We start from the raw sequence: 56,905 nt of genomic DNA on the forward strand, positions 1-56,905 counted from the left end.
CCTCGACCTCCTCGAAGAACAACGCGTCCAAGGCGTCCTCATCACCCCCATCGACGACGCCAGCCAACGCCTCCACCAGCTCCGCGACCGCGGCGTGCGGGTCGTGCTCCTCGACCGCCGCTCCACCGAGAAGGATCTGTGCTCGGTGTCGGTGGACGACCGGCTCGGTGGCGAGCTGGCGATGCGACACCTGGTGGAGAGCGGCCACCGCCGGATCGCCTTCGTCGGCGGGCCACACCGCCTCGAGCAGGTCCGCGACCGCTACGACGGAGCGCTGCAAGCCCTCAAAGACGCGGGACTCGACGAAGACGAGCACCTGCGCCGGTACGACACACCCGCCCTCACCGTCGCCGCCGGACGCGACGCCGCGGCCCGCATCCTCGGCCAGCCCAAGAACTCCCGGGCCACCGCCGTCTTCTGCGCCAACGACCTGCTCGCCCTCGGCGTCCTCCAGGTACTCACCCGCCAACAAATCCGGGTACCCGACGACATCGCCCTGGTCGGCTACGACGACATCGACTTCGCCGCCGCCGCGGCCGTGCCCCTCTCCTCCGTCCGCCAACCACGCCAACGCCTCGGACAGACCGCCGCCGGTCTCCTGCTCGACGAGGCCAACCAGCCCGAAACCCACCAGCACCAACAGGTCGTCTTCGAGCCCGAGCTCGTCGTACGCGAGTCGAGCCAGCGGATCGTCACGGCGGAGTGATCCGGGTCAGCGTCTCCTCGTACGCTGTGGAGGGCACGCGCCCCTGCGCGAACGGGCGCTCGATCTGCTGGATCGTGAAGAGCAGCAACGTGATCATGCTGGCCACCGTGGCGGTGAGGGCGAGCTGTGGCAGCGCCCGGTCGAACGGGAAGAAGAACATCGGCAGCCCGGCCAGCACCGCTCCGGCCAGCAAGGCGAACCAGGTCGCGTCGCCGATCCGCGACTCGGCCAGGGCGAGCCGCTCCTGGCGGGCCTGTAACAGCGACTCCACGGCGGCCGGCGCGTCTTCGGCCTCCTCGCCGTTGCGGCTGGCGAGGTCGTGCATGTCCTGCACCAGCTGCCAGCCGCGGGGGTGCTCCTCGGCGCTCGCCTCGGCGAGCCGCGGCCACTCCCGGTCGACCACCTCGCGCAGGTAGTCACGGGTGAGCCTGGTCATCTCGGCACGGTCCGGCTCCGGCATCCCGTTGACCGACCAGGCCACGAGCTGCGCCGCCTCCGCCTCCGCGTACGTGGCGTCGCGGGCCTCGTCGGCACCGCTCCACACGTCGATGAACACGAACGCGGCGACGATCGCGAAGAGCATGCCGGCGAGCGAGAAGACCGCGCTCAGCACGTTGATGTCGACGAGCGGTTTCGAGTCACGCCGCCAGCGGCGCAGCAGCGCGACAACGGCGAGAGCGGCGGCGGATACGCCCACCAACCAGAGCGTGCCGACTAGGTAGGTATTCATCGAGGTTCCATTTAGGATGCATCCACTTCGTCCGGGCTTACCAGGGTAGATGGGGTGTCATCTGTGCGAAACCGGCATGTCGCCTTACGGATGGTCGCGCTGCTCGCCACCGGCGGCGGTCTCGCACTTGCCGCACCGGCCGCCGCCACCCGCCCTGTGTCCACAGTGGAGGCGTCGTCGAACCAGTGCACCGGTGGGCTCTACCAGGTGCGCACGGTGCGCAAACACCGTTCGTCCACGCTGGACTCCATCGACCCAGATACCGGTGACACGCGGCGGTCCACAGGCCTTGCGTACACGGTCAACGCGATCGGGTACGACGCCGGGCAAGGGCTCTTCGCCGGCGTGGCCACCCGCCACGAGGGTCACCCGATCGGGGACGGCGGGCACGTCGTCACCATCACCCCGGAGGGTGAAACCCGTGATCTGGGGCCGGTACGGGGTGCTTCGGTGGCCGGGGCGTACTCCGGCACCGTCGTCGACGGCCGGCTGCTCCTGCATCTCGACGGTCATCTCGTCGCGGTGGACGTACGCCCGGGGAGTCCCACGTTTCGCACGGTGGTACGCCGCCTCGACCTGCCGCGCCTGCCCAGTTTCGGCGACTGGGACGCCCGGCCCGGCGACGGCGGCCTGTACGCGGTCTCCACGCAGGGCCGCGGCCCGAGCCGGCTGGTCCGCGTCGACCCGGCCACCGGCGCGGTGACCGAGAAGCCGGTGCCGGACCTGCCGGGAGACGGCTTCTTCGGTGCGGTCGCGTTCGACGACGGCGGCACACACCTGTACGCCACCGACAACAACCACGCCAGCACACTGTGGCGGATCGGGCTGGACGGCACGGCCGCGAAGCTCGCCCGCGGGTCCGGTCTGCTCGGCTCCGACGCGGCCTGGTGTCCACGCCCGCCGCCACCCTCACCGAAACCGACCACGCCGCCACCCGCGCGTCCGCGCCCGCCGGCCGCGGTTCCACCGCCCGCCGTGCCGCCGACGCCACCGCGACCGGTGCCGCCGGCGACGACCCCGCCCGTCACCACACCGCCGGTCACCACGCCGCCCCCGTCACCCACACCGGCGGCTGTGGCGAACGCGACCCGCAAGCCGCTGGCCGTCGTGGAACCGCCCAAGGACGACCGGATCACCACCGTGCGCTGGGGCATCGTGCTGCTCGTCCTCGGCCTCGGCGCGATCGCGCGCACCCGCCGGATCCGGCACCCGTAAGGGGCTCGTACGTCACCGTACGTACCCCGGATGCCGTCGTGGAGCCGACGCCGCGGGCGGCGGCCTGGGACACGATTTCTGGCATAGGGCGAGTAACCAAAGGAGATCGTGATGTTGGCAGAGCTGACGAGCTACACGGCGTACGCCCACCCGGGTCCCGGCTGGGACGGCAACGGCTGGGACGGCGGCGGCCCCGGCTGGTGGATCATCGTGCCCATCGTGTTCTGGGTGGCCGTGCTCTCCGCCGCGGGCTACCTGATCTACCGCTTCTCCCCGCGACGCGCGGCGCGCACGGCCGCCGAGCGCACGCTGGCCGAGCGGTTCGCGCGTGGCGAGATCGACGCGGAGGAGCTGAACCACCGGCGGTCCGTGCTGCGCGGCAAGGGCTGAGCCGCTTGGTGATCAAAGGTCCTCTCCAGCAGTTCGAACTGCTGGAGAGGACCTTTGATCACCAAGGGAGGGGGCGCGACATGTCCATCTGGCGACATGTCGCCTTTGCGCGCGCGACAGGTAGTGACCGTCGCGGGAGCGCGACCACAGACTCACGCCATGGTTCGTATCGCGCGTGCCGCGGTGGCGGGGGTCCTGGTCGCGGTGGCGCTGACCACGCCGGCGGCGGCGGACAGGGGCGGGACGCCGGCGGGACACACAGTCACCGCCGCAACGGGGGCGTCCCGGATCACGCTCATCACCGGCGACGTGGTGGACATCGCGCCCGCCGGTGACGGCCGGTACGCGGCGTCGGTGCGGCCAGGTCCGGGGCGCGAGCGGATCACCTTCCACACCGTCGAGGCGGACGGCGGGCTGCGGTTGCTGCCCAGCGACGCGGTGCCGTACGTCTCGTCGGGCGTGCTCGACGCCGACCTCTTCGATGTGGAGGAGCTCGTCGCCGGCGGGTACGCGGACGCGTCGGCCGGCCGGCTCCCGCTGATCGTGCGCTACGCCGGCGGGCGGGCGCCCGCGGTCGGCGCGCTGGCCGGCACGGCGTCGGTACGCCCGCTGCCGAGCGTGGGTGGGGCGGCCGTCGCCGCCGAGAAGGACACCCTCGGAGAGCTGTGGCGGTCGTTCACGGCCACACCCACCGCCGCGCTCCGTGGTGAGGGCATCACCGGCATCTGGCTGGACGGCCGGGTGCGCGCCAGCCTCGACCGGAGCGTCGCGCAGATCGGCGCGCCGGCCGCCTGGCAGGCCGGGTACGACGGCAGCGGCGTCGACGTGGCGGTGCTCGACACCGGGGTCGACGCGGCACATCCGGACCTGGCCGGCAAGGTGGTGGCGCGGGAAAACTTCACCGACGCCGCCGACGCGGCCGACCACTTCGGGCACGGCACCCACGTCGCGGCCACGATCGCCGGCACCGGCGCGGCCTCCGGCGGTAGCCGCAAAGGCGTGGCGCCCGGCGCGGACCTGATCGCCGGCAAGGTGCTCAACGACGCGGGCGACGGCTACGACTCCTGGATCATCGCCGGCATGGAATGGGCGGTCGCACAGGGCGCCGAGGTGGTCAACCTCAGCCTCGGCGGCGAGGCGACCGACGGCACCGACCCGCTGAGCGAAGCGGTCAACCGGCTCACCGCCGAGCACGGCACGCTCTTCGTGGTCGCCGCCGGCAACACCGGCAAGGACGCGGACGTGGGCACACCGGCCGCCGCCACGGCCGCGCTGTCAGTGGGCGCGGTGGCCCGGGACGAGAGCCTCGCCGACTTCTCCAGCCGCGGCCCGCGCCTGGGCGACGAGGCGGTCAAGCCCGAGATCACGGCGCCGGGCGTGGGGATCGTCGCGGCCCGGGCGGCCGGCACGGGCATGGGCGCGCCGGTCGACGACCGGTACACCGCCGCGTCGGGCACCTCGATGGCCACGCCGCACGTCGCCGGCGCGGCCGCGCTGCTCGCCCAGGCCCGTCCAGAGTGGACGGCGGCGCAGCTCAAGGACGCGCTGGTGAGCACCGCCAAGGGCAACCCCGCCATCGCCGTCGACGCGCAGGGCGCCGGCCGGGTCGACGTGGCCCGCGCGGTCGGCCAGGGCGTGTACGGCACGGCGACCGCGAGCCTCGGCACACACACCGAGCCGGCCACCGGCACGCGCGAGCAGGAGCTCGTGTACACCAACACGACCTCGGCGGCGGTGACCCTCGACCTCGCGCTCGACCTGCCCGCGTTCTCGCTCTCGGCCGACCAGGTCACCGTCCAACCTGGACAGTCGGCGGCGGTGACGCTCCGGCTGGACACGGCGAAGCTGACCCGTGGCCGCCATACCGGTTACGTGACCGCGACCGCGGCGGGCGGGGTGCTGGTGCGCACCGCGGTCGGTGCGACGCTCGACCTGCCCATCCACCGGATCACGTTTCGGGCGGTCGACCGCCAGGGCGCGAAGGTTTCGGTGCCGGTGATCCTGCTCTACGGCGACGAGCGCCGCAAGGACCAGACCGGCTACATCATGCCGTGGGACGAGAGCAAGACCATCGAGGTGTACGAGGGCACGTACGTCATGAACGCCCTCGTCGAGGACGGGGCGCCCCTCGACGAGCAGGCCACGTTCATCACCAACCCGGAGCTGCGCGTCACCGGCGACGTGGAGATCCTGCTGGACGCCCGCACCGGCACGCCGATCCGGATCGAGACGCCGAAGCCGGCCGAGCAGCAGGCGATCCTCAGCTACTACGAACGACGGGTGCACGCCAACGGGCGCTCCACCGCGCACGGCGTCATGCACTTCAGCACGATCCAGCAGGTCAACGTCACGCCGACCAGGCGTCCGGCGGCCGGCCAGTACGAGTTCTCGTCGCGCTGGCAGCTCGTGGCGCCCATGGTTCAGGTCAAGGTGACCGGGGTATCCGGGCCCATCGACATCAATCTGCTGCACCAGTCGCCCGCGTACGAGGGCACCCGCAGGTTCCGCCTCGTGCCCTTCGGCAAGGGTGACGTGCGCGGCGCCGCCGCGTTGATCGTCGGCGCGGAAGACCGCTCGGAGCAGGAGCAGATCGCCGACGCGGCCGCTGCCGGCGCCGCGGTGGCCATCATCGTGCGTACCCCGGACATGCCGGCCTGGACCGTGTGGCGGCCGGTCGGCGACCGGGAACCGATCCCATCACTCGTGGTCGCCAACGACGACGGCCAGAAACTCCTCAAGGCCGCGGGCGGCAAGGCGCGCCCGGCGATCGACCTCACGCTCGACACGTCCAGCCCGTACCTGTACGACGTCTTCCACGTGGAGCGGGGACGCGTGCCGGATCGGATCGTGCACCGGGTGACCCGCGACAACACCGTACGGATCTCCTCCCGGTACGCGGACAACGGCGGCTTCGGTTGGGCGAAGGAGCAACGGTTCGGGTGGCGGCCCTGGCAGGAGTACGCGTGGAACGACACGCAGCGGTTCGTACAGACGCCGAAGGTGCGCGAGGAGTGGGTGTCGGCGGGTGACTCCGTCTGGCAGCACCGCGTGCACCACGAGTACACCTGGGATGACATGAACCCGATCGGCGGAGGAATGACCGAGGTGCCGCGAAGCTACGCGGCGCGCAGCACGCTGACGGAGGGGTGGTTCACGCCGGTCGTGCGCCCCGCCGCCGTACCGGGCATGATCTCCGCCCGTACGGCCGACACGCTCGCCCTCTGGGTGCCCGAGTTCGTCGACGCGACCCGCGGACATTTCCAGGTGGCCGAGGGCGAACCGGTGGGCGCCAAGCTGTGGCGCGACGGAAAGCTCCTGGCCGAGCTACCCGACGCCCGCCGCGACGTGGGCACGACCGCCGCGCCGGCCACGTACCGGCTCGACCTGACGACCGAACGCGGCGGCGAGGAATGGCTCTGGGCCACCCGCACCGAGACGTCGTGGGAGTTTCGCTCCGGACGCCCGGCGGCGGGTCGCACCGAGCCGCTCCCGTTGCTCCAGATCGGGTACGGCGTGCCGGCCGACCTGACCGGGTACGTCTCCGGCCGGCACCCGCACCTGCTCGGGCTGACCCTGTGGCACCAGGAGGGCCTACGCCCACCGCGCGGCACCACCCTGCGCGTCGAGGTGTCACTCGACGAGGGCGCGAAGTGGCGCAGCGTCCCGGTGATCCGCCACGGCGACGGCTACCGCGCCCTCCTGCCCGCCGGCTACGGCAGCGTGTCACTGCGGGTCCATGCCCGCGACGCGGCCGGCAACGCGGTAACCCAAACCGTGATCCGCGCCTACGGCCTGAAGTAAATCCCAACACGGGAGAACATTTGGGCTACCGCGATGCCCGTCGTGGTCCAGACCGTTGCTCCCGCGGCCTCACCCGTCCGCCGCTGGTCGCGCCCAGCCCCTGCGCGCAACCGGCCGGGAGGAAAGGGGGCGGGGTGGCAGGGCTCGCGCCAGGCGGTGGTCGACGTTTGTCCACAATGTCTGTTCCCGGATCGGCGATCCGGGAAAGCAACGGGGTTGTCGTCGCCGTGTGTAACCGCCACGAGGGTGTGAGCGGCGCGAGGCTCGAGATCTAGGAGGGTTGGGGCGCCATTTCAACCCTAAATCTCCTAGATCTCGAAGTCTGGTGTCGTTGGCTGGTTACGTTGCGTCAGGATGGTGCAAGTGGGGCCGCGCCGACCCGCTCGGGCTTGTCTCGCGGAGCTGGCAGTGGACGGCCGGGGATTTCGGCGAGCGCTGCGAGCCGCCGGCCGGGAGCGGTGCCCGCGGGAGCATACGGTCCGCAGCTGACGCGGACGCGGGCAAATCTGCCTCGAAGCAACGCCACGACGAGCGGCGACCCTGACCCCGAAAGATCTCTAGAGCCAGCCGCGGCGGGCGGCTTGGAAGGCCAGGCCGGGGCGGGTGTCGACGCCGGCCAGTGCCATCAGGCGGTCGAGGCGGCGTTGCACCGTGCGGCGGCTGACGCCCATCTGGGAGGCGATCGACTTGTCCGGCACACCGGCCACGAGGAGCGAGAGCACGAAGCGTTCGGACTCGTCCGGCAGGTCGGGCTCCTCGTCCGGGACGCCGCCGTCGATCCGCACCGGCGTGGCGATGTCCCAGTGGCTCTCGAAGAGGGCGATCAGCGCGTCGAGCAGCTGGCTGCGGCCGATGACCGCGGCGGACGGCTCGCCGACGTCGCCCTCGTCGCCGCGGACCAGCGGGCAGATCGCCGTCGTGCGGTCCGCCACCGCCAGCCGGACCGGCAGCGTGCGTAGGCTGCGGGCCTCCTCGCCACGGCGGATGCCCTCGGCGACGTTGGCCTGCATGCCCGGCTCCATCAGCAGCGCCCGCTCGTAGATCACCTGGTAGTGCACGCCGCGGTCGAGCGCGTCGAACTCCTCGGTGTTTTCGGCGCTCTCCATCGCTACCGCGTTGGCCCGGCAGAGCCAGAGCATCTCCGACTTGGCCGAGTCCTGGAGCCGGCGGATGCGCTCGCGCAGCGCCGCCGCGCCCACCACGATCTCCACCAGCTGGTCGGCGTGCCGGCGGCGGGCGCTGGTCAGGTACTCCTCGCTCAGCGCGGCCAGGGCCCGCCGCGACTCCTCCAACGACTCCTGGCGGCGTAGCAGCTCGGTGCCGAGCGCGGGCTCGGGCGGCAGGGGGCGGTAGACGTCGGCCCCGTCGGCCGCCACCAGCCCCTTGTCGCTGAGTCCTTTCAGCAGCCGCTGCCCGTCGTCGGGCCGGAGCGACATGCGCTCCGCCACCTGGTCCGCGCGGGCCGTGCCAAGGCGCACCAGCACCCGGTAGGCCCACTCCTCCTCCGGCCCGAGCAAAGCCTCCCCGTCTCGCATGGCATCCACCATGCACCCGGCCGAGAGGATTGATCAATGATCGACGAATCGCGGAGCACCCGCCAGCGGGGGCCGCCGGGTCGCCCCGACGGCCCCCGGCCACCCCCGTCATTCGTTGTGCAGCACCTGGGCGATCGTGACCCGGGCGGCCGACCTGGCCGGTATGAACGCGCCGATCGCGGCGATCGCGACGCCGGCCAGAGCCAGCAGCACCAGCGTCGGCGCCTGGTACACGTCGAGAACGGCGGAGGGGAAGGCGACCTGGGCGGTGTTCGCCATGGCCGGGAGCACCACCCGGTGCACGGCGACCCCGATCGGGATGCCGAGCAGGCCGCCGAGCGCGCCGAGCGCGGCCATCGAGGTCACCACCATCACGGTGACCTGACCCGGCGTCATCCCGATCGACTTGAGCATGCCCAGGTCGCGCCGGCGCTCGCGGGTGCTGAGCACGGCCGTGTTGAAGACGCCCAGCGCGGCCACCACCGCGAGCATCAGCGTCAGCAACGTGACGGTGAGCAGCACGATCACGATGAACTCCTCGGCGCCCTCGGGCGGGCCGGCGGCAAGGCCGGCCTGCCGCACCGCCGCCATGTACGCCTGCGTGTCCGTGCCCTCGGTCAGCTGGATCTCGTAGTGGCCCGGGAACGCGTCCGGCGCCACGGTCGCCGCGGTCGACCAGTCGGCGATGATCGTCTCGGTCTCGTTGTACAGCACCATGCCGACGATCCGCACCTGCGTCGCGCCTTTGCCGGCCTCGATCGTGAAGGTGTCGCCGATGGACAGTCCACGCTGGACAAGGAAACGCTTGGCGACGGCCACCTCACCGGCCGCCGACGGCCACCGTCCCTCCAGGACCTGTTGGCCGAGCGCGGCGGTGTCTCCCTTGTAGAGCTTCAGCATCGTCTGGTCGGTGTTGCCGACCTGTCTGACCATCATGTCGAAGGAGCCGAGCACATAGCGGGTGCCGGATATCGAGCGCAGCAGCGCCTCGTCTTGTGCGGAGCCGCCTTCCGGGCCGCCGTCCGGAAACACCTCCACCTGCACCGCGCCCATGCGCGCCTCCTCCCGCTGGTACCGGGTCAGCGAGTCGGCGAGGCCGATCGCCAGCGTGACGCTCGTCACGCCGAGCACCACAGCGGCCATGGTCAGCGCGCTGCGGGCCGGGCGGGCGAAGGGCAGGCCGAGGCCGAGGCTCACCGCGCGGGGCAGTCGCGTGCCGCTGAGCCAGCGCTGCGTCCGCAGGCCGCGACCGGTGTGCGGGGCGCTGCCCGCGCTGATCGCTTCGGCCGCCGGCAGGCGGCGGGCACGCATCGCCGGCACGAAGGCGGAGAGGGCGACCATCAGCGGTACGCCGAGCAGCGCCGCGACGCTCACCCAGATCGGCACGCCGATGCCCTCGCTCCCCAGGTTGCGGAACGCCTGGGAGAGCAGCGGCCGGGCCAGCATGTTGCCCAGGATCGTGCCGAGCGCGCAGCCGACGATCGCCGGGACCGAGACCATCACCAGGTACACGGCGAGCACCTGGGTCGGTGTGAAGCCGAGCGCCTTGAGCACGCCGATGTGCCGGAAGCCGGCGACGACCGCGCCGCTGACCACGTTCGCCACGATGAGGATCGCGACCGCGAGGCCGAGCAGGCCGAACGCGATCAGGAACGTCACGTACGTCGCCGCCTCGCGCGCCGCCTCGTCCCGCAGGACCAGGTACGAGGTCGAGCCGAGCCGCGCACCGGCCGGCAGCCCTTTCGACACCTCGGCCTCGCCGGTCTGGATCTGGGCGGCGGTCGCGGCGTGAGTGAAGCGGTACAGCATCTGGGTCGAGGTCGGGCCCAGCGCGGTCATCTGCTCCGGCGTGACCCAGGCGTCGGCCGAGCGGCTCATGCTGTACGCGTGGCCGACCACCGTCAGCGTCGTGCCGTCCGGGGTGGTGAGCCTTTCACCGAGGCGGAAGAAGACGCCCGGACCTACCGGGTTCTGGTTGACCACGACCTCGCCGGGCGCGGACGCCCAGCGGCCCCGCCACACGTTGAGACGGTCCACCGACCCGTCGGGGTCGCCGCGGCCCACGATCGTGAGCGGCATGCCCGGCCGGCGCCTGCCGTCGCTGGGGTCGGAGTTGGTCTCGACCGTCGCCTGGCCGAACGGGCCCGCCGCGGCCGTCACCCCCGACCACCCGGCCCCGGAGGTGAGCTGCGCGTCGGTCGCCTTGGTCCGGTCGTAGGTCGCGGCCAGGTGCGCGCCGAGCTGCCGGGCGTACGCCTGGTCGAAGGGGGCTGACGAGACGGCGAGCAGGCCGAGCGCGACCACGATCATCGTGGTGGAGACCAGGACGACGATGCCCACGACGGCGGTTTGAAGCCGGCGCCGGCGTACCGCCGCGCGGGCCGCCAGCCAGACGGCGCTCACGCCCGCTCCAGGGCGCGTTCGCGGGCGACCCTGCCGTCGACGATCTCGATCACGCGGCTGGCGCAGCGGGTGGCGAGCCGCTCGTCGTGGGTGACCATCAGCAACGTCTGACCGATCTGGTTGAGGTCGAGCAGCAGGTCCATCACCTGCTCGCCGACCTTGCTGTCGAGCGCGCCCGTGGGCTCGTCGGCCAGCAAGAGGGCGGGCCGGTTCATCAGCGCCCGGGCCACCGCCACCCGCTGCCGCTCGCCGCCGCTCAGCTGGGCCGGGTACGTGTTGCGCCGCGCCGCGATGCCGAGCTCGTCCAGCAGTTCCAGCGCGCGGCGGCGGGCGTGCGGCGCGGCTACGCCGGCGAGCTGGGCGGCGAGCGCCACGTTGTCGAGGGCGGGCAGGTCGTCGATCAGGTTGAAGAACTGGAAGATCATCCCGATCCGCCGGCGGCGGAAGAGGGCCAGGCCCTTCTCGTTCAGCCGCCCGAGGTCGTCGCCGTGCACCACGACCGAGCCGGACGTCGGCCGGTCCAGCCCGGCGATGACGTTGAGCAGGGTCGACTTGCCGCTGCCCGAGGGGCCCATCACCGCGACCGCCTCCCCCGGGCGGATCTCCAGCGAGATCCCGTCCAGGGCGATCGCCTCGCCGTACTCCTTGCGGACGCCGGTCAGCTGGACGACCGCTGGCTCGTTGCCTTCGTCACTCATAGTCGTAGAGATTGGCGGGTCGGGTGCCGCTCGGGCATCGGCTCGCGGTGGTAACTCTCCGCGCGTCTCATCCTGGGGATGTAGGCGCTGCCTCCGGGGAATGATGTGCCGCTCGGCGGTGGCCTGAGAGAGTTGTCGTCATGGTGGGTTGGCTGGTCGCGCTGGTCGCGGTCGGGTTCGCCGCGCTCTTCGCGGTGCAGCTGGTCCGCACCCGGCGCGCCTTCACGAGGGCGCTGGAGGAGCGCGGCTGGCTGCTGGAGCGGGAGCGCGAGACGGCGGCGCGCGGCGCGGTCGACGCCGAGCGCGCCCGGATCGCCCGCGAGCTGCACGACATCGTCAGCCACAACGTGAGCGTCATGGTCGTGCAGGCCGGAGCCGCCCGCCAGGTGGTCGCGGCGGACGCCGACGAGGCCACGGCAGCGCTGCGGGCGGTGGAGAGCGCCGGCCGCGACACGATGACGGAGCTGCGCCACCTGCTCGGCGTGCTCGCCCCGGCGGCCGACGGTGAGGATGTCGACCTGTCGCCGCAGCCAAGCCTGAGCCGGCTCAGCCCGCTGGTCGACCGGATCGCGTTCGCCGGGCTGCCGGTCGAGGTGCGCATCTCCGGCGAGCCGCGGCCGCTGCCCTCCGGGGTCGACCTGACGGCCTATCGGATCATCCAGGAGGCCCTCACCAACGCGCTCAAGCACGGAGACGGGGGCAAGGCGGAGGTGGCCGTGCGCTACGGGGAGCGCTACCTGCGCATCGAGGTGCTCAACACCGGTCCGAGCGTGCTGTCCGGCGGCCGCCCGCGCCCGCGGGGCAACCCCGGCGAGGGCCGCGGCCTACTCGGCCTGCGGCAGCGGGTCGCGGTCTTCGGTGGAGACCTGGACGCCCGCCGCCGGCTGGGTGGTGGCTTTCGGGTCCGCGCCAAGATCCCCCTGGAACGCGCATGAACGCCCCACGGGTGGTCATCGCCGACGACCAGGCGCTGGTACGCAGCGGCTTCCGCCTGATCCTGACGGCCGGCGGGATCGACGTGGTCGGCGAGGCGGCAGACGGCGCCGAGGCGGTCGCGGCGGTGCGGCGGCTCCGCCCGGACGTCGCGCTGATGGACATCCGCATGCCGGGCATGGACGGTCTGGAGGCCACCCGCCGGGTGCTGGAGCACGCGCCCGAGTGCCGGGTGCTGATGCTGACGACGTTCGACCTCGACCGCTACGTGTACGCGGCGCTGGCCGCCGGCGCCAGCGGCTTCCTGCTCAAGGACGTGACGCCCGAGCACCTCGTCGCGGCCGTGCGCCTCGTCGACACCGGCGACGCCCTGCTCGCGCCGTCCATCACCCGCCGCCTCGTCGAGCGCTTCGCGGCCGGCGACGTGGCCGCGGGCACCCCCGCCGCGATCCACCGCGACCTGGCCGGGCTGACGCCACGCGAGCGCGAGGTGCTCACGCTCATGGGGCGTGGCCTGTCCAACGCGGAGATCGCGGCCGCGCTGACGCTGAGCGAGGCGACGGTCAAGACGCACGCCGCGCACATCTTCGGCAAGCTGAGCCTGCGCGACCGGGCACAGGCGGTCGTCCTCGCCTACGAGACCGGTCTTGTCAAGCCCGGCGGTTAGCCGCCGTGGCCACCGTGAAACGGGGTCGTCACGCCGTCGTACCGCAGGTGCAGTGCCATGCCCTGTGCGGCGTGGGCGAGGTTGTGGCAGTGGTTCATCCAGGCGCCCGGGTTGTCCGCGCGGAAGGCGACCCGCCACACCTCGCCCGGCTGTACGTCGAACGTGTCCAGCCACAGTGGACTGCCGCTCGCCCGGTGGCCGTCACGCTCCAGCACGAGTACGCGATGGCCGTGCAGGTGCCACGGATGCGTGTCGAGGCCCCGGTTGGCCACCGTCATCTCCACCAGGTCGCCCTCCCGCACGAGCTGCGTGGGCACGTTGGGGAAGGCGCGCCCGTTGACGGTGAACGCGTACCGTGGCACGCCGTCCACGAGCGCGATACCCCGGTCGAGTACCAGCGTGAAGCCGCGGTCGAAGCGGCTCCCCGGCCCGAACGGGGTGGCGGCCGGGGCGCCGTACCGGGTGATGTCCAGCTCCGGCCAGCCCTTCGGGGCATCGCCCGCGCCGAGCACCGCTTGGCCGTCGACGAACAGCGCCACCTCGCCGGCCGGCATCGTGTACGCGAGGTCGTAGCGGCCGCCAGCCGGCAGGCGCAGCTCAGCGTCGCGCAGCTCGCCCGGGTCGTTGAGGTCGGTGCCGTCGACCGCCACAAGGCGGTAGGCGGTGCCGGTGAGCGCGAAGCGGTGCGGCACGCCGTCGGTGTTGACCAGCCGCAGCCGCACGGGTGTGCCGGGAGCGGCCTCGGGCATCGCGGCGGCGCCCACCACAGTGTCGGAGCCGAAGGTGTGCACCGGCAGCGTCACGTCGACGCCGCGCGCGGGTGGCCCGACGACCAGCGTGCCGTACAGCCCCATCTTCACGCCGACGTCGGACGCCTGATGCGTGTGGTACCAGTACGTGCCCACCTGGTCCGCGCGAAACCGGTAGACGTATTCGCCGCCGGGTGGGACGGCGTCCTGGGTGACCCCGGGCGCGCCGTCCTCGGCCGCCGGCACGTCGTACCCGTGCCAGTGCAGCGTCACGCCGCGCTGGATGTCCGCGTTGTGGAGCGTCACCTCGACGAGGTCGCCCTGGCTCGCGGTGATCGGCGGGCCGGGCACCTGGCCGTTGTACCCCCACGCCTCGACCGTCCGCCCGCCGACCTGGACCGTCGTCGTGCGGGCGGTGAACTCATACCGCCGCACCTGCCCGCCGGCCGCGGGGGTGGTCGGTCCGCGCAGGTCGGCCACGGACACGCCGTGCCCGGCGGAGTGGCGGAGCTCGGGGCCACCGCCGGCGTCGAGGTCGGCCCCCGTCGCGAATCCGGCCCCGACGCCGACAAGCCCCATGGCGAGGATCGGTACGAACGTCCACAGTGGTGGCCCGGAGCCGGCCACCCGCCACGTCACAAGCCCGGCCACCCCGACGAGGGCCACCGTCACGAACACCTCACTCCAGGTCGCCGGATAACCGACCAGCAGCGGGAAGAGCAGTCCGGCCGCGGCGGCGTACCCCGCGACGAGGAGCGGCACCACGGCGGCGGGTGAGTTGCCCGGCGTGCCGGTCCGCACCGCGGAGAGCAGGCGCGGGCCGGCGACGAGGACGGCGGCGAGCCCGGCCACGCCCAGCAGCGGCCCGGTCAGGACCACGCGGTCCTGCGCGAACCACCAGCCGCCGTTGGCGAGAGCGACCGAGGTCGTGATCCGCACCAGCGTCACGACGACCGCGGCCGCCAGGAGGGCGAGTGCGACTCGGGCGCGCCGGGCCGCCGCCGCGACACCCGCGCCGACCCACCCGGCCGCCGCGAGCAGCGTGGCGAGCAGGTCGAGCGCGATGAGCTGGGCGGTACTCATGCCGCCGGCGTGACCGTCGGCTGTGGAGTGTCTACTGTGGTCTTCTCAGCCGCGAACGCCCGCGCACGGCGAAACACCGCACCCGCGGCGCCCATGACGAAGAGCGCGTTGATGGCGTGCAGGCCGAAGACGAAGAGGCCGGCGGCGCCGGTGTCCTCGTCCGAACCGCCGGTGATGGCGTTGCCGACTACGATGATCAGCACCTGCACGACCACGAGGCCGAGCGGGGCGAACGACATCCCGATCAGTCGTCCGGGCGCGCGGGCGAGCGCCGCGGCGGCGCCAGTGAGGATGGACAGGAGCGGGATGATCATCATCCCGGTGACGCTGTGGAGCGCGAACGAGTCGTCGTCCTGCGGCCGGTCGAACGCACCCACCGCCGCGAAATAGAACTGCACCAGGATGGCGACGGCCAGCGCCCCGGAGAGGACCACGAAGACCCTGCGCATGACGTACTCCCTTCGACACGGCAGATCCTTCGCCGAGCGCGGCGCCGGCACGTCTGCCACGGGGCGGCATCGGCGTACGTCAAGGAACGGCCGGCCGGGGCGGAAGCGTACGCACGCTGACGTAGGCGCCTACGCCACGAGGATGATCTGGTGGACCCGACCTGCGGATACGATCGCGGCATGGCAGCCCTTACCCGGTCGCGCCTGCCGGTGTGGGCGCAGGACGTGCTCCTCGCGGTGTTCGTCGCGTTCCTACAGGTCCAGGGCACGCAGCAGGTCGCGCCGCGGCAGGAGTTCGACCAGCTGAACTCGTTCGATCTCTACCTGCACGCCGTGCTACTGGTGCTCAGCGGGCTGAGCCTGGCGGTGCGCCGGCGGTGGCCGGTGCCCGTCTTCGCCTTCGAGGTCGCGACAAGCGTCATGTACTACGGCTCCGGCTACCCGGACGGCCCGAACTGGATCGGGGTCTTCGTCGCGGTCTACACCGTCACCGCGTACGGCGACGGGCGCCGACCCTGGATCGTGCGGGTGGGCATCGCCACGCTGATCGCGGGATGGCTGTTCGCCGCCTTCCTGCACCCGCCGGAGAGGGGCGCCATCGGGTGGCTCGCGTTCCGGGTCGGCACGGCCATCATGGCCGCCGTGCTCGGCGAGTCCGTCCGCATGCGCAAGGTGATCGCCGTGGAGGCGCAGGAGCGGGCGGAACGGGCCGAGCGCACCCGCGAGGAGGAGGCCCGCCGCCGCGTCGACGCCGAGCGGCTGCACATCGCCCGCGAGGTGCACGACACGGTCGCCCACGCGATCGCGGTGATCAACGTGCAGGCCGGCGTCACCGCCCACGTGCTCGACAAGCGCCCCGAGCAGGTGCGGGAAACACTGCTCACGATCGAGCAGACCAGCGCGCGGGCCCTGCGCGAGCTGCGCGCCACGCTCGGTGTGCTCCGCGACACCGGAGACGGCCGCGCGCCCGTGGCGGGGCTCGACCGGGTGGAGGAGCTGGCCGGGCTGGCCCGCGAGGCCGGCCTCGACGTCAAGGTCGACGTGGCCACACCGCCACGCGAGCTGCCCGCCGCGGTCGACCAGGCCGCCTACCGCATCCTCCAGGAGTCGATCACCAACGTGATCCGCCACGCCGGGCCTGCCCGGGTCACCGTCGAGGTCGCGTACGAGCAGTCCGACCTCCGCGTCCGGGTCAGCGACGACGGCAGCGGGTGCGACGTCGGCGGCGGCGCCGGCCGGGGCATCGAGGGTATGCGGGAGCGCTGCACCCTGCTCGGCGGCGACCTCACCGCCGGACCGCGAGCCAGTGGCGGCTTCGAGGTTTCCGCGCGCCTCCCCCTGGTCGGGTCGGCGTGATCCGCGTCCTCCTCGCCGACGACCAGGTGCTCGTGCGGACCGGCTTCACCATGCTGCTCGACGTCGAAGACGACATCACGGTGGTGGGCGAGGCGGCCGACGGGCGGGAGGCGGTCGACCTCGCCCGCGCGCACCGCCCCGACGTGGTGCTGATGGACATCCGCATGCCCAAGCTCGACGGCATCCAGGCCACCGCGCAGATCGCCGCGACGCCGGGCCTCGAGCGGGTGCACGTGCTGATCCTGACCACGTACGACACCGACGAGTACGTCTTCGAGGCGCTGGAGGCCGGCGCGAGCGGCTTCCTGCTCAAGGACGCCGGGCCGGCCGAGCTGCTGCACGCGATCCGGGTGGTGGCCGACGGCGAGGCGCTGCTCGCGCCGCGGATCACCCGGCGGCTGATCGGCCAGTTCACCGCCGCGCGGAGCGCCCGGTCCGCCGCCGAACACCGGCTCGCCGTGCTCACCCAGCGCGAGCGAGAAGTGCTCGCCCTCGTCGGTCGCGGGCTGAGCAACGAGGAGATCGCCACCGAGCTGACGCTCAGCCCGGCCACGGCCCGCACCCACGTCAGCCGCGCCATGGTCAAGCTCGGCGCACGCGATCGGGCACAGCTGGTGGTCATCGCGTACGAAACCGGACTGGTACGGGTTTAGTCGATCCGGGAGCACGCGGCGCTTTTAGATCTTCGTCAGTGTCCAAATAAGACCGTCGTTGTCGGTCTCGCCCTTGAGGATCAGCGTCGAGCCCTGGCAGCTGTAGGCGCCGGCGCCCAGGATCGGGTCGGTATCGATGGCCTGCCCGCTCTGGTTGGCCGCGTCGTCGATGTAGTCGCCGATCGGCGCGTTGTCCAGCAGCCGCGCCTCCACGGGCTTGCTCAGCTCGAGGGTCAGCCGCAGGGCGCTCCAGTCGATCTTCCCGACCGGCTCCCACGTGCCCTCTTCGGCCGCCGGGGCCGGGGCGCCGGTCGCCGTCGGGGTGGCGGTCGCCGTCGGGGTGGCGGTGGGCACGGGCGGTGTCCCGGGTGTGGCCGGTGCGGTGGTCGAGGTGGCGGCGCCGGTGGACTTCGCGTTGATGGTGGCGGTGCCCTGCCCGCTGTACGTGGCCGTGCCCGCCACCGCGTTGCCCGCCACCTCGGCGGTGAACGACAGCGGCTGCGTGCCGTTGAAGTCGGCCCGCACCCGGCCGTCCGGGCTGATCGTGACGGTGGCGCCGCTGCCGCCGGAGACGCTGCCGTTGGCGACGGCACTGGACGCGCGGCCGCTAACCTGAGTGGTACGCCAGGTGCCGATCATGCAGCTCGACGCCGTCCCGCTCACGGTCGGTTCGGGGGCCGCGGAAGTGGTGTTGCCGGTGGTGGGTCCGGACGCGCCAGGCTCGGTGCCGGCGCACCCGCCCACGGCGAGGCCGAGCCCGGCCAGGGTCAGGACCGCGACCGTCGGGACGCGCATGATTCCTCCACACGGATATGTCGGTCGATGCGAGTACCTGCTACCCGGGCATCCGGCGGAGGAAACGAATGCCTGGTTAGGGTCGGTCATGTGAACTGGGTAACTGGCTGTCATGGGGTGTCGGGGCGTCTCGTCTGTAGTTGGTGAGCACGACGAACGGAGAGACGTCATGAAGATCTTCATCGCCGGAGCGTCCGGCGCGATCGGCAGCCAGCTCGTTCCCCAGCTCGTGGCGCGTGGTCACCAGGTATTCGGCACGACCCGCTCGGCGGCCAAGGCCGGAGCGCTGCGCGCCCTCGGCGCCGAGCCGATGGTCGTCGACGCGCTCGACCCGGACTCGGTGGCCGACGCCGTGGCGAAGGCCGAGCCCGAGGTGGTCGTCCACCAGCTCACCGCGCTGGGCGGACCGCCGAAGTTTCGCGAGGTGAAGCGGATGGCGGCCGCCACCAACCGGCTGCGCACCGAGGGCACCGACCACCTGCTCGCGGCGGCACGCGCGGTCGGCATCCGCGCGTTCGTGGCGCAGAGCAACGCGATCTGGGTAGACCGCAGCCGCGGTCCGGTCGTCGACGAGACCGGCCAGCTCGAACCGCACCCGCCAGCGAGCGCCGAGCCGCTGGTGGCCGCGCTGCGCCACCTGGAGGAGTCGGTGACCGGCATCGGCTGGGCCGAGGGCATCGCGATCCGCTACGGCGCCTTCTACGGCCCGGGGACAGGCGTCGAGCTCGCGCCGGGCGCCGTCATGACCGAGCTGGTCCGCAAGCGGCGGGTGCCCGTCATCGGCGACGGTGGCGGGGTGATGTCGTGGGTGCACATCACCGATGCCGCGTCGGCGACGGTCGCGGCCATCGAGCGCGGAAAGCGGGGCATCTACCACGTCGCCGACGACGAACCGGTGCCGGCGCGCGTCATCCTGCCGGAGCTGGCCCGCGCGCTCGGTGCCAAGCCGCCGCGGCACGTGCCCGCCTGGCTCGTGCGCCTGGCGGCCGGCGAGGCACCGGTGCACATGATGACGCGCGCCGCCGGCATCTCCAGCGAGAAGATCAAGCGCGAACTCGGCTGGGCGCCGCGGTACCCGAGCTGGCGCACCGGCTTCGTCGAGGGACTGCGATAACGATGGATCTGTACAGCGAGCTCCGGCCGCGCGCTTTCGCCATCGCGTACCAGATGCTCGGCAGCGTCAGCGAGGCCGAAGACGTGGTGCAGGAAGCGTTCCTGCGGATGCACCAGACCCTGCGGCGGGACGAGCGGATCGCCTCGCCGCGGGCCTACGTCGCCACGCTCGTGACCCGCCTGGCCATCGACCAGCTCCGCTCGGCACGGGTGCGGCGGGAGCGGTACGTGGGTGAGTGGCTGCCGGAGCCGCTGGTCACCGATCCGACGCCGGCCGAGCACGCCGAGACGGCCGACTCACTCTCGCTGGCGTTTCTGGTGTTGCTGGAGAGCCTGTCGCCGCGCCAGCGGGCCGCGTTCCTGCTGCGCGAGGTCTTCGACTATCCGTACACCGAGGTCGCCGAGATCATCGGCTCCGATGTGGACAGTGCGCGGCACCTTGTCGCGCGGGCCCGCGCCCACGTCCAGGAACGCCGCCCGCGCTACCACGCCACCCGGCGGCAGCGGGAGGAGCTGGCACAGCGCTTCTTCGCCGCCGCCGAGCAGGGCGACCTGGAGGCCCTGGAGGCCTTGCTGGCACAGGACGTCGCGCTGCACGGCGACGGCGGCGGCAAGGCGCCCGCGGCGTCCCGGCCGATCAACGGCCGCACGCGCGTGGCACGCGCCATGTCGACCGGCGTGTCGATCCTGCCGCGCCTCGGCGTGCGCATCCAGCTCACCGACGTCAACGGCCAGCCCGGCGCCGTGGCCTTCGACGCGGAGGACCGGCTGGTCGGTGTCGTCGCGCTCGACATCGCCGACGGCCAGATCCAGACGATCCACGCCATCGTCAACCCCGACAAGCTGCGCCACATCGACCAGGTCGGCGACCTGGAGGCCCTACTACGCGACCACCGCCCCGCCCGACGGCCAACCGGCTAGAGAGCTTTCGGAGTCGAGGCCACCAGCGGCTCGCCAGGGCTCGCCGAGATCCCAGACCTCCGCTGCCAGCTCCCCCGGACAAGCCCATCCGTGCGCCACCATGGACTGCGTGGGGGGTCGGGCTTCACAAGACCGGGGTAGATCTTGGTACGAAGCTGCCCCTATGGCGGCCAATTCGTACCAAGATCTGCTGTGCCGAGAAGCTGCCGCGACGTCCCGTCGTGGTCCCGACCGCCGCGACGTAACCTGACCCGTTCCGCCGCTGGTCACGCTCACCCCGGGGACGTGCCTCGCACGGGGGTCACCGTCACCACGGGTAACCGCCGCATCGGCGTGAAACAGGATCCGATGCCAGATCTTGGAGAGTTAGGGCGCATATCAACCCTAAGTCTCCTAGATCTCAAAGCCCCCGCGAGCCGCCGGCCTCCGCGGTCTCCGGCGGGAGCGGCGGCCCGCAGGTGACGCCATCGGGGTCTCCTCGAGTGGGTGGGAGTGGCGCGCCGGTTCTCGACATGGGCGCTTGGCGGGTTTGTAGGGTGTGATCAGCCCCGGCCACCCGGCCGGGGTGATACCCGATCTGGGAGGACCTGTGGCGGTAAGTGCGGATCTCGCGAAGCTGCTCGACAAGGCCTACGAGGACAAGACGCTCGCCGAGCTCGTGGACGCCCCGGTGGCCGCGCTCTCGGGCGTGAGCGAGGGCGACGCGCAGCTTCTCAAGAGTGCCTTCAACATCACCACGATCGGCGACCTCGGTCGCAGCAAGTACTTCAAGGCCGCCCAGGCGCTGGTCAACCTCTCCGACGGCGCCAAGTAGTCACTCGACCCCGGGGTAGTCACCGCGGGCCACGGCTGCGAGCACATCCAGGGCCACGGAGAGCGTGTCGACGGGTGGGGCCGCGAGGGCCAGGCGCACCGCGTTGGGCGAGTGGGCCGGACTCACGGCGAACGCCGCCGCCGGGGTGACCGCGATGCCGTGGCGGGCCGCGGCGGCCACGAAGGTCTCCGCCCGCCACGGCTCCGGCAGCTCCCACCAGCAGTGGTAGGCGTGCGGGTCGCCACGCAGGGCGTACCCGTCGAGGATCTTGCCGGCGACGCGCTGGCGCTCCGCGGCGTCGCGTCGCTTGGCGCGGACGAGGGCGGCGGTCGTGCCATCGGCCATCCAGCGCGTCGCGGCCGCGAGCGCGAAGCCGCCGGCCGCCCACCCACCGGAACGCAGCGCCGCCGCCACCCGATCCGCGACGGCGCCACCGGGCGTGACCACGAAGCCCAGCGTAAGGCCGGGCGACAGGCGCTTGGAGAGGCTGTCGACCACCAGTGTCCGCGCGGGCGCGTGGACGGCGAGCGGTGCCGGCTCGTCGCGCAGGAACGCGTAGACCGAGTCCTCGATCGCGTAGACATCCAGCTCGTCGAGCGTGGCGGCCAGCGCGGCGCGGCGGTCGGGCGGCATGGTCACGCCCAGCGGGTTGTGCAGCGTGGGCTGGAGGTAGACGGCGCGCACGCGGGCGTCACGCAGGGCCTCCGGCACCAGGCCGCCGGCGTCCATCGGCAGCGGCACGAGCGTGACACCGAGCCGCGCGGCGATGCCCTTGACCACCGGGTACGTCAGCGCCTCCACGCCCAGCCGCTCCCCCACCGGCACGAGCGCGGCGACCGCGGCGGCGATCGCCTGCCGGCCGTTGCCGGCGAAAAGGATCCGCTCCGGCTCGGGCGTCCAGCCGGCACGGGCGAGCACCGGCGCGGCCGCCTCCCGGGCGCCGGGCGGCCCGGTGACCGTCGCCGGCGCGAGGGCGGGCGCCAGCGCGTCCGCGCGCAGCAGGCCCTCCAGCGCGGGGGCGAGCAGCGCCGGCTGCTCGGGAAGCACCGAGAAGTTGAGCTCCAGGTCGACGAGCGCGCCGGCCGGCTCGGTGAGCGCGGGCTGGGCCGGGGGCGCGGCGGCGCGGACGAACGTGCCCCGGCCGACCTCACCGGTGGCCAGGCCGCGGCGGATCAGCTCGCCATACACCCGGGCGGCGGTGGAGCTGGCGATGCCCCGCGACCGGGCGAAGGCCCGCTGCGTCGGGAGCCGCTCGCCCGGCCGCAGCCGCCCGGCGGCGATGTCACCGGCCAACGCGTCGGCGATGAGGCGGTAGTCGTCCACAAGACCCCCATTGCACTCGGTGCAATGACGTCATTGCACTTAGCTATTGCACCACATAGCCTCGATGCATGGCTACGGCGACAATCGGAGACATCACGATCGGGTACGACGACGAGGGCACCGGCGACGCGCTGGTGCTGGTGCACGGGCACCCGTTCGACCGGAGCATGTGGCGGCCGCAGGTCGCGCACTTCAGCCGCGCCGGCTGGCGGGTGATCGCCCCCGACCTCCGGGGATACGGCGAGAGCACGGTCGTGCCCGGCAAGACCACGCTGGACGTCTTCGCCCGCGACATCGCCGGGTTGCTCGACCGGCTGGGCGTGGAGCGGTTTGTCCTCGGTGGACTCTCGATGGGCGGCCAGATCGTGCTGGAGTGCCACCGCCTCTTCGCGCACCGCCTCCGCGGTCTGGTGCTCGCCGACACCTCCGCGCCGGCCGACACCGAGCCGGGCCGGGAGCGGCGCCGAGCCACCGCCGAGCGGCTGCTCCGCGAGGGCATGGGGCCGTACGCCGGCGAGGTGCTGCACAAGATGGTGTCCCGGAGCGCGCCACCCGAGGTGATCATGCACGTGCTGGGCATGATGCGCGGCACCGACCCGGAGGGCGCGGCGGCCGCGCTGCGCGGGCGGGCCGAGCGCCCCGACTACGTCGCGATGCTCGCCGAGGTGGCGGTGCCCACGCTGGTGGTGGTCGGCGCGGAGGACGAGTTCACGCCGCTGGCCGACGCGCGCCTGATGAGCGACACCATCCCGGACGCGACGCTGGTCGTGGTCGAGGGCGCGGCACACATGCCCAACCTGGAGCGCCCCGCCGACTTCGACGAGGCGCTCCAGTCGTTCCTCAAGTCCCTCTGATACCGCGTTGCGGGGTGGCCAGCCCACGACCATCATCGAGGCTGTGAACCTCGCCGGGCCCTTTCCCCTGACCTGGTGCGTCGTCGCGAACGTCGCACGGGAGGTCGACACTGGCCACGGCGGCCTGGTGATCCGGTCCGGCCTTCGCCACTTCGGCCCCGGTGCGCGGCTCTGGGTGTTGCGCGCGGGCTTTCAGGACTCCTACGGAAAGGTCACCGTGGTCGGCCGGCACCGCGGACGCGGGCACCGGTACATCAACATCACCATCGCGCGCCGTGGCCTGATCGACTATCGGGTTCGCCCGGTCTACAGTCCTGCCGTACATGCCGCCCTTACCCGGCCCTGGATACGCGACGAGCACCGTCCGGCGCCCCTGTGGGACAGCCCGGAGCAGGCCCAGGAGTACGCGGACCTGTGGAACGAGGACCTCCTCAAAGCGATCTGAAGAACTCGCGCACGTCGGCGACGAGCAGGTCGGGCGTCTCCAGGGCGGCGAAGTGGCCGCCGCTCTCGTACTCGGCCCAGTGCGTGATCGTGTGGCCGCTTTCGGCGAAGTGGCGGATCGAGATGTCGGTGGTGAAGACGGCCACGCCGGTCGGGACCGGCGACTTTTCCTTCGGTGTCCACATGCTCGTGTCGTGGAAGCGCTCGTAGTAGGAGTTTGCCGAGGAGCGCGCGGTGTTGGTCAGCCAGTAGAGCATCACGTTGGTCAGCAGCCAGTCCCGGTCGACCGCGTCCTCGGGCAGCTTGACCGCCGGGTTGGTCCACTCGTAGAACTTCTCCACGATCCAGGCGAGCTGGCCGGTCGGCGAGTCGGTCAGCGAGTACGCCAGCGTCTGCGGCCGGGTGCCCTGGACCTGCATGTAGGCGCTCATATCGTCCTGGAAGCGCTGGAACAGGGCCATCCGCTCCTGCTCCCGCTCGGTCAGCGAGACCTCCTCGCCGGTGGGAAACGTGACGAGCCCGTTCACGTGCACGCCGATCACGTTCTCCGGCGCGAAGCGGCCCATCTCCGGCGCGACGAAGGAGCCCACGTCACCGCCCTGCACGCCGTAGCGCTCGTAGCCGAGCCGCGCCATCAGCTCGGTGAACGCCTTCGCCACCCGCCCGTCGGTCCAGCCCGCCTCGCGGATCGGGCCGGAGAGGCCGTATCCGGGCAGGGACGGGATCACGACGTGGAAGGCGTCGGCCGGGTCGCCACCGTGCGCGGCCGGGTCGGTCAGCGGCCCGATCAGGTCGAGAAACTCCAGCACCGAACCCGGCCACCCGTGGATCAACACCAGCGGCGTGGCGTCCTCGACCGCCGAGCGGACGTGCAGGAAGTGCACGCGGGTCCCGTCGATCTCGGTGGTGAACTGCGGGATCTCGTTGAGCCGCGCCTCGTGCGCCCGCCAGTCGTACCGGTGGCGCCAGTGGTCGGCCAGCTCCGTCAGGTAGGCCAGTGGCACGCCTCGGGTCCAGCCCACGTCGGGCAGTTCGTCCGGCCAGCGGGTGGCGTCGAGCCGGCGGTGCAGGTCGTCGAGGTCGGCCTGGGGAACGTCGATGCGGAAGCTCTCGATTTTCGTCATGAACACCACGCTAGGAGCTGGTTAGGTCAAGTTCGGTCCTAGCTCCGTGGCAATCTGGAGCGCATGTGGGAAACCTCGGCGCGACTGCTCAAGCTCCTGTCCCTGCTGCAAAACCGGCGCGACTGGTCCGGCGCCGAGCTGGCCGAGCGACTGGGCGTCACCCCGCGTACGGTGCGGCGCGACGTGGAGCGGCTGCGCGGGCTCGGCTACCCGGTGCACGCGGTGCCGGGCGTCGCCGGCTACCGCCTGGGCGCGGGCGCCGCGCTGCCGCCACTGCTGCTCGACGACGAGGAGGCGGTCGCCGTAGCGGTCGGGCTCCGCACCGCCGCCGGCGGGTCCGTGGCCGGCATCGAGGAGACGTCGGTACGCGCGCTCGCCAAGCTGGAGCAGGTGCTCCCGTCCCACCTGCGCCACCGCGTCAACGCGCTCCAGAGCGTCACGGTGCCGCTCACCGCCGGCGGCGCCACGGTGGACCCGGCGACGCTGACCGCCATCGCGTCCGCGTGCCGCGACAGCCACCGGCTCCGGTTCGACTACCGGCAGGCGGACGGCACGGAGAGCCGGCGGGACGTAGAGCCATACCGGTTGGTCCACACAGGACGGCGCTGGTACCTGGTCGCGTGGGACACCGGACGGGCCGACTGGCGCACGTTTCGGGTCGACCGGCTCGCCCCGCGTACGCCCACCGGCCCCCGCTTCCAGCCGCGCGAGCTGCCCGCCGACGCCGCCGCGTACGTGTCGCAGTCGGTCGCCTCCGCGCCGTACCGGTACCAGGCGAGGATCCTCATGCACGCGCCGGTGGAGGTCGTCGCCGAGATGGCGTCGCCAACGGCCGCGCGGCTGGAGGCGGTCGACGAGCACAGCTGCGTCCTGCACGCGGGCGGCAACTCGCTCGACGAGATGGCCCTCTACATCGGACTCAAGGGGATCGACTTCGAGGTGCTCGACCCGCCGGAGCTGGTCGACCACATCCGGGCGCTCGCGCAGCGGCTCGTCAGGGCCAGCGGGTGACCGGTTCACCACTAGTCGTGTTTGTCATGTCCTTCATCCGCGAAAGGCGCGAATACGGTGCCTTTCGCTCTCCCCACGACCCGACTTAGCGTGGCGTCTGGAGATTTGGGTCCACCCGGGGGTGAGGAGCGTGTGGCGTTTCGCAGGTCGTCTGGGCGTGGTGCTCGGCGTCCTCGTCGTATCCACTGCCGTGGCCACCTCCCCCGCCTCCGCGGCGCAGGGGGTCACGGTGCGGATCTCCGAGGTCACCGGGCAGTTCGAGGCGGGCGAGGCACCGGCACAGATGACCGTGGTGGCCACCAAGCGCGGCCGTGAGTGCATCAAGGTGCGCTGGTCGCTGGTGCTCAGCGTGGAAAACATGAGCCTCGACCAGATCACCATCGACCGGCGCGAGGAAGACGGCTCGTTTCCGGTCGACTTCCAGGCCAACGGCGCCGAGGGGCGGCTGACCGACGAGCGCCTCGACCCGGGCACGCTGTGCCGTGGTCGTACGGTCACCGCGCGCTACACGATCGCGTTCGACGACGACGCCACCGGCGGCCGGCTGTCGCTGCGCGCCGAGGCGTACGACGCCCGAAACGAGTTCTTGGAGAGTGACACCGCCACCCGCAACATCCAGGGTGACGCCTCACCCTCGCCCTCACCCACGCCGACCGAGGAGGAGGCCGTCGAGCCGAGCGAGGAGGCGGAGGCCCCGATCGCCGGCGCCGGCGTCGGCGGGCCGACCACCCCGGCGGCCAACACCGGCGGCTCCGGTCTGCTCCCCGTGGGCCTGGCGGTCGGCGGGATGATGGTCTTCCTCGGCCTGACGCTGCTCCTGCGCGCCCGGCGCAAGCTGCTGCGCACCCAGCCGGCGGGCCGCCCCGGCGTGCGCGGCGCGTGGCACGGCAACGCCGCGCGCACCATCCGGGAACGCCGGTAGCCGTGCGTTGATCTCATCTCCTGGCCGGCAGACTACGTATGTAGTGCAGAATCGAGCCATTGCTCGGCCGTGAGGGAGGAAGACCTAATGACGGAGTTGGCGCGCATCGGGGTCACGGGGCTGGCGGTCATGGGCCGCAATCTCGCCCGTAACCTGGCGCGGCACGGCCATGCGGTGGCGGTGCACAACCGCTCGTACGGCCGGACCAAGGAGCTGGTCGAGGAGTTCGGCCACGAGGGCACCTTCCTGCCCGCGGAGACCGCGGAGCAGTTCGTGGCGAGCCTGGAGCGACCCCGCCGCCTCGTGATCATGGTGAAGGCCGGCGCGCCCACCGACGCCGTGATCGACGAGTTCGCGCCGCTGCTCGAGCCGGGCGACATGATCGTCGACGGCGGCAACGCGCACTTCGCCGACACCCGCCGCCGCGAGCAGGCGCTGCGCGAGCGCGGGCTGCACTTCGTGGGCGCCGGCATCTCCGGCGGCGAGGAGGGCGCGCTGCACGGGCCCAGCATCATGCCCGGCGGCTCCCCGGAGTCGTACGAGGCGCTCGGCCCGCTGCTGGAAGACATCTCCGCGAAGGTCGACGGCACGCCGTGCTGCACCCACGTCGGCCCGGACGGCGCCGGACACTTCGTAAAGATGGTGCACAACGGCATCGAGTACGCGGACATGCAGCTCATCGCCGAGGCGTACGACCTGCTGCGCCGCGGCGCGGGCCGCGAGCCCGCCGAGATCGCCGAGATCTTCCGCGGCTGGAACCAGGGGCGGCTCGGCTCGTACCTCATCGAGATCACGGCCGAGGTGCTCGCGCACACCGACGCGGCCACCGGCAAGCCGTTCGTCGACGTGGTGCAGGACCAGGCCGAGCAGAAGGGCACCGGCCGCTGGACCGTGCAGATCGCGCTCGACCTCGGCGTCCCGGTCAGCGGCATCGCCGAGGCGGTCTTCGCCCGCTCGCTCTCCGGCGACGCCGACCTGCGCGCGGCCGCCCGCCACCTGCCCGGCCCGGTGCCGACTGGCGCATCCGACCTGCTGGTGGAAGACGTCGAGCAGGCGCTCTACGCGTCGAAGATCGTCGCCTACGCGCAGGGCTTCAACCAGATCCAGGCCGGCAGCGCCGAGTACAACTGGAACATCGACCCGGGCGCCATGTCGACGATCTGGCGTGGCGGCTGCATCATCCGGGCCAAGTTCCTCGACCGCATCAAGTCGGCGTACGACAGCAACCCGGGCCTGCCCTCGCTGCTCGTCGACGACTACTTCCAGGAGGCCGTGCGCGGCGCGCAGGACGCCTGGCGGCGGGTCGTGACGACCGCCACGTGGCTGGGCGTACCGGTGCCCGGCTTCTCGTCCGCGCTGGCCTACTACGACGGGCTGCGGGCCGAGCGCCTGCCGGCCGCGCTGGTGCAGGGCCAGCGCGACTTCTTCGGCGCGCACACGTACCGCCGGGTCGACCGCGAGGGCAGCTTCCACGTGCTCTGGGGCGGCGACCGCGGCGAAGTCTCCGCCTGACCTTCGCTACGCCGGCGGCGGGGCCCCTCGTGGGACCCCGCCGCTTTCGTCAGGCGGCCCCGGGCGGCTGATCCCGATCACGCCTCGCCCCCGCCGCCCTCAAGAGGGCAGCCCTGTCACTGTCTGGGCGGGTATACGGGACCCCGCTGGGAATTCACGCCCAAGAGGGCTGCCCTCTTGGGGCGGGTGGGGAGGGCTTGGCGCGCGGAGGTGGCAGCGGAGGTCGGGGATTTCGGCTCGCTCTGCGAGCCGCCGACCTCTGCGGTCTCCGGCGGGAGCGGCGGTCCGCAGGTGACGCGGACCGGGGTAAATGTGCACGTGCCTCTTATGAGTCTTCGACCTCGGTCCGCGCTTTTTCGCAGGCGGTCGTCGCCTGGCGCAGGGCGGTGCTGAGCGCGGCGTCGTTGTCGGCGTCGGCCGCGTCGACCGCCTCGGTGAAGCGCCGCATGCACGGCAGCAGCACGTCGCGCTCCTTGGTGACCTTGTCGAGCGACTCCTTGTTTTTCGCCAGGTCGTCGGTCGCCGTCTTGAGGTCGGCCTCGAGCTTGGTGATCTTGTCGTTATTGGCCTTGATGGTGTCGTCCCGATCCGAGACCTGGCTGTTGAGCGTGTCCCGCGTGTCGCCGAGCTGGCTGCTCTTCGCCACGTACAACCCGGTCATCACGCCGGCCAGCAGGAAGAGCGCGACCGCCGCCACGACCGCCACAAGCATCGACGACCGCCCCGCCGGCTGCTGTCCATAAGGGACACCGGTGGCCTGCGGTGCGCCGGAGATGGCGTACGGCGGAGTGCTCGTCGAGGGCCAGCTCCCAGTGGGCTGCGGCTGCGGCGGGTAGCCGGGGTAGGCCGGCGACTGCGGCGGGTACTGCTGCTGCGGGTCTTCCGGCTGGTACCCGGGGTGGGTCATCGCTCTTCCTCCTGAGGGGCTGGACTCTGTGAGGCCTGCCTAGCAGACCCGAAACTTGGCGCAGGCGGTCTGTATGGGGGTGGCCAGCCCGATCCCCTCGGCGTCCTGGGCCTTGAGGCTCGCGATGCCCACCACCTGCTTCGAGGTGTTGACGACCGGGCCGCCGGAGTTGCCCGGGTTGATCGAGGCGTCGAACTGGATGAGCGCGCCGCGGCCGCCGTCGCTCTCGCGCAGCGCGCTCACCACGCCGACGGTGACGCTGTCGGTCAGGCCGAGGGGCGAGCCGACCACGACGATCTGCTGTCCCGACTTCACCGGCTCGGTCGACGTGGCCAGGCCGGCGAACTCGGACTCCGCGGACAGCACCGCGATGTCGTTGAACTGGTCGACGTCGGTCACGGTGGCCGCGAAGGTCTGGCCGTCGCGCTCCAGCTGGACCCGGTTGGCGCCGCGACCCCAGACCTCCTGCACCACGTGGTAGGCGGTCAGCAGCCGGCTGGTGCCCGAGCGGGGGGTGCCCACCGCGAACGCGGTGCCGGTCAGCTTGCCCGCGCTGATGCGGTAGACGCTGGGCAGCACGGCCGCGGCCACCGCCTGCGGGTCGAAGACCTTGCCGGCCTGCTCGCCGAGCTGGCTGACCTGGCCCTCCAGGCTGTCGAGTCGCTGGTCGTCGCTGGACTGCACGCGCTCGGCGTCGGCGCGGGCCGTGGTCAGGTCGCCGCGCAGGTCGCTGATCTGGCGCGCCTGGATGATCGCCACCGTGCCGAGCCCGAGCGTAAGCACGACCGCCACGACGGCGAGCACGAACGCCGCGCGGCGCGGCTTGGGCGCACCCGAGGCGGCGGCCCCGGAGACCGGTGCCGGCGGCGGATAGCCGGGCGGCGGGGGCAATGCCGGAGGTGGATAGCTGGGCGGGGGAGCCTGCGCGGGCACCGGGAGCGGGACGCGGCCGGTCGGCTCCTCGGAGCCCGGGCCGCCTCCCCCGGGTCCGTGCGCAGTGGTCACCGGTCAAGGATCGCATCGAGGCGCAAGCTCGCCCATATCGATCTGACGCACGATCGGCCCGGGTAGCGTCGGCCTGGTGATCCGTGTGCTGCTCGCCGACGACGAGGCGATGATCCGGGCCGGTGTGAAGGCGATCCTCGCCGCCGACGACGAGATCGAGGTGGTGGCCGAGGCCGGTGACGGCCGCGAGGCGGCCGACCTCACGCTCGCCCACCGCCCTCACGTGGCGCTGCTGGACATCCGCATGCCGCGCCTCGACGGCCTCGCGGCCGCCACGGAGATCCGCCGGGCCGCGCCGGAGACCGCGGTGGTCATGCTCACCACGTTCGGCGAGGACGAGTACATCGCCCGCGCGCTCGGCGACGGCGCGAGCGGCTTCCTGCTCAAGTCCGGCGATCCGCGCGAGCTGATCACCGGAGTGCGCGCGGTGGCCGGCGGCGCCGCGTTCCTCTCGCCGCGCGTGGCCCAGCGCGTCATCAGCGAGCTGCGCGACGGCCGGATGAGCCGCGGCGCGGCGGCCCGCACCCGCACCGACGCGCTGACCGAGCGGGAGCGCGACGTGCTGGCCCTCGTCGGCGCGGGACTGTCCAATGCGGAGATCGCGAAGCGGCTCTTCCTCGTGGAGGGGACGGTCAAGAGCTACGTGAGCGCGATCCTGACCCGGCTCGGCGTGCGCAACCGCGTGCAGGCGGCCATCATCGCGTACGAGGCGGGGCTTGTCGCAGCAGACGAGTGACCAGCTCCAGCGACAGCCCCGCGGCCGCCGCGATGGCCACCGCCAGGCCGGGCGCGCGGCTTCCGACCAGCTCCAGCTGGAAGAAATCCTGGAGGAACGGGACCACCAGCACCACCGCGAACGCGCCGCCCATCGCGGCCACCAGCAGGATCCGCCACCAGGTGTACGGCCGCGCGATGATCGCCAGCGCCCACAGCGCGACGAGGAAGAGCGTGAGGGTGGCGGCGGACGTCTCGGCCTCCAGGTTGCCGTCGTAGACGCCGCGGGCGGTCAGGTACGACGTGATCGTGGCCGCCGCCGCGAGCGCACCCGCCGGTACGGCGAAACGCAGCACGCGCCCGACGAAGCCGCCCCGGGCCCGCTCGGTGTTCGGCGCGAGCGCGAGGAAGAACGCCGGGATGCCGATCGTCAGCGAGCCGATGAGCGTGAGGTGGCGGGGGAGAAACGGGTACGGCACCTGGCTCAGCACGACGATGACGGCGAGCAGCACCGAGTACACGGTCTTGGTGAGGAAGAGGTTGGCGACCCGCTCGATGTTGCCGATCACCCGGCGCCCCTCGGCCACCACCGACGGCAGCGCGGCGAAGCTGTTGTCCAGCAACACGATCTGCGCCACCGCGCGGGTCGCCGGGCTGCCGGAGCCTATCGCCACGCCGATGTCGGCGTCCTTGAGCGCGAGCACGTCGTTGACCCCGTCGCCGGTCATCGCCACGGTGTGACCGCGGGCCTGGAGCGCGGCGACGAGGTCACGCTTCTGCTGTGGTCCCACGCGGCCGAAGACCGTGCCCTCCTCGACCGCGTCGGCCAGCTTCTCCCGGTCTTCGGGGAGCGTGCGGGCGTCCACCGGGCGGTCGGCGCCGGGCAGGTCGAGCGCCCGCGCCACCGCGCCGACGGAGACCGCGTTGTCTCCCGAGATCACCTTCACCGCCACGCCCTGCTCGGCGAAGTAGCGCAGCGTTTCCGGGGCGTCCGCGCGCAGCCGCTGGGCGAGCACGACGAGCGCGGCGGGCCCGTCGTCACCGGCGAGCAGCAGCACCCGCAGCCCGCGTGCGCCGAAGGTGTCGGCATCGGCGAGCAACGGGTGGCCGGCCGGCAGGAGCACGTCCGGGGCGCCGATCCGCCACGTCGCGATGGTCCCGTCGGGCGCGGTGAGCACGGCGCCGCTCCAGCGCCGCGCCGACGAGAACGGCGTCCGCTCGCTGATTGTCCACTGTGGTGGTTGTGGGTACGCGGCGGCGATCGCGCGCATGCTCGCGTTGGGGCGCTCGTCGGCGGCGGCGAGGAGGCCGAGGACCGCCTCGACCGGTGCCGGCGAGACGGCACGGACCTCGGCCACGGCCATCTCCGCGTCGGTCAGCGTGCCGGTCTTGTCGAGCGCGACGACGCTCACCCGGGCCAGGCCCTCGATCGCGGGTAGCTCCTGCACGAGCGTGTTTCGCCGGCCGAGCCGGATCACGCCGACCGCGAACGCCACCGAGGTGAGCAGCACCAGCCCCTCCGGCACCATCGGCACCAGCCCGCCCACCATGCGGCGTACCGCCTCGGGCAGGTCGTCCCGGTTGACCAAGAGCTGGCTGGCCACGAGTGCCAGCCCGGTCGGGATGATCATCCAGGTGACCACCCGCAGGATCGTGTTGATCCCGTTGCGCAGCTGGGAGTCGACGAGCGTGAAGCGGCTGGCCTCCTCGGCGAGCCTTGCCGCGTACGCCTCCCGGCCCACCTTGGTGGCGGTGAAGGAGCCCGCGCCGGACACCACGAAGCTGCCGGAGAGCACCTGGTCGCCCGGCTTCTTGACGACCGGGTCCGCCTCGCCGGTCAGCAGCGACTCGTCGACCTCCAGGTGCTCGGCCTCGGCGACCACGCCGTCCACGACGATCTTGTCGCCCGCGCCGAGCTCGACGAGGTCGTCCAGGACGATCTCCGAGGCGGCCACCTCGACCGCGTGCCCCTCGCGGCGGACCACCGGCCGCGCGGCGCCGACGATCGCCAGCCGGTCGAGCGTCCGCTTTGCCCGCAGCTCCTGGATGACGCCGATCAGGGTGTTCGCGATGATCACGCCGCCGAACAAGGCGTCCTGGATCGGGCCGACCGTCAGGATCATGATCAGCAGGACGCCGATGATCGCGTTGATCCGGGTGAAGAGGTTGGCCCGGATGATCTCCCCGACGCTCCGGCTGGACCGCGCCGGTACGTCGTTCACCTGGCCGGCGGCGATCCGCTCGGCTACCTCGGGTGCGGTCAGGCCAGTCTCCACGCGCAGCATGGGGCCACGGTAGGTAGGCGGCGGGGACCACCGCCCCGGTCGATCGTCACCCGATGACCCTGACTTTCGGCAGGGTTCCACCCCCTGGACCAGCGCTAACGTCGAGGCTGTGCGACGCATGGCGACCGACCTCCTGCTCTGGGTGGTGCTCGCCTTCGCGCCGGTGACCGGCTGGCTGGGCCATCGCGGATACCCGTTCTGGCTGCTCGTGCTCGCGATCGCCGGGCTCGGCGCGGCGGTGGTGGTGGGCCGGCGCTTCCCGCTCGCCTCGCTGTTCATCGTGGTCGCGCTCACCGCCGTGGACGGCAACTTCTCGTTCGCGCTGCCGGTGGTCTCCTACCTCGTCGGCCGGCGGATGGCGAGCGTGGTGCCGGCCGCCATCGGCTTTCTGGCGATCGTGGCGGTCGCCACGCCGTACGTGCTCGTCGACGCCGGCTTCTTCGTCTGGACCCAGATGGCCGGCGTGCTCGTGTACGCGGGGCTCTTTCCCTGGCTGGTCGGCCGCTACCGGCGGCAGCAGCAGGACCTCGTCGCGGCCGGCTGGGAGCACGCCGAGCAGCTCGAGCGGGAGCAGCGGCTGGCCGCCGACCAGGTACGGCTGCGCGAGCGCACCCGGATCGCCGAGGACATGCACGACTCGCTCGGCCACGAGCTCAGCCTCATCGCGCTCCGGGCCGGCGCGCTGGAGCTCGACCCCGGCCTCGACGAGCGCCACCGCGCGGCGGCCGGTGAGCTACGGGCCAGCGCGGGGGCGGCCACCGACCGGCTCCGCCAGATCATCGGCGTGCTGCGCGACAGGACCGACGCGGCGCCGATCCGGCCGGTCGACGAGGACATCGCCGAGCTCGTACGCCGGGCGAAGGAGTCGGGCATGGCCGTCGACCTCGACGCTGAGCCGGGCTCGCTGCCCCCGATGGTCGACCGGGCCGCGCACCGGGTCGTGCAGGAGGCGCTGACCAACGCCAACAAGCACGCGCCGGGTGCGGCGGTCACGGTGCGGATCCGGCACGGCGAGGCGGAGGCGACGGTCACCGTCAGAAACGCGCCACCGCCCGCCGGCCCACTCCCCTCGGTCACACCGGGTGGGCGCGGCCTGGTAGGGCTCGGTGAGCGGGTGCGGCTTGCCGGCGGCACGCTGACGGCGGACCGGCTGCCCGGCGGGGGCTTCGAGGTGGTGGCCCGGCTGCCGTACGCGGCCGAGCCCGCACCGCCGACGCCCGAGTCTTCGACCGACCGGCGGCGGCTCGTGCAGCGCCAGGCCCGGCGCGGCCTGATCGCGGCGGTCGCGGTGCCCGTGGCCCTGGGCGCGGTGCTCGGCGGGACAGCGGTGGCCTACTACGTGTACGCGACGGAAAACTCCGTGCTCCCGCCGGACCGGTACGCCCGCCTCGACGTGGGCATGGACCGGGCCGCCGTGGAGCGGGTGCTGCCGGACCGCGAGTGGCTGGACGCTCCGGCCGAGGACGACGGGCCCGGCGGCGACTGCCTCTACTACCGCTCACACGGAGACGTGCTGCGGGCACAGCTCGACATCTACCGCCTGTGCTTCGCGGACGGCCGGCTGATCGCGAAGGACGCGCTCAGCCGCCCATGACCCGCTGTCCCAAATTTGACAGATCAGCATTTGCGGCAGGAGGTCCGCGCCGGGCGGCGACGCGGGGCGCCCTTGCCCTCGGCGTCGCCGACCCGGCCGGAGATTGGTAGGAGCGGGGGCTGGAGGCAGCTTGGCAGGCTTGGCAGGAAGCCCGCCGCTCCTGTCACATGAGCATGGCTTGTGCGAGTCGCATTTGCAAGAGACTCAACATGATCATTCATGGTACGTTTCGCCCCAGGGGCTTGGATCCGCGCCGCCGCGGTTGTACATGTTCAAATGTGTCGTGTCACGGGAGGGAGGAGTCGTGGACGGCACGAGCCCGACCGTCCAGCGGCGCCGGCTCGGACTCGCACTGCGGACATTGCGGCAGGCGCGAGGGCTGACCGGCGAGCAGGTCGGCGAGCGGGTCGAACGTTCCGCGTCGTGGATCTCCCGTGTGGAGGGTGGCCGTATCGGCATCCGCGGGCGGGATCTGCGCGACCTGCTCGACCTGTACGAAGTGGACGACGCCGCGCGCCGCGCCGAGCTGCTGTCCCTCGCCGAGAGGGGGCGGGCGCGCAGCTGGTGGAGCGAGTTCAGCGGCTCGATCTCGGAGCCGTACGCGACCTTCATCGGCTTCGAGGACGAGGCGACCCGCTTCGACTCGTACGAGCCGGGGGTGGTGCCGGGCCTTCTCCAGCAGGAGTCGTACGCCCGCGCGCTGCTCGAGAGCGGCCTCCCCCAGCTGAGCAAGCGCGAGGTCGAAGACCGCGTGCAGGTGCGGCTGCGCCGGCAGGAGGTGCTCCGCAAGCCCGACCCGCTGCGCCTCTCCCTCGTCCTACAGGAGAACGTGCTGCGCCAGCGGGTGGGCAGCGCCCAGATCATGCGCGACCAGCTGCGCCACCTGATCTGGGCGGCCCGGCTGCCAAACGTCGACCTGCGGATCCTCCTCGACGAGCAGACGAGCCCGATCGGCAGCTTCCATCACTTCGTCGTGATCTATCTGGAATCCGATGTCCCCGATACGGTGTACGTCGAGGATTTCGCAGGGGGACGGTTTGAACGCGCCGGTAGCATCCGGCCGTACCAAGAAACGTTCGAGCGATTTAACCGTCTAGCGCTCGATCCAGGCGAGTCGATTACTAAGATCGAATCCGCCATGGCTGCCCCCTAAGAATGTGAGAACGATTCTGTGTTGACGAACTCTTGGCGCAAGAGCTCGCGCAGCTACAACAACGGCGACTGTGTGGAAGCGCGCCGTGACGCCGCCACCGTCGAGATGCGAGACAGTAAGGACCACGGTGGGCCGGTGCTCGGCTTCCACCAGGACCGCTGGCAGGAGTTTCTCGACGGCGTCCAGCTGGGCGAGTTCGACCGCCCGTAAACCCTTGGGCGGGAGTGCGGCCCGGTCGCCGCACTCCCGCCGCCCGCTCAGGCGTCGCGCCGCCTCAGCACCGCGTAGCCGGCCGCCAGGATCGCAGCCGTCCAGGCCACCAGGATCAGCGCACCGCCCGCGTCGCCGTCCGCCACGAACCTGCCGCCGGCCACGCCCGGCAGGTAGTCGGACGCCGGTTCGGGCACCACCATCGACAGACCGACAAGCAGCACCAGCACGGCGGAAAGTGTGCCGACCGCGCTGCGCAGGGCGGCGCCCATGCCGACGCTGAAGATCGCGATCAGCGCCAGGTAGGCCGCGATCCGCACGGCCACCGCCACCGCCTCGCCGCCGTCCACCACCGCGTAGTCGCGCAGGCCCAGCCGGGCGGCGGCGAGGCCCGCGACGGCCAGCACGAGCCCGGCGGCGAACGTCACCGCCGCGGCCACCCCGGCCTTCGCCAGCAACACCCGCCCGCGTACCGGCACCGCGCGCAGCGTGGCCCGGATCGTGCCGGAGGAGTACTCCGCGGTGATCACCAGCATGGCGAGCGCGATCACCGCGAACTGGGCGAGCGACACCGACCCGGCCGCGGGCTCGGCGATCGACTGCGTGAGGGCCGCCGTGTCGCGTACCGACTGCTGCTCGGGGTGCTCCAGGTCGTACGCGAAGTCGTTGCCGAGCAGGAAGGCGCAGCTGCCCATCAGCACCACGCTGCTCGCGAGGCACCACCACGTGGACCGCACCGTCCACAGCTTCACCCACTCGGCCGCCGCGGTCATCGGCCCTCCCCGGGCACGGGTGTGGCGTACTCGACGCTCGCCGCGGTCAGCTCCAGGTAGGCCTCCTCCAGCGACGCGTCCCGGCGGCTGAGCTCGTGCACGCGCACGCCCGCCTCGTACGCGATGTCACCGATCCGCTCGATCGGCGCGCCGGAGACGGTGAGCTCGCCCGGCCCGGTGTGGTGCGCGGCGATCGTCGCGGCCGCCAGGCGGTCGCGCAGCACCTCGGCGTCGGGGGTGCGCACCCGGATGGCCGTGGTCGAGCTGCCCGCGATCACCTCGGCGATCGGGGCGTCCCGGATGATCCGGCCCTTGCCGATCACGACCAGGTGGTCGGCGGTCTGCTGCATCTCGCTCATGAGGTGACTGGAGACGAAGACGGTGCGGCCCTCGGCGGCGAGCGCGCGCATCAGCTGGCGCACCCACCGCACCCCGTCGGGGTCGAGGCCGTTGACCGGCTCGTCGAAGATCAGCACCTCGGGGTCGCCGAGCAGCGCCTCCGCGATGCCGAGACGCTGGCTCATGCCGAGCGAGAAGCCGCCGGCCCGCTTGCGCGCCACGTGGCCGAGGCCGACCGTGTCCAGCACCTCGCCCACCCGCCGCTCCGGGATTCCGTTGCTCCGCGCCATCATCCGGAGGTGGTTGCGGGCGCTCCGCCCCGGATGCACCGCCCGCGCGTCGAGCAGCGCACCAACCGTCCGAAGTGGACTCTTCAGCTCCGCGTACGGCTTGCCGCCGACCAGAGCGGTGCCCGCCGTGGGCCGGTCCAGCCCGAGGATCATGCGGATGGTGGTGGACTTGCCGGAGCCGTTCGGCCCGAGAAACCCGGTCACCCGACCCGGCGCGATCCGCAGCGAGATGTCGTGCACCGCCGTGGTCGCGCCGTACCGTTTCGTCAGGCCGGTCACAGTGATCGTCATACGGCCGACGCTATGGACGGGTGGGTGACCGCCGCAGGGCCCGATCGTCACCCGCTCCCCCTGACTTTCGTCAGGTCTGGCCTTTGCCCTGCGTGGCCCTCCCCTGACGGTTACGGTGAGTGCTGAGGCGCTCCGCCCCGGGCAGTGCGCGAGCGCCGTCGTCCGCCGGCCTCGACGACGCGGCCGGAGGAAGGAGAAGCACCATGAGCACCGCTCGCGACATCATGCATCCGGGATGCGAGTGCATCGCCGAAGACGACACGCTGGAGAACGCCGCCCGGATGATGCGGGACCTCCAGGTGGGCGCGCTGCCCATCTGCGGCAGAGACGACCGCCTGAAGGGCATCATCACCGACCGCGACATCGTGGTGCGGTGTGTCGCCGAGGGCGGCGACCCCCGTTCGATGACCGCCCGCGACATGGCGCAGGGCACGCCGATCTGGGTCGACGTCGAAGCCGACCAGGACGAGGTGCTGCGCCTCATGCAGAGCAACAAGATCCGCCGCCTGCCGGTGATGGAGGGTCAGCGCATCGTCGGCATGATCAGCGAAGCCGACCTCGCCGTACACCTCGACGAGCACCGCCTGCACCAGTTCGCCGAGAGCATCTACTCGGCGAGTCCCACCAACTGACCGCTCGCTCGGACGGGGGCGCCACCTCGGCGCCCCCGCTCCCACGCCGCCTCTAGAGAGCTTTCGCAGTTGGGGTTACGCGCGTGGCGGCGCTCCGGCAGATTTCCCCCCGTCCGTGTCAGCTGGAGACCGTATGCTCCCGCGGGCACCGCTCCCGGCCGGCGGCTCGCCAGGGCGAGCCGAGATCCCCGGCCGTCCACTGCCAGCTCCGCGAGACAAGCCCCGACCACCGCCAGCATCCTGACACAGCGTCACCAGCTACGGGGTCAGGCGTTGGATCTAGAACGCTTAGGGTTGAAATAGCGCCCAAACTCTCCAAGATCTCGCACCGGACACCGTTCACGCCACCGCGGCGGTTACTCGCGGTGACGGCGCATCTGTCCGGTCTGTTGCCCGCCGCTTCGGCACGGGGCATTGGGGACAAACGAACCACGCGCGGGGTGAGCGTGACCAGCGGCGGACGGGTGAGGCCGCGGGAGCAGCGGTCTGGACCACGACGGACATCGCGGTAGCTCAAATCTGCCTTTGAATCGAGCCCGAGACCGCGGCGACCCTAACTCCGAAAGGTCTCTAGAGAGCTTTCGCAGTCGAGGTCACCGCTGATCGCGCGGTGATGCTTTTAAAGCAGATTTGCCCCCGTCCGCGTCAGCTGCGGACCGTATGCTCCCGCGGGCACCGCTCCGGCCGGCGGCTCGCCGAGATCCCCGACCTCCGCTGCCAGGCCCGCCGGACAAGCCCATCGGGGTCCACGCCCCCGAGGGATCTTGGTATGGAGCTGCCCCTCGGGGGGCCAATTCGTACCAAGATCTATCGTTGGCAGACTCCGCGACTCCGAAGGGTCTCTCGTGCGGTGGCCACACTAGCGCTCCTGCATCAGGCCTATCTTGTGGCCGTCGGGGTCGGTGAAGAACGACATCCAGAGCTCGGTCGCGCCGTCACGGTGCACGACATGTGGCGGGCCGAACGACTCGACGCCCGCCGCGACGAGGCGGGCGTGCTCGGAATCGATGTCGTCGACGCGGAAGTAGAGCGTGCACCGGCTGGCGAACTCTTCGCGCTCCGGCACACCAAGGTAGAGCCGGACGTCACCGCTGGCGAAGAAGGCCATCGGCTGGCCGGGCACCTGGAAGAGCAGCGGGATGCCGAGCACGTCACGGTAGAACACCACCGCACGGTCGATGTCGCGCACGCTGACGTGGATCTGGGCCACCGGACCGAGTGCCATGGCCACCTCCCGGACAGATGCTTAACTATGGTAAAAGGTTAACCATGGTGAAGCAGTCGAGGCAAGCACGGCTGCCTGGGCGGCCCGCGGGAGTGCCGGCCGACGAGCGCCACGAGACTGCCAACCTGTTGCACTCGGCGGCGCTGCGGCTGCTGCGCCTGGCGCGCGCCCGGGATGTGGGCATGGACCTCGACGGTCCGCGCGCGTCACTGCTGTCGGTGGTCGTCTTCGCCGGGCCGCAGCCCATTACCCGGCTGGCCGCCATCGAGCAGGTCTCGCCGCCGGCCATCACCAAGCTGGTGGCCGCCCTGGAGGCGGACGGCCTGGTGGTGCGCGAGCGCTCGGCGACCGACCGCCGCGTGGTGCTGGTGACGCCGACAGCGGCCGGCCGCCGCCTGCTGGAGCGCGGCCGGGCGGCCCGGGTGCGCGCGGTGGCCGGTCTGCTGGACGGCGCGTCGCCCCGCGACCTGGCGATTCTCCGCCGCGCCGCCCAGATCATCGCCGCCCGGCTCTAGCCCGACCGGAGCGCGGCGACCACGATCGTGGCTTCGGCGCCGGCTACCCGGATGGGGTGGCGGGCCAGCGGGTGCCAGCCCTCCAGCGGAGCGTCGCCATGGAGCAGGGCGACAAGGCGGCCCGACGGGTGGAGCACGCGGCGAAGCTCGGACCACAGCCGGGTCGGGTCGGCGGCGAGCGTGCCCCGCGCGGGCACCTGGCGTTCCCATGGCGGGTTGGCCAGGATGCGGTCGACGCCGCCGGCCCGCAGCGGCAGGGCACCCGCGTCGGCGTGGAGCAGGCGCAGGCCAAGCCCGCTGGCGTTCGTGCGCGCGGCACGCAGCGCCGCCGGGTCACGGTCGGCGCCGTAGAGGCGGGCTCCCGTGCTGGACGCCTCGATCAGCAGGGTGCCCGCGCCGCAGCACGGGTCGAGCACCACATCGCCGCGCCCGACGCCGGCCAGCCGGACCATCGCGGCGGCCACCGGCGGGTGCAGCGTGCCGGGCACGCTCGCCCGCTTGTAGTCGCGGCGGTGGGCGGGACGGTCAGCCTGGCGTACGGCCACCGTGGCCCGCTTGCCCTCGATCGTCACCCGCCACGAGGTGGTGCCGGGCGGTGGGCGTACGCCGCCGCGGCGCGAGTGGTAGGGCACGCCCAGCACGCTCGACAGGTACGCGCCGACGGCGTCCTCGACGTCGTACCGGCCGAAGCGGCGGGCGCCCACCACCGTGGCGGAGACGTCGAGCGGCCGGCGTGGCGCCCACGAGAGGTCGCCCAGCTCGGTGAGGTGGCGGAGGTCGTCCTTGGTGTGGCCGATGCCGTGCAGCACGGCGGCCACGAGCAGTACATCGTCGGCGGTGGGCAGGGCACGGGTCGCGGCGGCCGGATCCGGCGAGGTGAAGTGCACCTCGCGGTGGCCGATGAGGTCGACGTGGCCGAGACCGCGTTCGCGGATCTCGCTGGCGACCAGGATTTCCATGCCTCGCACCGTCCGCGCCAGGAGGCGCGCGCGCATCGTTCTTCTCCCGCGGCAGGACCCGGGACGGCGCCTCGCCGCCCCGCATCACCAGCGGTGGGAATGGCCCACGACCCGCCAGTGGGGGTCAGCGGGCGAGGAAGAAGAACGTCATGCGATCACCGTAGCCGCGGCCGGAAACGAATTTTCAGGCCCGCACCGGCACGCTGGCCACGACCGGGGCGCTCGGCTCGCGGGAGGATCCGTCGGACGGCTCGATCGTGACGCCGAGCGTGTCCATGCCGCGGATCTTGTCGATCAGCTTGGTCGCCCCGCCCTCACCGGCCGGGAGCACCCCGCGCGAGGCGGTCGTGCCGGCGGCGATGAACCACAGCTGGTACGCCCGGTCGGCGCCAGGCGCGCGGGCGCCGGAGAGCATGACCACGCCCTCGTCCAGGCTCTCCGAGAGCACCATCGTGATCTGGCCGCCACCGGTCACCGGCGCGGAACGCAGCTGCGCGTCGGAGGCGGCGAGCACGGCCTCGACCCGGGCCGCCTCCGCGCGCAGGGCCTCGGCGGTGGCCCGCTCGTCCTGTACCCGCTGCTCTTGCGCGACATAGGAGACCGTGCCCGTGCCCGCGGCCAGGACCACCGCGGCGGCCGCGGCGACGGCGAGCGACCGGCGCCGCAAGCCGCCTGCGGCGGGTGAGGCGGCACGAGCCGGGCGGTCCGCATGCCCCGGAGGCACCTGGCGGGTCTGGCGGATCTCGGCGAGCACGTTGCCGCGCAGCCGGGGCGGCGGCACCGACCAGGCGCCGTCGGCCAGCCGGGCGGCGGTCTCCTGGAGCTCGGCCACCTCGTGCGCGCAGGACTCGCACTCCGCCAGGTGGCGGGCGAAGGCGGCCCGTTCGACGTCGGAGAGCGCGTGCAGCGCGTACGCCCCGGCGAGCGCGTGGACGTCTGTCGTCACGCGGTCACCTCCACGCCCAGGCAGTCGCGCAGCCGGATCAACCCGTCGCGCATGCGCGTCTTGATGGTGGGCAGCGCGGTGTCGAGCAGCTCGGCGACCTCGCGGTAGGTGTAGCCGCCGTAGTAGGCCAGCGTGATCGCCTCGCGCTGGAGGCCGGTGAGCGTCTGGATGCACCGCCGCACCTGCTGCTGCTCCAGGTGTGCGGTGGCCTGGTCGACCACCTCGTCGTACGGAGTCTCGCCCTGCGTGGCGGCCAGGCGGCGGGCCCGATCGGCGCCGGCCTGCTCGGAGCGGACCCGGTCGACGGCGCGGCGGTGGGCGATCGTGAAGACCCACGCGGTGGCCGAGCCGCGCGCCGGGTCGAAGCGGCTGGCGGTGCGCCACACCTCGACGAGCACCTCCTGGGCCACCTCCTCGGCCTGGGCGGGGTCACGCAGGACGCGCCGGGCCAGCCCGTACACCCGGGGGGCCACGAGGTCGTAGAGGCGCTCGAACGCGGCCTCGTCGCCCCGCGCCACCGCGCGGAGCAACTCGTTGGCCTCCATCGCGGGCTCCGGCGCCAGCGGGGGTACGGCCGACAGGTGGTCCGCCCGACGCGGCCCGTCGTTGGCGCCGTCGCTCATGAAAGCCAGCCTCTCGCCGATCATTTGCGCGCCCATATCGGTACTTCGGAGCCGTACGGTACCCGGATTGCTTGATCGATTGTTACCAACGTGTTGCTGCTGCATCCATATCGTCCACTTGGCTTGTGCAGTACCCCTCCGGAGGGTGGACGCGGCCGTAAGACTCGCGGAAACTATGCCGGAACTCCCAGTAGTTCGAAAACTCCCAGCCGCGTATCAAAACCCCTTTGAGGATCCCTCATGGCCGAGCCGATCCTGGTGGTCGATGTCGGCACATCGGCTGCCCGCGTCGCGTTGGTCGTCGGTGACCAGTCCGGGCTCCTGCGCGAGCCGGGCACCGGCAGCCTGGTCTGGCCGTCTTCCGTCTGCCTCGACGACGCCGGCTACCTGGTCGGCACCGCCGCCGAGCGGCGCAAGCGGGCCATCCCCCGGCGCTACATCGACGGGCCGCGGCGGGCCGTCGACGCGCAGGCGTCGATGTGGCTGGAGGGGCGGGAGGTCACCGGCGGCGAGGCGCTGGCCGCCTATCTGACGGCCGTGCGCGGCGAGGCCCGCCAGCAGTATGGCGCGGATATCGACCGCGTGACGCTCACCACACCCGCGTCGTACGGGCCGGGAGACCCGCGTCGCGACGTGCTGATCGCGGCTGGCGGGATGGCCGGTTTCTCCGATGTGGAGCTGCTGTCCAGCGCGGTGGCGGCGGCACTCGACCCGGAGACCGGTAGCGGGCTGCCGTCCGGGGCGCTGGTGCTGGTCTGCGTGCTCGGCGCCACCTGGACCGTCTCGCTCGTGCGGGTGCGGGGCAACCACACCGTCCAGCTGGCCCAGGAAACCTCGGCCGCCGGCCACGACCTCGACGCCCTGCTGATCGACGATCTGCGCTCCGAGGGGCGCCCGTGGCTCGAGCCGCTGCTCGCCGCACCCGGCGACGCGGGGCTGCGCGCCTACTACGAGGCGATCGACTTCGTGCGGCGGCTCAAGCACCAGCTCGCTGACGCCGAGGAGGTGGCCGACCACCTCACGCCGATCGCGCCGCCCTACCGGCTGACCCGCGAGTGGCTGGCGGCGTTCGCGGAGCCGGCGTTGCGGTGGCTGGCCGCCAGCTGCCACGCCGTGCTCACCGCCGCCGGTGCCGCGCCGGCCGACGTGAGTGCCGTGGTGCTCGCCGGGGGCGGCGCGCGGCTGCCGATGGTCGAGCCGGCCCTGCGCGGCGCGCTCGGCCACCCGGTGCGCCGGGCCGCCGAGCCGGAGCTGGCCGTGGCCCGCGGCGCGGCCCGCTGGTCGGTCGGCGCGCTCAGCCGCGCGGTGCCCGCGGAGCGGCCGAGCTGGCGGGTCGAGCCGGTCGCCTGGGACATCCCCGGGGGCCGGGCCGAGCTGGTGCGCTGGCTCGTCGCGGAGGGCCAGCCATATCCCGCGGGCGCGGTCGTGGCCCGGGTGCGGGTGCCCGACGACCGCGTCTTCGACCTCGTCGCACCCCAGGCCGGCACCCTGCTCGCCCACCGCGCCGCGCCCGGCCAGCAGGTCGGCCCGGTGCTCGTCGCCTCGGCCGCGAAGACGCCCAAGGCGCTCGCCGAGCACGCCCCGCCGCTCGAGCACCGGCTGGATGTCGCCGGCTCCTGGCTGCTCACCCCCGACCGCCAGCGCCTGGTGGAGTGCGACGGCGCCGGCCGATACGTGCGATACCGGGCGGTCGGCGACACCGCCGTGACCGCCGAGTTCGTCCCGGAGCTGGGCGGCGCCGCGCCCGTGGGCGGTCGGGTCTTCGTCGGGCCGGATGGGCGGCTCTGCCTCATCGCGTGGGATGCCGAGGGCTGGTTCTCGGTCTGGGATGTCGACACGGGCAAGCTCGCGACCCGCTTCCGCGACACCGGCGGCACGTCCGACGTGCGGGTCAACGAGGTCGAGTGGCGCCTGGCCACCGAGACCGAGGGCAAAGCGGTGGGGCGCTACCGGCGTTCCACGTTCACGATCTGGGATCTCCGCACCGGCAGCCGGATCGACAAGGTCTCCGACGAGGCGTGGAGCCGCCGCCACCCCGACTACTCCAGCCGCAGCCGCACCCAGGGCTTCGGCACCACCGTCGCCAGCCCCGACGGCCAGCTGCGCGCCGCCATGCTGGAGGCCAGCGACGGCTCGTGGGTGCTGCTGGTGCACGACATCGCGACAGAGCAGGAGGTGTTCCGGGCGCACGAGACGCCGGGCCGGCGGGCACTGGCCGGGTTCAGCGCCGACGGGCGTCACCTGCTGGCCAATTGGGAGTCCGAGGGCAGGAGCCTTGTCGATGTCTGGCACGTCTGAGACCCCACCACCGTCCCGGCCGGGCGACGCGCCAGTGCTGGTTGTTGACTTCGGCACCACCTCCTCGGCCGCCGTCGTGGTCGCCGGCGACGAGGTCCGGCCCGTGCCCGAGCCGGTGACCGGCGCCGCCACCTGGCCCTCCGCCGTCCTCTGGGATGGGCAGCAGATGTTCGTCGGCACGCTGGCCGAGCGGCGCAAGCGCTCGGAGCCGGAGTCGTACGCCGCCGAGTTCAAGCGCGGGCTGGCGGCGGACTCGTCGGTGATGCTGGGCGGGCGCCGCTTCCGCCCGGTCGAGCAGGTCGTCGCGCTGCTCACCGCGCTCCGCGCCGAGGCCGAGCGCCTGCACGGCGGCCCGATCGCCCGCACGCTGGTGACAGTGCCGGCGAGCTACGCCCCCGGCGACCCGCGCCGCGCCCGCATGCTCGCCGCCGCCGAGGCCGCCGGCCTGGAGACCGTCGAGCTGCTACCCGAGCCGGTCGCGGCCGCCTTCGCGCCGGTGGCTGGTCCACCCTTCACCCCCGGCGACCTCGTCTTGGTGTACGACCTGGGTGGCGGCACCTTCGACACCGCGGTCCTGCGCATCGGCGAGCGGTGGCACGAGGTGCTCGGGCACGCGGCGCTTGACGACTGCGGCGGCCGCGACATCGACGCGCTGCTGGCCGGCCGCATCCACGCCGAGGGCCAGGAGTGGCTCGCACCGCTGCTCTCCTCCGCCGCCGCGAGCCCCAACGACCCGGCCGCGCTGCGTCTGGGCATGGCGGTCACCGACTTCGCCCAGCGCCTCAAGCACCAGCTGAGCGACGCCCCGACGGTCGAAGACTTCTTCATGCCGAACGCGCCCGCCTACCGGCTCAGCCGCCCCGACCTCGGCGCGCTGGCCGCACCGCTGCTGGGCCGCACGGTGTCCTGCTGCACCGACCTGCTGGCCCGCGTGGGCGTGTCGCCACACCAGGTCGCGGCCATCTTGACCGTGGGCGGCGGGTCACGCATGCCCGCCGTGGCCGAGCTCCTCCAGCAGACGCTACGGCTCCCACTCCGCACCGTCGACGAGCCCGAGCTGGCCACCGTGCAGGGCGCGGCGCGCTGGCTGGCCCGCAGCGGCCCACGCCGGGTGACCGCCGCCACGTCGCCCGAGCCGTCGGTGCCGCTGTCGTTCGCGATCCCGGGCGGCTCAGCCCACCTGCTGCGCTGGCTTGTCGCGCCCGGCCAGACGTACGTGGCGGGCGTGCCGCTGGCCCGCGTCCGCCTGACCAGCGGCGCCATGTGGGATCTCACCGCCCGCGTGCCCGGCACCCTCGACCGCCTGCTGGCCGCCCCAGGCACGGAGGTCACCGCCCACGACTGGCTCGCGCTCGCCCGCCCGTAGAGAGTCGGCCCTGTCGGCTTGCCTCGAAGCCCGATCCCAAGAATTTCGAGCTACCGCAACGTGCGCGGTGGTCCAGACCTAATGCCACCGCTGCTCCCGCGGCTCACGCTCGCGTTTGGTCGCGGTCACCCCTTTGCTCGGCGGATGCACGGCCCGCAGTGCACGCCTTCAGGAGGCCTTCGCCGCCCCCTATGAACCATTTGTCACTTTCCCGTGGAGCGACGAGCTTCGCCCACTGAGTACCTTATTTGGACAGAGATTTGAGCTACCGCGACGTCCGTCGTGGTCCAGACCGCTGCTCCCGCGGCCTCACCCGTCCGCCGTTGGTCGCGCTCACCCCAGCGCGCAACCGGCCGGAAGGAAAGAGGGCGGGGTGACGGAGCTCGCGCCGGGCGGTGGTCGACGTTTGTCCAGAATGTCTGTTCCCGGATCGGCGATCCGGGAAAGCAACGGGGTCGTCGTCGCCGCGGGTAACCACCACGAAGGTGCGAGCGGCGCGAGGCTCGAGATCTAGGAGAGTTAGGGCGCCATTTCAACCCTAGATCTCCTAGATCTCGAAGTCTGGTCCCGTTGGATGGTTACGTTGCGTCGGGATGGTGCAGGTGGGGCCGCGAAGACCCCCTTCCGGGCTTGTCTCGCGGAGCTGGCAGTGGACGGCCGGGGATTTCGGCGAGCGCCGCGAGCCGCCGGCCGGGAGCGGTGCCCGCGGGAGCATACGGTCCGCAGCTGACGCGGACGCGGGCAAATCTGCCTTGAAGCAACGCCACGACGGGCGGCGGCCTTGAACCCGAAAGGTCTCTAGGTCTACTTCCAGACGATGCATAAATACCAACCACACGATCACGACCCCACCACGGCCCAGCCGTCCCCAAGCCGCAGCCAGCGCGCGAAGCCCGAGCCGTGCCGCACCAGGAGACCGAAACAAGGCCAGGCGGCCCCGCCGGAGGCGCCGAACTTAGGGTGAGTGGCAATGGGTCCAGACCGTCTTGCACCGCGGACGTGGCAGCGGAGGTCGGGGATCTCGGCTCGCCCTGCGAGCCGCCGACCTGCGCGGTCTCCGGCGGGAGCAGCGGTCCGCAGGTGACGCGGCCCGGGAAATGTTGGCTTTAAGAAAGGGGTTACGGCGCGGCGCGGACTCCGATGTGGACGGTGCGGGCGTCCAGCCAGTAGATGTCTTCGCGGAGGCCGAGCCAGGCCGTATCGCCCGAGTCGAGCAGGCGATCCCACGCCTCCAGGTCGGCCGGGTCGAGCAACCCGGCCGGCCGCAGGTGGTCGACCCGGTGGGCGAGCTTGTCGAGGACCCTGTTGACCTCGGCGTCGGTCAGCGGCAGCTCGCGCTCGAAGAGGGTCGTCCGTGCCGTGACGTCGACCAGGCCGGCACGGCGGAGGCACTCGCTCCAGCCGTACGGCATCCGCACCGACCCGGGCAGCCCGGCCCGCATCGACGCGAACCACCGGTCCTGCGCCGCGTCCAGCCGCACCTCGAGCCCGGGGTCGCCTATGCCGACGTCCCATGGCAGGTGGCGGGCGGGCAGTCCGCCTTCGGCCAGCGCCAGCCGGCCGCCCGCGCCGAGCAGCCCGGCGAGCGCGTCGACCGCCGCCTGCTGGTCGCCCGCGTGGTGTACCGACGCGGAGGCCCACACCAGGTCGGCCGGCTCGCCGAGCGCGGCCCGCAGGTCGGCGAGGTCGCCGCCGAGGTCGGCCGCCACAAATTCCAGGTGCGGGGCGCGCTCCTTCGCCGCCGCGAGGATCGCCGGCTCCCCGTCGACGCCCACGGCGCGCCCCTCCGGGCCGAGCGCGGCCGCGAGCGCGCGTGTCATGCCGGCGCCGCCGCAGCCCACGTCGACCGCGAGCCGGTCGTCCGGGCGGACCAGTGCCGCCGCGGTGGCCGCATACCAACCCGCTTCCTCGCCGGCGAGACGACCGAGATGTGCCGTTTGTTCAGACCAGACCACGGTGTACGGATCTTCACTCGTCACCGGCCCATTGTGGTCCTCTCCTGCCACGGCAGGAGGCCCGTGCGCCGCCCGAAGGCCTACTGTTCGGATGTGGTGACCCAGTGGATCGGCCGGCTCTTCGACGAGCGGGCCTGGCCGGCGCGCGTGGCGCTGCTGCTCGTGCTGGCCGTCGGCTACCTGTTGGTGATGCGCGGCTCCGCGGCGGGCGCGGCTGACTGGATCCTCGCCCTGACCGCGGTGGTGGTGAGCGCGGGCGGCGGCCGGTGGCCGCTGGCGACGACGCTCGTGCAGATGGGGCTGCTGCTGGCGGCGTACGAGGTGGGGCACCACGCGGCGGTGATCGTGAAGGTCGCCGCCGCCATCGCCCTCTTCGAGCTGGCGATGCGACGCTCGGGCTGGCAGGTGGCGGTCGGGACGGCCGCACAGGTTTCCGTGTACGTGCTCCACCCCACCGGAGGCGTGGCCGCGCAGCTCTACCGAGCCGCCGTCATGATCGGCGCGCCGGTGCTGCTCGGCGCGTACATCCGCTCGGTACGCCAGACGGCCGCGCAGGCCCAGCGGCGGGTGGCCGAGGAGCAACGCCGCCGCCGGTCCGAGACGCGGACCGCGCGGGCCAACGAGCGGACGGCCATCGCCCGCGAGCTCCACGACGTCGTCGCCCACCACGTCGCCTCGATCGTGCTGCGGGTCGGTGTCGCGCGGCACGTGCTGCCGACCGACGACCCGCGGGTGCGCGAGGTGCTCGACGACGTTCACGGCAGCGGCACCGCCACGCTCGCCGCCCTGCGCCGGCTGGTGACCGTGCTGCGCGACCCGGAGGTGGGCGACACCCCGCCGTTCGTGGAGCCGGGTGAGCTGCACGCCGCCCTCGACGAGGTGGTGCAGCGCGGCCGCCAGGTCGGCCTCGACATCGAATCGTCGGTCGACCCGGCCGTGGGCGGCCTTGACCCGGTCCGCGGCCTGGCCGTCCTGCGCCTCACCCAGGAAGGCCTGACCAACGTGGCCAAGCACGCCGGCACCGCCGCCCGCGCCGAGGTTTCCATGCGCCTCACCCCGGACGACACGGTGCTGCTGGAGATCGTCGACGACGGCGGCACAAGCCCGCCGGCCCTCCCCACCGCCGGCGACGCGCCCGGGCACGGGCTCGTCGGCATGCGCGAACGCGTCGAGCTGCTCGGCGGCTCGCTGTCGGTGGGACGCGAGGGGCGCGGTTGGCGCCTGTCCGCCCTGCTCCCCTCGGCCTCGCCGCCGGCGCCCGTGCGTGCCACGAAGATCTGCCACCACAAGCCGGCTCCCGCATGATCCGGGTACTGCTCGTCGACGACCAGCACCTGGTACGCGCCGGTCTACGCATGCTCTGCGCCGCCGCCCCCGACGTCGAGGTGGTCGGCGAGGCCGACAACGGCGCCGAAGCGGTACGCCTGGCCGAGCAGGTGCTGCCCGACGTCATCCTCATGGACCTGCGCATGCCCGGCGTCGACGGCATCACCGCCACCGCCCGGATCCTGGCCGCCCGGCCGTCGGTGCGCGTGGTGGTCATCACGACGTTCGACGACGACGACCACCTCTATCCAGCGCTGGCCGCGGGCGCGTGCGGCTTCCTGGTCAAGGACGCCGCGCCCGAAGACCTGCTCGACGGCATCCGCCGCGCGGCGGCCGGCGACTCCCCCTTCAGCCCCGCGGTGCTCCGCCGCCTTGTCGCGTCGGCGGTGCACAGCCGCTCAGCGCCCACCGACCCGACCCCGCCCAGCCTCGGCCTCACGCCGCGCGAGACCGAGGTGCTCGCCCTGGTTGGCGAGGGCATGTCGAACGGCGAGATCGCCGAACGCCTCCACCTCGGCGTGACGACGGTGAAGACGCACATCGCCAGCCTCATGACCAAGACCAGCACCCCTAACCGGGTGCGGCTCGCCGTGCTGGCGGTCCAGTCCGGCGTGACCGGTTGAGATTCGAGCTCAGGGAGCGTGACCGCCCAGCAGGCGGAAGAGCAGCAACCACTGCTCAGGCCACACGTGACCGACCACTGTGGAGATATCCAGCCGCGCCGCGCGGAAGGCGCCGTCCACGCGGCGGGCCGGATAGCGCCGCCGCAGCGAGGCGTGCAGCGAGCCGCCCACGCCGCCGAAGCCCAGCTCCACAAAGGACCGGTAGGCCGCCATCGCCTGGGCGGGGACGAGGGGTGTCGGTCGCCGCTCCAGCCGCAGGATGCCGGAGTCGACGCGGGGCACCGGGCGGAAGGCCCGCCGTGGTATCCGTCCGGACAGTCCCCAGTGGAACTCCGGCCACGTCGCCACGGTCAGCCGGCTCCACCGTCCGTAGTCGCCGGTGCGTTTGCGGGCGTACTCCAGCTGGGTCACCAGCGTCGCCGAGGTGAGTGCCGGCGCCCGCAGGCACCACTGCACGATCGGCGCCGTCAGTGCGTACGGGATGTTGCCCACCACCGCGAACGGCTCGCGTGGCGGCCGGGCGGTCAGGAAGTCCTGGTGCCGCACGGCCACGTTCGACGGCGCCGCGAGCGCGGTCGCGAAGGCGGGGTCGACCTCGTACGCCACGACCCGTCCGGCGACCTCGGCCAGGCGGCGGGTGAGCCGCCCGTCGCCGGCGCCCACCTCCAGGACGAGTTCACGGCGGTGCGGAGCGGCGGCCCGTACCACGCGGTCCAGCTCGCCCGGGTCGTGCAGGAACGTCTGCGACAGCACCCGCCGGGTGCGGTCGCGCTCGTTGCGGATTCGTTGGGTGTTCTGCGCCACTGCCGGCGTCCTCTCCGACCGGCCCACACGAAAACGCGGGCCGGCAAAACGCGGACAGGCGCATGCGGAAGCGGACCCTGTCCGAGACGATCGGGGACTCGGAGGGCCCTGGAGAGAGCGCGGAGTGAGTGTGCGGCGGTCAGCCCAGGGCCGGACGCACCAGCCAAGGCCTGACGACGAAGGCAGGACCCCACGCACCCATCAGGGCGGGGGTCGTGTTGATCAGGGCGTGTGGCATGGCGACAACGCTAGCGCAATCGCGACGCGGCATGTATCGGATTTACGCCAGCCCTCTCCTGTGATGCATGAGAGAACGTCACCACCCGGCGCCGAAGCAGACCAGCGGCGCCAGGTCCTCCTCCGCCTTCGCCGCGCTCTCGATGGCGGTCGCCAGTGCGGCGGCCGGTGACTCACCGTCTCGCAGTGCCGCGTGGTGGGCCGGACCGACCTGGTAAGCGACCGCGTCGGCGATCCGTGCGACGCCGGCCACGACACTCCCCGCGCCGCCGTGCAGCAGCGCGGCGGTCATCCCCAACGTCTCCTCGCCCGGCCGCGGCCGGGCGAGGCCCAACTCGCACGCCGACAGCACGATATGCGCCGGGAGCTGGGGCAGCTGGTGCAGCTCGTGGCCGAAGAGCGGCCCGTCGGCCAGCACCAGGTGGGAAAAGAGCGGGTTGTCCGGCTCGTGCACACCGTGCGCGGCCACGTGCAGCACGTCGGCGGTGCGTGCCGCGTCCCGTACCCCCGATGTGGTGAGCTGCGTCGGCGACCGCGCCGACCACACCTCCGCGACCAGCCGCACCTCCTCGGCGGCGCGTGCCACGTCGGGGCCGGCGGCCAGCGCCAGCGTCGGCCGAGCCGGCAGCGCGGCCCGGTCGCGGGCGGCCAGCCAGGCGGTCGCGGAGGCCACGACCGCGAGCGGGCGTCCGCGCAGCGCGGGCAGGAGCGTCCAGGGCACGGCCACCAGCCCGGCGGCCGGCGCCAGCAGGAGCGGACCGTCGGCGAGGTGCCGCCGCAGCGGGTGCCACAGCAGCTCGTCGAGCCCCTGAAGTGAGCGGCGGCTGGCCGCGCGCACACTCACCCGCACCGGTTCGGGCAGGCGGATCGTGGCGAGCGCGTCGAGGTCGGCGCGGACCCGGTGGAGCAGCTCGACGGCCGGCGCCGCCGGGCCGAGGTCGAGCAGCGCGCGCCGGCGTGGACCGGCCACGAGCGCGTGCAGGCGGCCGCCGGAGAGCACGTGCGCCACGTACGTCGCGTCGGCGACCGCCAGCTGGTCCTGCACGTCGCGGAGCGGGGCGGGCGCGAGCGTCTGCCCAGGCCCCGGCGTATACCAGGAGCGCTGCCGGATCAGCCGCTCGAGCTGGGCGCAGCGGCTGCGCAGGGCGGGCACGGGCTGGCCGGCGAGCACGGCACCGCGCAGGTCGACCCGCAGGCGGCGCAGCTCCTCCAGCATCCCCGCGGCCTCCGGATCGTCGGGCGGCACCACCGGCGGCAGCCGGGTCGACAGGGCGCGGGCCCGCTCGGCCCAGCCGAAGACCGTCGCCGGCCGACCGGTGGCGAGCGCGCGGGCCAGCCCCTGCTCGGCGAGGCGCCGGCCGTGGCCGCTCACCGCGGTCTGCAAGTCGAGGCTGCCGAACGACGCCTGGTAGCGATGCAGGTCGGCGAGGGCGGCCCGCAGCTCGGCGTCGGCCCGGACCGGCTGTCCTTCGGCGTCGGCGAGCCCGGCGCGCACCGACCGCGCGGCCAGCCGGGTGGCGATCGGGTCGTCGCGGCGGAGCCGGATCGCGCCACCGGCCGCGGCGCGGATCCGCTCGACGCTCCCCAGTGGACGGACGGCGAGCAGTGCCACCACGCCGGTCAGCGTGGCCCGGCGCGCCTCGTCGTCGAGGCCGGCCGCGGCGAGCGCGGTGGCGACACGGGCCGCCTCGTCGGCGGCCGCCGGTGCGCCGCCCCGCCCCCGGCCGACGGCGGCCGCGAGGGCGATGTGCTCGGCGAGCAGCGCCCAGGCGTCGGCACCCCGGGCGGCGAAACGCTTGCCGGCCCGCACGGCCAGCCGCCGCGCGTCCGGGTAACGCTCCTCCAGCAGCGCGATCTGCGCGCGGGCCAGCTCGGCCTCGGCTTGATCCTGCGGTGCCTTGGCGCCGCGGAAGAGCTCGACGGCGTGCGCGAGGTCGTCGTCGGCCTCCCGCCACAGGCCCGCGGCGAGCAGCACCTGGGCGCGGTCGATGTGACACACCGCCGCGTAGATCGGCGACTGGCCGGCCAACGTCGACCATGCCTCGCCCATCTCGCGCAGCGCCCGCGGCAGGGCACCGGACAGCAGCGACAGGTAGCCGAGGTTGTGCGAAGCCTTGGCCGCCAACATGTCCAGCCCGTGCCGGTGGGCGATCTCCACGCAGCGGCGGAAGTCGGCCCGCGCCGACGCCAGCACCCCGCGCTGCATGTGCAGGATGCCGCGGGTCAGCAGCGGCCGGCAGATGTCTTCCGGCACGGACTCGTCGAGCACGCCCACCGCCACGTCGAGCGCGGCGAGAGCGTCGCCGGAACGGCCGGCTCGCATGAACAGCAGGCCGCGCTGGGCGGCGACCATGCCGCGCAGCCGGGCCGGGAGGTCGGGCACCTCGTCGGCCTCGCCGAGCAGGGCCAGCCCCTCGTCGAGGCTGCGCCGCTCGGCCTGGTGGTAGGCGAGGCTGATCAGGATCCGCGCGCGCAGCTCGGGATCGGGGCCGCTGCGCAGGGCCGCGCGCAGCAGCCGCCGAGCCTCCGCGTGCCGTCCGTGCTCAGTCTCCCGGACGGACCTAGCGTGCAGCTCGGCGGCGCTGGCAACGACGGACACGCCCCATCATGGCACGACGGCCAGCGACGCTGACTCGACCGTTACGGCTGCGGCTGCACCGCCTCGACCGCGCGCTGCATGCGCTTGACCGGGTCGCTCTCGGTCATCATCAACGAACCGACGCCGTTGGCCGCGATCAGCGCCTTGGCGATGCGGCCGGCGAGGATGGGCGCCGCGAACGACGTGCCGCTGGAGATCGCGAAGCCGCCGGCGAAGTCGTCCGGGTCGAGGTTTTCCCGGATGCGCGCGTGGAACGGGTCGAGGATGGCCGCGCCGGGCGCCATCGCGTGGTCGAACTTCGGCATCGTGCTCACCACCGCCGCACCCGGCTCCCAGTGGCGCACCCACTCGCCGGTGTTGCTGAAGAGGGCGATCGACCCGTTGGGGTTGAGCGCGCCCACACTGGACACCGGCACGATGGGTGCCTCCACGCCCTGCGGGGTCGCCGCGTACGCCGCGGGGAACATCGGCCGGGCGGTAGCGTCGTTGCCGGCCGCGGCCACCACGGCGATGCCGAGCTCGGCGAGGTCGCGGATCTCCTCGTAGAGCAGCGACATGTACGCGTCGTCGTCTTCGGACTCGTGGTAGAAGCCCAGTGACAGCGAGATGATGTCGATCGCCTGGCCGCCCGGCTCGCCCGCGGCGAACTTACGGGCCAGCTCCTTGAGGGTCTGGAGCGCCACCAGCAGCTCCGACTCGACGATCACGCCGTCGGAGTGGATCACCCGGACCGGGAGGATGTCGGCGTCCGGACAGGTCTGCCGGACCAGGCCGCAGATGAACGTGCCGTGCCCGGCCAGCGGGTCGCGCATCCCGTCGAGCGGGCCGACCACGTCGCCGGTGGTGTCCAGCGCGGTGCCCGTGTCACCACCGCCGAGCGCGTTGATGGGCGAGAGCACGCCCTCGTTGAACCAGTCGTGCTGCCCGCAACCGGTGTCGAGCACGGCCACCACCGGCCGCCGCGGCGTGACGGAAGCCTGCCGCACCGGGGTGGGCAGCACCAGGTTGACCGGCTGGGTGGCGCCGAAGCCGAGCATGCCGTACTGCGCGACCGGCCCACCGAACGCCGAGTGGAACGGGAAGGCGGAATGGAACGGGAACGCCGAGTGGAACGGAAACGCGGAGTGGAACGGGAACGCCGAGTGGAACGGGCTGCCCGTGATCGGCGATGACGCGGCGAACATGAGGTGGTCGAGGCCGAGGCCGAGGCTGCGCAACCGGGCCGAGTCCTTCGACCGGATCGTCTGCAAGACCCGCCACGCGTCCGGCGTGGCCGGGCCGCCGTTGCCGGGCGACACGCGCAAACAGCGGCTGCCGTCGGCGGGGTCGTCGAGCCGGAGTTGGAGCCCGGCACCCACCTCGTCGAAGAGGCGGCGGTGCTCGCCCTTGCTCTGCCGGCGCATCAGCAGCCGGTTGGCGACGTAGACGGTGGACTTGACCTGCTGGTCGGGCAGCCTCTGGGCCGCGACCGGGTCGAGAGCGCGGGCGCCATATGCCCCCATCAGGGCGCCCGGCGGTGTCGGGACATGGTTGTTAACGGTGGCCACGATGAACTCCCACGGAAGAGGTCGGGGCTAGAGCTGCACCGGTGGTGTGACCACCGGCCGGTGCAGGGGTACGGTCGCCCCGGTCGTCGGATGGATCATGATCTGCACCAGACCGGACGGCACCTCCGCGAAAGCGAACCGCCCGTCGGCGTCGGCCTGGGTCTCGTGCACACCTCGCGGAGTGCGCAACTCGACTCGCAACGCGCCGCCTGGTGCGATCCAACCGTCGATCCGGCGCCGCTGCGGTCCCGAATCCGACACGGTCACCATCACGGTGAGGCTTTCCGCCGAAAAGGTGACGGTGGAGGCGGTCTCCGGGCCACGGGCGCCGACCGGCTGGATGGCCTCCTGCAACCGCATGAGCTCGAATTCCAGATCTTCGAGGTGCAGCGTGAAGAGCACGCGGTCAGCCAGGTCCGCCGGCGGCGGATCCAATGTGTCGTACATGTCATGGACCGCACGCAACAGCGTCGAGTCGTCAGTCACGCCGGTCACTCCACTCCGGATCGGCGGCCAGCAGACCGCGTAGCTTGTCGAGACAGCGCCCGCGCGTCGGACCGATGCTGCCCACCGCGATCCCCAGCTCGGTGGAGAGGGAGGCGTAGTCGGGCCGGTCGTCGAACGCGATCACCCGCAGCAGCCGGCGGCACCGCTCGGGCAGCTCGGCGACGTGGCGCCACAGGGTATTCGCGGTGCGCTCGGCCAGCACGGTGGTGTCCGGCCCGCCGACCGGCGGCAGGGCCGCGTCGAGGGTCTGCGGCTCCGCCACGTCTTCGCGCTTGCCGGCGCGGGCGGTGCGCCACGCCTCGCGGCGGGCGGTGGTCGTCGTCCACCGGAGCACCGCCTGCGGGTCGCGCACCGAATCCACATTGCGCACCAGCGCCAGCCAGGTCGTCTGCACCACGTCTTCGGCCGACTCGCGATCGAGCCCATACGCCCGGACAAGGTGCCACAACATCGGCGTCAGCAGCCGCACCAGGCGGTCGAGCGCCGCCCGGTCACCGGCACGCCACGCGGCGAACTCGCGCGCGGCCACCTCCCAGGAGGCCGTGCCGACACCGGTGTCGTCAGAAGTCGCCGATGTCATCGCACCCCCTCACATCCATCCCCCGCCTGACCTGCTCCCGAACACACTGCGCCATCGTAAGTGCGATGGATATCGGCCAGGCGACAGTGCGTGGTGCGCACATGTGAGGAGGTGATCAAGGTCGCGCTGATACATACCCGACGAAAGAAGTTTTCGATGTATCACGGGCCCCGCTCGGCGCTCCTCTACCCGGATCTTCACAGAGCCGCGCGGTGCATGGGGGTGCGCCGGCGGCCCGCTCCCCCTCTGGGGCTGGGGGGAGGGACGGCGGGGGTGCTTCCCGGGGGGATGCACCCCCGCTGCGTTCCCTTTTTTGAGCTACCGCGATGTCCGTCGGTCCAGGCCGTTGCTCCCGCGGCCTCACCCGTCCGCTGTTGGTCGCGGTTACCGCTCAGGTCAAA

Annotated in this window: 51 protein-coding genes (1 of these 51 cut by a window edge); 26 read left to right on the forward strand and 25 right to left on the reverse strand. The window is 72.6% G+C overall.

Going from position 1 to position 56,905, the window contains the following annotated elements; genetic code table 11:
- Positions 1-706: substrate-binding domain-containing protein (locus AC5L36_RS42105; protein WP_494909734.1), on the forward strand; the 706-nt coding region annotated here is incomplete at its 5' end.
- Here the strand turns inward: AC5L36_RS42105 and AC5L36_RS42110 are convergent.
- Positions 693-1,436 carry a bestrophin-like domain gene (locus tag AC5L36_RS42110; protein ID WP_441219915.1) on the reverse strand — a complete coding sequence of 248 codons (744 nt, stop codon included), beginning with the start codon at positions 1,434-1,436 and terminating at the stop codon, positions 693-695. The two genes, AC5L36_RS42105 and AC5L36_RS42110, sit on opposite strands and share 14 nt — an antisense overlap.
- A gap of 63 nt (positions 1,437-1,499) precedes the next feature.
- Here AC5L36_RS42110 and AC5L36_RS42115 point away from each other — a divergent pair, with 63 nt between their 5' ends.
- The 3 genes from AC5L36_RS42115 to AC5L36_RS42125 all read left to right on the forward strand — a co-directional run bounded on the left by AC5L36_RS42115 (position 1,500) and on the right by AC5L36_RS42125 (position 6,842).
- Positions 1,500-2,651 carry a DUF6923 family protein gene (locus AC5L36_RS42115; protein ID WP_441219916.1) on the forward strand — a complete coding sequence of 384 codons (1,152 nt, stop codon included), beginning with the start codon at positions 1,500-1,502 and terminating at the stop codon, positions 2,649-2,651.
- 111 nt (positions 2,652-2,762) lie between these two features.
- On the forward strand, positions 2,763-3,041 hold the full coding sequence (locus tag AC5L36_RS42120) for an SHOCT domain-containing protein (RefSeq protein WP_441219917.1): 279 nt from the start codon (positions 2,763-2,765) through the stop codon (positions 3,039-3,041).
- A 159-nt stretch (positions 3,042-3,200) separates the two neighbouring features.
- Positions 3,201-6,842: a S8 family serine peptidase gene (locus AC5L36_RS42125; protein WP_441219918.1), complete on the forward strand. Its 3,642-nt coding sequence runs from the start codon at positions 3,201-3,203 to the stop codon at positions 6,840-6,842.
- Between the two features lie 557 nt (positions 6,843-7,399).
- Here the strand turns inward: AC5L36_RS42125 and AC5L36_RS42130 are convergent.
- The 3 genes from AC5L36_RS42130 to AC5L36_RS42140 form a co-directional block, all read right to left on the reverse strand.
- Positions 7,400-8,377, reverse strand: coding sequence for a helix-turn-helix domain-containing protein (locus AC5L36_RS42130; RefSeq protein WP_441219919.1), 978 nt, complete (start codon positions 8,375-8,377; stop codon positions 7,400-7,402).
- Positions 8,378-8,485: 108 nt separating this feature from the next.
- Positions 8,486-10,780, reverse strand: a complete 2,295-nt coding sequence (locus tag AC5L36_RS42135; RefSeq protein WP_441219920.1) for an ABC transporter permease — start codon at positions 10,778-10,780, stop codon at positions 8,486-8,488.
- A complete protein-coding gene (locus AC5L36_RS42140; protein WP_441219921.1) occupies positions 10,777-11,478 on the reverse strand; it encodes an ABC transporter ATP-binding protein in 702 nt (233 codons plus the stop codon). Before AC5L36_RS42140 ends, AC5L36_RS42135 begins: the two co-directional genes overlap by 4 nt.
- 140 nt (positions 11,479-11,618) lie before the next feature.
- Between AC5L36_RS42140 and AC5L36_RS42145 the strand changes: the two genes are divergently transcribed.
- Together AC5L36_RS42145 and AC5L36_RS42150 are read left to right on the forward strand one after the other, a co-directional pair.
- Positions 11,619-12,413 carry a sensor histidine kinase gene (locus AC5L36_RS42145; RefSeq protein ID WP_441219922.1) on the forward strand — a complete coding sequence of 265 codons (795 nt, stop codon included), beginning with the start codon at positions 11,619-11,621 and terminating at the stop codon, positions 12,411-12,413.
- Positions 12,410-13,078, forward strand: a complete 669-nt coding sequence (locus tag AC5L36_RS42150) for a response regulator (RefSeq protein WP_441219923.1) — start codon at positions 12,410-12,412, stop codon at positions 13,076-13,078. The genes AC5L36_RS42145 and AC5L36_RS42150 overlap by 4 nt, the downstream gene beginning before the upstream one ends.
- Here the strand turns inward: AC5L36_RS42150 and AC5L36_RS42155 are convergent.
- Both AC5L36_RS42155 and AC5L36_RS42160 read right to left on the reverse strand, forming a co-directional pair.
- The gene (locus tag AC5L36_RS42155) at positions 13,075-14,910 is read right to left on the reverse strand and encodes a multicopper oxidase family protein (protein ID WP_441219924.1); all 1,836 of its coding nucleotides are present in this window, start codon (positions 14,908-14,910) and stop codon (positions 13,075-13,077) included. The two genes, AC5L36_RS42150 and AC5L36_RS42155, sit on opposite strands and share 4 nt — an antisense overlap.
- The gene (locus AC5L36_RS42160; RefSeq protein WP_441219925.1) at positions 14,907-15,359 is read right to left on the reverse strand and encodes a DUF6220 domain-containing protein; all 453 of its coding nucleotides are present in this window, start codon (positions 15,357-15,359) and stop codon (positions 14,907-14,909) included. Before AC5L36_RS42160 ends, AC5L36_RS42155 begins: the two co-directional genes overlap by 4 nt.
- Before the next feature lie 180 nt (positions 15,360-15,539).
- Here AC5L36_RS42160 and AC5L36_RS42165 point away from each other — a divergent pair, with 180 nt between their 5' ends.
- Together AC5L36_RS42165 and AC5L36_RS42170 are read left to right on the forward strand one after the other, a co-directional pair.
- Entirely contained in the window at positions 15,540-16,715 is a 1,176-nt protein-coding gene (locus AC5L36_RS42165; RefSeq protein ID WP_441219926.1) for a sensor histidine kinase, read from the forward strand.
- Positions 16,712-17,368 carry a response regulator transcription factor gene (locus tag AC5L36_RS42170; protein WP_441219927.1) on the forward strand — a complete coding sequence of 219 codons (657 nt, stop codon included), beginning with the start codon at positions 16,712-16,714 and terminating at the stop codon, positions 17,366-17,368. Before AC5L36_RS42165 ends, AC5L36_RS42170 begins: the two co-directional genes overlap by 4 nt.
- Positions 17,369-17,392: 24 nt before the next feature.
- On the opposite strand, the gene AC5L36_RS42175 is transcribed toward AC5L36_RS42170, so the two are convergent.
- Positions 17,393-18,163, reverse strand: coding sequence for a hypothetical protein (locus AC5L36_RS42175; protein ID WP_441219928.1), 771 nt, complete (start codon positions 18,161-18,163; stop codon positions 17,393-17,395).
- A 169-nt stretch (positions 18,164-18,332) separates the two neighbouring features.
- On the opposite strand from AC5L36_RS42175, the gene AC5L36_RS42180 reads away from it, so the two are divergent.
- From AC5L36_RS42180 to AC5L36_RS42190, 3 genes are all read left to right on the forward strand, one after another.
- Positions 18,333-19,277: an NAD-dependent epimerase/dehydratase family protein gene (locus AC5L36_RS42180; RefSeq protein ID WP_441219929.1), complete on the forward strand. Its 945-nt coding sequence runs from the start codon at positions 18,333-18,335 to the stop codon at positions 19,275-19,277.
- Between the two features lie 2 nt (positions 19,278-19,279).
- Positions 19,280-20,197 carry an RNA polymerase sigma-70 factor gene (locus tag AC5L36_RS42185; protein WP_441219930.1) on the forward strand — a complete coding sequence of 306 codons (918 nt, stop codon included), beginning with the start codon at positions 19,280-19,282 and terminating at the stop codon, positions 20,195-20,197.
- A 589-nt stretch (positions 20,198-20,786) separates the two neighbouring features.
- Positions 20,787-21,011 carry a hypothetical protein gene (locus tag AC5L36_RS42190; RefSeq protein WP_441219931.1) on the forward strand — a complete coding sequence of 75 codons (225 nt, stop codon included), beginning with the start codon at positions 20,787-20,789 and terminating at the stop codon, positions 21,009-21,011.
- Here the strand turns inward: AC5L36_RS42190 and AC5L36_RS42195 are convergent, their stop codons facing one another.
- Positions 21,012-22,334: an aminotransferase-like domain-containing protein gene (locus AC5L36_RS42195; RefSeq protein ID WP_441219932.1), complete on the reverse strand. Its 1,323-nt coding sequence runs from the start codon at positions 22,332-22,334 to the stop codon at positions 21,012-21,014.
- A gap of 68 nt (positions 22,335-22,402) precedes the next feature.
- Here AC5L36_RS42195 and AC5L36_RS42200 point away from each other — a divergent pair, with 68 nt between their 5' ends.
- Both AC5L36_RS42200 and AC5L36_RS42205 read left to right on the forward strand, forming a co-directional pair.
- Positions 22,403-23,188: an alpha/beta fold hydrolase gene (locus AC5L36_RS42200; protein WP_441219933.1), complete on the forward strand. Its 786-nt coding sequence runs from the start codon at positions 22,403-22,405 to the stop codon at positions 23,186-23,188.
- A 43-nt stretch (positions 23,189-23,231) separates the two neighbouring features.
- Positions 23,232-23,633 (forward strand): hypothetical protein, encoded by a 402-nt coding sequence (locus tag AC5L36_RS42205; RefSeq protein WP_441219934.1) that lies wholly within the window; start codon positions 23,232-23,234, stop codon positions 23,631-23,633.
- Here the strand turns inward: AC5L36_RS42205 and AC5L36_RS42210 are convergent.
- Complete coding sequence (locus AC5L36_RS42210; RefSeq protein ID WP_441219987.1) at positions 23,620-24,747, reverse strand: epoxide hydrolase family protein; 1,128 nt, start codon at positions 24,745-24,747, stop codon at positions 23,620-23,622. The genes AC5L36_RS42205 and AC5L36_RS42210 overlap by 14 nt on opposite strands.
- 72 nt (positions 24,748-24,819) lie before the next feature.
- Between AC5L36_RS42210 and AC5L36_RS42215 the strand changes: the two genes are divergently transcribed.
- From AC5L36_RS42215 to gnd, 3 genes are all read left to right on the forward strand, one after another.
- Positions 24,820-25,767: a helix-turn-helix transcriptional regulator gene (locus AC5L36_RS42215; protein ID WP_441219935.1), complete on the forward strand. Its 948-nt coding sequence runs from the start codon at positions 24,820-24,822 to the stop codon at positions 25,765-25,767.
- A gap of 130 nt (positions 25,768-25,897) precedes the next feature.
- Complete coding sequence (locus AC5L36_RS42220) at positions 25,898-26,689, forward strand: hypothetical protein (protein ID WP_441219936.1); 792 nt, start codon at positions 25,898-25,900, stop codon at positions 26,687-26,689.
- An 87-nt stretch (positions 26,690-26,776) separates the two neighbouring features.
- A complete protein-coding gene (gnd, locus tag AC5L36_RS42225; RefSeq protein ID WP_441219937.1) occupies positions 26,777-28,201 on the forward strand; it encodes an NADP-dependent phosphogluconate dehydrogenase in 1,425 nt (474 codons plus the stop codon).
- A gap of 325 nt (positions 28,202-28,526) precedes the next feature.
- On the opposite strand, the gene AC5L36_RS42230 is transcribed toward gnd, so the two are convergent.
- Positions 28,527-29,108: a hypothetical protein gene (locus AC5L36_RS42230; protein ID WP_441219938.1), complete on the reverse strand. Its 582-nt coding sequence runs from the start codon at positions 29,106-29,108 to the stop codon at positions 28,527-28,529.
- A 39-nt stretch (positions 29,109-29,147) separates the two neighbouring features.
- A complete protein-coding gene (locus AC5L36_RS42235) occupies positions 29,148-30,113 on the reverse strand; it encodes a S1C family serine protease (protein WP_441219939.1) in 966 nt (321 codons plus the stop codon).
- 73 nt (positions 30,114-30,186) lie between these two features.
- On the opposite strand from AC5L36_RS42235, the gene AC5L36_RS42240 reads away from it, so the two are divergent.
- Positions 30,187-30,849 (forward strand): response regulator, encoded by a 663-nt coding sequence (locus AC5L36_RS42240; protein ID WP_441219988.1) that lies wholly within the window; start codon positions 30,187-30,189, stop codon positions 30,847-30,849.
- Here AC5L36_RS42240 and AC5L36_RS42245 read toward each other — a convergent pair.
- Positions 30,809-33,112 (reverse strand): HAD-IC family P-type ATPase, encoded by a 2,304-nt coding sequence (locus AC5L36_RS42245; protein ID WP_441219940.1) that lies wholly within the window; start codon positions 33,110-33,112, stop codon positions 30,809-30,811. The two genes, AC5L36_RS42240 and AC5L36_RS42245, sit on opposite strands and share 41 nt — an antisense overlap.
- Before the next feature lie 118 nt (positions 33,113-33,230).
- On the opposite strand from AC5L36_RS42245, the gene AC5L36_RS42250 reads away from it, so the two are divergent.
- The 3 genes from AC5L36_RS42250 (at position 33,231) to AC5L36_RS42260 (ending at position 36,069) form a co-directional block, all read left to right on the forward strand.
- The gene (locus AC5L36_RS42250; protein WP_441219989.1) at positions 33,231-34,706 is read left to right on the forward strand and encodes a sensor histidine kinase; all 1,476 of its coding nucleotides are present in this window, start codon (positions 33,231-33,233) and stop codon (positions 34,704-34,706) included.
- Between the two features lie 304 nt (positions 34,707-35,010).
- A complete protein-coding gene (locus AC5L36_RS42255; protein ID WP_441219941.1) occupies positions 35,011-35,859 on the forward strand; it encodes a helix-turn-helix domain-containing protein in 849 nt (282 codons plus the stop codon).
- An 18-nt stretch (positions 35,860-35,877) separates the two neighbouring features.
- Entirely contained in the window at positions 35,878-36,069 is a 192-nt protein-coding gene (locus AC5L36_RS42260; RefSeq protein WP_441219942.1) for a DUF397 domain-containing protein, read from the forward strand.
- A 47-nt stretch (positions 36,070-36,116) separates the two neighbouring features.
- Here AC5L36_RS42260 and AC5L36_RS42265 read toward each other — a convergent pair whose 3' ends face one another.
- Positions 36,117-36,842: an ABC transporter permease gene (locus AC5L36_RS42265; RefSeq protein ID WP_441219943.1), complete on the reverse strand. Its 726-nt coding sequence runs from the start codon at positions 36,840-36,842 to the stop codon at positions 36,117-36,119.
- On the reverse strand, positions 36,839-37,762 hold the full coding sequence (locus tag AC5L36_RS42270; RefSeq protein WP_441219944.1) for an ABC transporter ATP-binding protein: 924 nt from the start codon (positions 37,760-37,762) through the stop codon (positions 36,839-36,841). Before AC5L36_RS42270 ends, AC5L36_RS42265 begins: the two co-directional genes overlap by 4 nt.
- Positions 37,763-37,965: 203 nt before the next feature.
- Between AC5L36_RS42270 and AC5L36_RS42275 the strand changes: the two genes are divergently transcribed.
- Positions 37,966-38,394, forward strand: a complete 429-nt coding sequence (locus AC5L36_RS42275; protein WP_441219945.1) for a CBS domain-containing protein — start codon at positions 37,966-37,968, stop codon at positions 38,392-38,394.
- Positions 38,395-39,253: 859 nt separating this feature from the next.
- Here AC5L36_RS42275 and AC5L36_RS42280 read toward each other — a convergent pair.
- Positions 39,254-39,619, reverse strand: coding sequence for a VOC family protein (locus AC5L36_RS42280; protein WP_441219946.1), 366 nt, complete (start codon positions 39,617-39,619; stop codon positions 39,254-39,256).
- A gap of 47 nt (positions 39,620-39,666) precedes the next feature.
- Here AC5L36_RS42280 and AC5L36_RS42285 point away from each other — a divergent pair, with 47 nt between their 5' ends.
- Positions 39,667-40,134 carry a MarR family winged helix-turn-helix transcriptional regulator gene (locus AC5L36_RS42285; RefSeq protein ID WP_441219947.1) on the forward strand — a complete coding sequence of 156 codons (468 nt, stop codon included), beginning with the start codon at positions 39,667-39,669 and terminating at the stop codon, positions 40,132-40,134.
- Here the strand turns inward: AC5L36_RS42285 and AC5L36_RS42290 are convergent.
- The 3 genes from AC5L36_RS42290 to AC5L36_RS42300 all read right to left on the reverse strand — a co-directional run bounded on the left by AC5L36_RS42290 (position 40,131) and on the right by AC5L36_RS42300 (position 42,662).
- Entirely contained in the window at positions 40,131-41,093 is a 963-nt protein-coding gene (locus AC5L36_RS42290; RefSeq protein ID WP_441219948.1) for a methyltransferase domain-containing protein, read from the reverse strand. The genes AC5L36_RS42285 and AC5L36_RS42290 overlap by 4 nt on opposite strands.
- A gap of 184 nt (positions 41,094-41,277) precedes the next feature.
- The gene (locus AC5L36_RS42295) at positions 41,278-42,039 is read right to left on the reverse strand and encodes an anti-sigma factor (RefSeq protein WP_441219949.1); all 762 of its coding nucleotides are present in this window, start codon (positions 42,037-42,039) and stop codon (positions 41,278-41,280) included.
- Positions 42,036-42,662 (reverse strand): sigma-70 family RNA polymerase sigma factor, encoded by a 627-nt coding sequence (locus AC5L36_RS42300; protein ID WP_441219950.1) that lies wholly within the window; start codon positions 42,660-42,662, stop codon positions 42,036-42,038. Before AC5L36_RS42300 ends, AC5L36_RS42295 begins: the two co-directional genes overlap by 4 nt.
- 240 nt (positions 42,663-42,902) lie before the next feature.
- On the opposite strand from AC5L36_RS42300, the gene AC5L36_RS42305 reads away from it, so the two are divergent.
- Together AC5L36_RS42305 and AC5L36_RS42310 are read left to right on the forward strand one after the other, a co-directional pair.
- Positions 42,903-44,960 carry an Hsp70 family protein gene (locus tag AC5L36_RS42305; protein WP_441219951.1) on the forward strand — a complete coding sequence of 686 codons (2,058 nt, stop codon included), beginning with the start codon at positions 42,903-42,905 and terminating at the stop codon, positions 44,958-44,960.
- Positions 44,944-46,326: an Hsp70 family protein gene (locus tag AC5L36_RS42310; protein WP_441219952.1), complete on the forward strand. Its 1,383-nt coding sequence runs from the start codon at positions 44,944-44,946 to the stop codon at positions 46,324-46,326. Before AC5L36_RS42305 ends, AC5L36_RS42310 begins: the two co-directional genes overlap by 17 nt.
- A 1,118-nt stretch (positions 46,327-47,444) precedes the next feature.
- Here AC5L36_RS42310 and AC5L36_RS42315 read toward each other — a convergent pair.
- Positions 47,445-48,305, reverse strand: coding sequence for a class I SAM-dependent methyltransferase (locus AC5L36_RS42315; protein ID WP_441219953.1), 861 nt, complete (start codon positions 48,303-48,305; stop codon positions 47,445-47,447).
- Positions 48,306-48,377: 72 nt separating this feature from the next.
- On the opposite strand from AC5L36_RS42315, the gene AC5L36_RS42320 reads away from it, so the two are divergent.
- Together AC5L36_RS42320 and AC5L36_RS42325 are read left to right on the forward strand one after the other, a co-directional pair.
- Complete coding sequence (locus AC5L36_RS42320) at positions 48,378-49,586, forward strand: sensor histidine kinase (protein ID WP_441219954.1); 1,209 nt, start codon at positions 48,378-48,380, stop codon at positions 49,584-49,586.
- The gene (locus AC5L36_RS42325) at positions 49,583-50,230 is read left to right on the forward strand and encodes a response regulator (RefSeq protein ID WP_441219955.1); all 648 of its coding nucleotides are present in this window, start codon (positions 49,583-49,585) and stop codon (positions 50,228-50,230) included. Before AC5L36_RS42320 ends, AC5L36_RS42325 begins: the two co-directional genes overlap by 4 nt.
- 9 nt (positions 50,231-50,239) lie before the next feature.
- Here AC5L36_RS42325 and erm read toward each other — a convergent pair whose 3' ends face one another.
- The 6 genes from erm to AC5L36_RS42355 form a co-directional block, all read right to left on the reverse strand.
- The gene (gene erm, locus AC5L36_RS42330) at positions 50,240-51,034 is read right to left on the reverse strand and encodes an ErmE/ErmH/ErmO/ErmR family 23S rRNA (adenine(2058)-N(6))-methyltransferase (RefSeq protein ID WP_441219956.1); all 795 of its coding nucleotides are present in this window, start codon (positions 51,032-51,034) and stop codon (positions 50,240-50,242) included.
- A gap of 316 nt (positions 51,035-51,350) precedes the next feature.
- On the reverse strand, positions 51,351-53,870 hold the full coding sequence (locus AC5L36_RS42335; protein WP_441219957.1) for a CHAT domain-containing protein: 2,520 nt from the start codon (positions 53,868-53,870) through the stop codon (positions 51,351-51,353).
- A gap of 41 nt (positions 53,871-53,911) precedes the next feature.
- Positions 53,912-55,417: a S8 family peptidase gene (locus tag AC5L36_RS42340; protein WP_441219958.1), complete on the reverse strand. Its 1,506-nt coding sequence runs from the start codon at positions 55,415-55,417 to the stop codon at positions 53,912-53,914.
- Between the two features lie 27 nt (positions 55,418-55,444).
- Positions 55,445-55,903 (reverse strand): hypothetical protein, encoded by a 459-nt coding sequence (locus AC5L36_RS42345; RefSeq protein WP_441219959.1) that lies wholly within the window; start codon positions 55,901-55,903, stop codon positions 55,445-55,447.
- On the reverse strand, positions 55,896-56,504 hold the full coding sequence (locus tag AC5L36_RS42350; protein WP_441219960.1) for an RNA polymerase sigma factor: 609 nt from the start codon (positions 56,502-56,504) through the stop codon (positions 55,896-55,898). Before AC5L36_RS42350 ends, AC5L36_RS42345 begins: the two co-directional genes overlap by 8 nt.
- 391 nt (positions 56,505-56,895) lie before the next feature.
- Positions 56,896-56,905 carry the end of an STAS domain-containing protein gene (locus AC5L36_RS42355; RefSeq protein WP_441219961.1) on the reverse strand. The gene runs 389 nt beyond the window's last position, so the window shows 10 of its 399 coding nt (coding positions 390-399); its start codon lies beyond the right edge, outside the window; its stop codon occupies positions 56,896-56,898.

The organism is Phytohabitans sp. LZ39 (genome assembly GCF_059359075.1).

Excerpts from the sequence above, each read along its gene's own strand:
- AC5L36_RS42350 (WP_441219960.1), bottom strand. The coding sequence starts at position 56,504 with ATGACATCGGCGACTTCTGACGACACCGGTGTCGGCACGGCCTCCTGG.
- AC5L36_RS42215 (WP_441219935.1), top strand. The coding sequence starts at position 24,820 with ATGTGGGAAACCTCGGCGCGACTGCTCAAGCTCCTGTCCCTGCTGCAA.
- AC5L36_RS42250 (WP_441219989.1), top strand. The coding sequence starts at position 33,231 with ATGGCGACCGACCTCCTGCTCTGGGTGGTGCTCGCCTTCGCGCCGGTG.
- AC5L36_RS42120 (WP_441219917.1), top strand. The coding sequence starts at position 2,763 with ATGTTGGCAGAGCTGACGAGCTACACGGCGTACGCCCACCCGGGTCCC.
- AC5L36_RS42150 (WP_441219923.1), top strand. The coding sequence starts at position 12,410 with ATGAACGCCCCACGGGTGGTCATCGCCGACGACCAGGCGCTGGTACGC.
- AC5L36_RS42290 (WP_441219948.1), bottom strand. The coding sequence starts at position 41,093 with ATGGAAATCCTGGTCGCCAGCGAGATCCGCGAACGCGGTCTCGGCCAC.
- AC5L36_RS42305 (WP_441219951.1), top strand. The coding sequence starts at position 42,903 with ATGGCCGAGCCGATCCTGGTGGTCGATGTCGGCACATCGGCTGCCCGC.
- AC5L36_RS42145 (WP_441219922.1), top strand. The coding sequence starts at position 11,619 with ATGGTGGGTTGGCTGGTCGCGCTGGTCGCGGTCGGGTTCGCCGCGCTC.
- AC5L36_RS42325 (WP_441219955.1), top strand. The coding sequence starts at position 49,583 with ATGATCCGGGTACTGCTCGTCGACGACCAGCACCTGGTACGCGCCGGT.
- AC5L36_RS42180 (WP_441219929.1), top strand. The coding sequence starts at position 18,333 with ATGAAGATCTTCATCGCCGGAGCGTCCGGCGCGATCGGCAGCCAGCTC.
- AC5L36_RS42175 (WP_441219928.1), bottom strand. The coding sequence starts at position 18,163 with ATGCGCGTCCCGACGGTCGCGGTCCTGACCCTGGCCGGGCTCGGCCTC.
- AC5L36_RS42125 (WP_441219918.1), top strand. The coding sequence starts at position 3,201 with ATGGTTCGTATCGCGCGTGCCGCGGTGGCGGGGGTCCTGGTCGCGGTG.
- AC5L36_RS42160 (WP_441219925.1), bottom strand. The coding sequence starts at position 15,359 with ATGCGCAGGGTCTTCGTGGTCCTCTCCGGGGCGCTGGCCGTCGCCATC.
- AC5L36_RS42200 (WP_441219933.1), top strand. The coding sequence starts at position 22,403 with ATGGCTACGGCGACAATCGGAGACATCACGATCGGGTACGACGACGAG.
- AC5L36_RS42270 (WP_441219944.1), bottom strand. The coding sequence starts at position 37,762 with ATGACGATCACTGTGACCGGCCTGACGAAACGGTACGGCGCGACCACG.
- AC5L36_RS42155 (WP_441219924.1), bottom strand. The coding sequence starts at position 14,910 with ATGAGTACCGCCCAGCTCATCGCGCTCGACCTGCTCGCCACGCTGCTC.
- AC5L36_RS42280 (WP_441219946.1), bottom strand. The coding sequence starts at position 39,619 with ATGGCACTCGGTCCGGTGGCCCAGATCCACGTCAGCGTGCGCGACATC.
- AC5L36_RS42265 (WP_441219943.1), bottom strand. The coding sequence starts at position 36,842 with ATGACCGCGGCGGCCGAGTGGGTGAAGCTGTGGACGGTGCGGTCCACG.
- AC5L36_RS42110 (WP_441219915.1), bottom strand. The coding sequence starts at position 1,436 with ATGAATACCTACCTAGTCGGCACGCTCTGGTTGGTGGGCGTATCCGCC.
- AC5L36_RS42140 (WP_441219921.1), bottom strand. The coding sequence starts at position 11,478 with ATGAGTGACGAAGGCAACGAGCCAGCGGTCGTCCAGCTGACCGGCGTC.
- AC5L36_RS42275 (WP_441219945.1), top strand. The coding sequence starts at position 37,966 with ATGAGCACCGCTCGCGACATCATGCATCCGGGATGCGAGTGCATCGCC.
- AC5L36_RS42310 (WP_441219952.1), top strand. The coding sequence starts at position 44,944 with ATGTCTGGCACGTCTGAGACCCCACCACCGTCCCGGCCGGGCGACGCG.
- AC5L36_RS42185 (WP_441219930.1), top strand. The coding sequence starts at position 19,280 with ATGGATCTGTACAGCGAGCTCCGGCCGCGCGCTTTCGCCATCGCGTAC.
- AC5L36_RS42130 (WP_441219919.1), bottom strand. The coding sequence starts at position 8,377 with ATGCGAGACGGGGAGGCTTTGCTCGGGCCGGAGGAGGAGTGGGCCTAC.
- AC5L36_RS42300 (WP_441219950.1), bottom strand. The coding sequence starts at position 42,662 with ATGAGCGACGGCGCCAACGACGGGCCGCGTCGGGCGGACCACCTGTCG.
- gnd (WP_441219937.1), top strand. The coding sequence starts at position 26,777 with ATGACGGAGTTGGCGCGCATCGGGGTCACGGGGCTGGCGGTCATGGGC.
- AC5L36_RS42245 (WP_441219940.1), bottom strand. The coding sequence starts at position 33,112 with ATGCTGCGCGTGGAGACTGGCCTGACCGCACCCGAGGTAGCCGAGCGG.
- AC5L36_RS42230 (WP_441219938.1), bottom strand. The coding sequence starts at position 29,108 with ATGACCCACCCCGGGTACCAGCCGGAAGACCCGCAGCAGCAGTACCCG.
- AC5L36_RS42165 (WP_441219926.1), top strand. The coding sequence starts at position 15,540 with ATGGCAGCCCTTACCCGGTCGCGCCTGCCGGTGTGGGCGCAGGACGTG.